Source organism: Clostridium collagenovorans DSM 3089 (assembly GCF_900130005.1).
Lineage (GTDB): Bacteria > Bacillota > Clostridia > Clostridiales > Clostridiaceae > Clostridium_D > Clostridium_D collagenovorans.
Map to the genome: position 1 here is coordinate 173,014 of NZ_FQXP01000007.1, position 57,671 is coordinate 230,684.

47 protein-coding genes, 4 tRNA genes, 2 pseudogenes and 1 other annotated feature (1 of these 54 running past the window's edge) are annotated in these 57,671 nt (G+C 29.4%); of the genes and pseudogenes, 8 read left to right on the forward strand and 45 right to left on the reverse strand.

Features of this window, described 5'->3' with window-relative positions; translation table 11 throughout:
* The 4 genes from BUA48_RS10240 to BUA48_RS10255 all read right to left on the reverse strand — a co-directional run.
* On the reverse strand, positions 1-435 hold the 5' portion of the coding sequence (locus BUA48_RS10240; protein ID WP_072831965.1) for an SEC-C metal-binding domain-containing protein. Its footprint begins 63 nt before the window's first position; 435 of the gene's 498 nt are visible here — the first part of the coding sequence; its start codon is at positions 433-435; its stop codon lies off the left edge, out of view.
* A 189-nt stretch (positions 436-624) separates the two neighbouring features.
* Complete coding sequence (locus BUA48_RS10245) at positions 625-1,194, reverse strand: GerMN domain-containing protein (RefSeq protein WP_072831966.1); 570 nt, start codon at positions 1,192-1,194, stop codon at positions 625-627.
* Positions 1,195-1,205: 11 nt separating this feature from the next.
* Positions 1,206-1,991: an MBL fold metallo-hydrolase gene (locus BUA48_RS10250; protein ID WP_072831967.1), complete on the reverse strand. Its 786-nt coding sequence runs from the start codon at positions 1,989-1,991 to the stop codon at positions 1,206-1,208.
* Positions 1,992-2,011: 20 nt separating this feature from the next.
* Complete coding sequence (locus BUA48_RS10255; protein WP_072831968.1) at positions 2,012-3,268, reverse strand: UDP-N-acetylglucosamine 1-carboxyvinyltransferase; 1,257 nt, start codon at positions 3,266-3,268, stop codon at positions 2,012-2,014.
* A 900-nt stretch (positions 3,269-4,168) separates the two neighbouring features.
* Between BUA48_RS10255 and BUA48_RS10260 the strand changes: the two genes are divergently transcribed.
* Positions 4,169-4,756, forward strand: a complete 588-nt coding sequence (locus BUA48_RS10260) for a hypothetical protein (RefSeq protein ID WP_072831969.1) — start codon at positions 4,169-4,171, stop codon at positions 4,754-4,756.
* Positions 4,757-4,822: 66 nt separating this feature from the next.
* Positions 4,823-5,087, forward strand: a binding site (T-box leader).
* A 58-nt stretch (positions 5,088-5,145) separates the two neighbouring features.
* Positions 5,146-6,537 carry an asparagine--tRNA ligase gene (gene asnS / locus BUA48_RS10265; protein WP_072831970.1) on the forward strand — a complete coding sequence of 464 codons (1,392 nt, stop codon included), beginning with the start codon at positions 5,146-5,148 and terminating at the stop codon, positions 6,535-6,537.
* A 195-nt stretch (positions 6,538-6,732) separates the two neighbouring features.
* On the opposite strand, the gene BUA48_RS10270 is transcribed toward asnS, so the two are convergent.
* Positions 6,733-7,005, reverse strand: coding sequence for a hypothetical protein (locus BUA48_RS10270; RefSeq protein ID WP_072831971.1), 273 nt, complete (start codon positions 7,003-7,005; stop codon positions 6,733-6,735).
* Positions 7,006-7,391: 386 nt separating this feature from the next.
* Between BUA48_RS10270 and BUA48_RS10275 the strand changes: the two genes are divergently transcribed.
* The 4 genes from BUA48_RS10275 (at position 7,392) to BUA48_RS10290 (ending at position 11,084) form a co-directional block, all read left to right on the forward strand.
* Positions 7,392-7,880 carry a dUTP diphosphatase gene (locus tag BUA48_RS10275; RefSeq protein ID WP_072831972.1) on the forward strand — a complete coding sequence of 163 codons (489 nt, stop codon included), beginning with the start codon at positions 7,392-7,394 and terminating at the stop codon, positions 7,878-7,880.
* A gap of 119 nt (positions 7,881-7,999) precedes the next feature.
* Positions 8,000-8,431 (forward strand): DMT family transporter, encoded by a 432-nt coding sequence (locus tag BUA48_RS10280; RefSeq protein WP_072831973.1) that lies wholly within the window; start codon positions 8,000-8,002, stop codon positions 8,429-8,431.
* Positions 8,432-8,593: 162 nt separating this feature from the next.
* A complete protein-coding gene (locus BUA48_RS10285) occupies positions 8,594-9,484 on the forward strand; it encodes a selenium metabolism-associated LysR family transcriptional regulator (protein WP_072831974.1) in 891 nt (296 codons plus the stop codon).
* Positions 9,485-9,812: 328 nt separating this feature from the next.
* Entirely contained in the window at positions 9,813-11,084 is a 1,272-nt protein-coding gene (locus tag BUA48_RS10290) for a S8 family serine peptidase (protein WP_072831975.1), read from the forward strand.
* 66 nt (positions 11,085-11,150) lie between these two features.
* On the opposite strand, the gene BUA48_RS10295 is transcribed toward BUA48_RS10290, so the two are convergent.
* The 23 genes from BUA48_RS10295 to BUA48_RS10405 all read right to left on the reverse strand — a co-directional run bounded on the left by BUA48_RS10295 (position 11,151) and on the right by BUA48_RS10405 (position 44,763).
* A complete protein-coding gene (locus tag BUA48_RS10295) occupies positions 11,151-12,101 on the reverse strand; it encodes an ABC transporter ATP-binding protein (protein WP_072831976.1) in 951 nt (316 codons plus the stop codon).
* 7 nt (positions 12,102-12,108) lie between these two features.
* Positions 12,109-13,770 (reverse strand): ABC transporter permease, encoded by a 1,662-nt coding sequence (locus BUA48_RS10300; protein WP_072831977.1) that lies wholly within the window; start codon positions 13,768-13,770, stop codon positions 12,109-12,111.
* A complete protein-coding gene (locus BUA48_RS10305) occupies positions 13,757-14,812 on the reverse strand; it encodes an ABC transporter substrate-binding protein (protein WP_072831978.1) in 1,056 nt (351 codons plus the stop codon). Before BUA48_RS10305 ends, BUA48_RS10300 begins: the two co-directional genes overlap by 14 nt.
* Positions 14,813-15,450: 638 nt before the next feature.
* Complete coding sequence (locus BUA48_RS10310) at positions 15,451-16,692, reverse strand: competence/damage-inducible protein A (RefSeq protein WP_072831979.1); 1,242 nt, start codon at positions 16,690-16,692, stop codon at positions 15,451-15,453.
* A gap of 485 nt (positions 16,693-17,177) precedes the next feature.
* Positions 17,178-17,576 carry a hypothetical protein gene (locus BUA48_RS10315; protein ID WP_072831980.1) on the reverse strand — a complete coding sequence of 133 codons (399 nt, stop codon included), beginning with the start codon at positions 17,574-17,576 and terminating at the stop codon, positions 17,178-17,180.
* Positions 17,577-18,314: 738 nt separating this feature from the next.
* A complete protein-coding gene (locus BUA48_RS10320) occupies positions 18,315-21,242 on the reverse strand; it encodes an insulinase family protein (protein WP_072831981.1) in 2,928 nt (975 codons plus the stop codon).
* 488 nt (positions 21,243-21,730) lie between these two features.
* A complete protein-coding gene (locus BUA48_RS10325; protein ID WP_072831982.1) occupies positions 21,731-22,762 on the reverse strand; it encodes a CehA/McbA family metallohydrolase in 1,032 nt (343 codons plus the stop codon).
* Positions 22,763-22,832: 70 nt separating this feature from the next.
* A complete protein-coding gene (locus BUA48_RS10330) occupies positions 22,833-28,139 on the reverse strand; it encodes a diguanylate cyclase (protein WP_072831983.1) in 5,307 nt (1,768 codons plus the stop codon).
* 82 nt (positions 28,140-28,221) lie between these two features.
* Positions 28,222-29,085 (reverse strand): methionyl aminopeptidase, encoded by an 864-nt coding sequence (locus tag BUA48_RS10335; RefSeq protein ID WP_072831984.1) that lies wholly within the window; start codon positions 29,083-29,085, stop codon positions 28,222-28,224.
* Between the two features lie 425 nt (positions 29,086-29,510).
* Positions 29,511-32,321, reverse strand: a complete 2,811-nt coding sequence (locus tag BUA48_RS15290) for an ATP-binding protein (protein ID WP_084666245.1) — start codon at positions 32,319-32,321, stop codon at positions 29,511-29,513.
* Positions 32,322-32,585: 264 nt separating this feature from the next.
* Entirely contained in the window at positions 32,586-32,867 is a 282-nt protein-coding gene (locus BUA48_RS10345; RefSeq protein ID WP_072831985.1) for a hypothetical protein, read from the reverse strand.
* Positions 32,868-33,797: 930 nt separating this feature from the next.
* Complete coding sequence (locus tag BUA48_RS10350; RefSeq protein WP_072831986.1) at positions 33,798-34,763, reverse strand: acetyl-CoA carboxylase carboxyltransferase subunit alpha; 966 nt, start codon at positions 34,761-34,763, stop codon at positions 33,798-33,800.
* A gap of 11 nt (positions 34,764-34,774) precedes the next feature.
* Positions 34,775-35,674 (reverse strand): acetyl-CoA carboxylase, carboxyltransferase subunit beta, encoded by a 900-nt coding sequence (gene accD / locus BUA48_RS10355; protein WP_072832018.1) that lies wholly within the window; start codon positions 35,672-35,674, stop codon positions 34,775-34,777.
* Positions 35,675-35,707: 33 nt separating this feature from the next.
* On the reverse strand, positions 35,708-37,051 hold the full coding sequence (locus BUA48_RS10360; protein ID WP_072831987.1) for an acetyl-CoA carboxylase biotin carboxylase subunit: 1,344 nt from the start codon (positions 37,049-37,051) through the stop codon (positions 35,708-35,710).
* A 35-nt stretch (positions 37,052-37,086) separates the two neighbouring features.
* Positions 37,087-37,542 (reverse strand): 3-hydroxyacyl-ACP dehydratase FabZ, encoded by a 456-nt coding sequence (gene fabZ / locus BUA48_RS10365; protein ID WP_072831988.1) that lies wholly within the window; start codon positions 37,540-37,542, stop codon positions 37,087-37,089.
* 38 nt (positions 37,543-37,580) lie between these two features.
* Positions 37,581-38,063: an acetyl-CoA carboxylase biotin carboxyl carrier protein gene (gene accB / locus BUA48_RS10370; RefSeq protein WP_242944337.1), complete on the reverse strand. Its 483-nt coding sequence runs from the start codon at positions 38,061-38,063 to the stop codon at positions 37,581-37,583.
* A gap of 190 nt (positions 38,064-38,253) precedes the next feature.
* Entirely contained in the window at positions 38,254-39,492 is a 1,239-nt protein-coding gene (gene fabF / locus BUA48_RS10375) for a beta-ketoacyl-ACP synthase II (protein ID WP_072831990.1), read from the reverse strand.
* A gap of 12 nt (positions 39,493-39,504) precedes the next feature.
* On the reverse strand, positions 39,505-40,245 hold the full coding sequence (gene fabG, locus BUA48_RS10380) for a 3-oxoacyl-[acyl-carrier-protein] reductase (RefSeq protein ID WP_072831991.1): 741 nt from the start codon (positions 40,243-40,245) through the stop codon (positions 39,505-39,507).
* Between the two features lie 89 nt (positions 40,246-40,334).
* Positions 40,335-41,267 carry an ACP S-malonyltransferase gene (gene fabD, locus BUA48_RS10385; protein WP_072831992.1) on the reverse strand — a complete coding sequence of 311 codons (933 nt, stop codon included), beginning with the start codon at positions 41,265-41,267 and terminating at the stop codon, positions 40,335-40,337.
* A 20-nt stretch (positions 41,268-41,287) separates the two neighbouring features.
* Positions 41,288-42,220 (reverse strand): enoyl-[acyl-carrier-protein] reductase FabK, encoded by a 933-nt coding sequence (gene fabK, locus BUA48_RS10390; RefSeq protein ID WP_072831993.1) that lies wholly within the window; start codon positions 42,218-42,220, stop codon positions 41,288-41,290.
* A 272-nt stretch (positions 42,221-42,492) separates the two neighbouring features.
* A complete protein-coding gene (gene acpP / locus BUA48_RS10395; RefSeq protein ID WP_072831994.1) occupies positions 42,493-42,723 on the reverse strand; it encodes an acyl carrier protein in 231 nt (76 codons plus the stop codon).
* Between the two features lie 258 nt (positions 42,724-42,981).
* Positions 42,982-43,953, reverse strand: coding sequence for a beta-ketoacyl-ACP synthase III (locus BUA48_RS10400; RefSeq protein ID WP_072831995.1), 972 nt, complete (start codon positions 43,951-43,953; stop codon positions 42,982-42,984).
* A 321-nt stretch (positions 43,954-44,274) separates the two neighbouring features.
* The gene (locus BUA48_RS10405) at positions 44,275-44,763 is read right to left on the reverse strand and encodes a MarR family winged helix-turn-helix transcriptional regulator (protein WP_072831996.1); all 489 of its coding nucleotides are present in this window, start codon (positions 44,761-44,763) and stop codon (positions 44,275-44,277) included.
* 679 nt (positions 44,764-45,442) lie between these two features.
* On the opposite strand from BUA48_RS10405, the gene BUA48_RS10410 reads away from it, so the two are divergent.
* Both BUA48_RS10410 and BUA48_RS10415 read left to right on the forward strand, forming a co-directional pair.
* The gene (locus tag BUA48_RS10410; protein ID WP_072831997.1) at positions 45,443-46,441 is read left to right on the forward strand and encodes a DnaD domain protein; all 999 of its coding nucleotides are present in this window, start codon (positions 45,443-45,445) and stop codon (positions 46,439-46,441) included.
* The gene (locus BUA48_RS10415; RefSeq protein ID WP_072831998.1) at positions 46,434-47,414 is read left to right on the forward strand and encodes an ATP-binding protein; all 981 of its coding nucleotides are present in this window, start codon (positions 46,434-46,436) and stop codon (positions 47,412-47,414) included. Before BUA48_RS10410 ends, BUA48_RS10415 begins: the two co-directional genes overlap by 8 nt.
* Before the next feature lie 195 nt (positions 47,415-47,609).
* Here BUA48_RS10415 and saoL read toward each other — a convergent pair whose 3' ends face one another.
* The 17 genes and pseudogenes from saoL to BUA48_RS10500 all read right to left on the reverse strand — a co-directional run bounded on the left by saoL (position 47,610) and on the right by BUA48_RS10500 (position 57,642).
* Entirely contained in the window at positions 47,610-48,251 is a 642-nt protein-coding gene (saoL, locus tag BUA48_RS10420; protein ID WP_242944338.1) for a MerB-like organometallic lyase SaoL, read from the reverse strand.
* A gap of 14 nt (positions 48,252-48,265) precedes the next feature.
* The gene (gene saoA, locus BUA48_RS10425; RefSeq protein WP_072832000.1) at positions 48,266-49,042 is read right to left on the reverse strand and encodes an ABC transporter ATP-binding protein SaoA; all 777 of its coding nucleotides are present in this window, start codon (positions 49,040-49,042) and stop codon (positions 48,266-48,268) included.
* Positions 49,042-49,785: pseudogene (saoP, locus tag BUA48_RS15830) on the reverse strand (ABC transporter permease subunit SaoP); the annotation flags it as partial. The pseudogene saoP and the gene saoA, both read right to left, overlap by 1 nt.
* Before the next feature lie 20 nt (positions 49,786-49,805).
* Positions 49,806-50,336, reverse strand: a complete 531-nt coding sequence (locus tag BUA48_RS10440; RefSeq protein WP_072832003.1) for a MetQ/NlpA family ABC transporter substrate-binding protein — start codon at positions 50,334-50,336, stop codon at positions 49,806-49,808.
* 48 nt (positions 50,337-50,384) lie between these two features.
* Positions 50,385-50,645 (reverse strand): hypothetical protein, encoded by a 261-nt coding sequence (locus tag BUA48_RS10445; RefSeq protein WP_178138974.1) that lies wholly within the window; start codon positions 50,643-50,645, stop codon positions 50,385-50,387.
* A complete protein-coding gene (gene saoX, locus BUA48_RS10450; RefSeq protein WP_072832005.1) occupies positions 50,638-51,786 on the reverse strand; it encodes an ABC transporter substrate-binding subunit SaoX in 1,149 nt (382 codons plus the stop codon). Before saoX ends, BUA48_RS10445 begins: the two co-directional genes overlap by 8 nt.
* 32 nt (positions 51,787-51,818) lie before the next feature.
* Positions 51,819-52,286, reverse strand: coding sequence for a Cys-Cys-COOH (seleno)protein SaoC (saoC, locus tag BUA48_RS10455; RefSeq protein ID WP_072832006.1), 468 nt, complete (start codon positions 52,284-52,286; stop codon positions 51,819-51,821).
* Between the two features lie 32 nt (positions 52,287-52,318).
* Positions 52,319-53,410 carry an efflux transporter SaoE gene (saoE, locus tag BUA48_RS10460; RefSeq protein WP_072832007.1) on the reverse strand — a complete coding sequence of 364 codons (1,092 nt, stop codon included), beginning with the start codon at positions 53,408-53,410 and terminating at the stop codon, positions 52,319-52,321.
* Complete coding sequence (gene saoT, locus BUA48_RS10465) at positions 53,410-53,667, reverse strand: thioredoxin-like (seleno)protein SaoT (protein ID WP_278336840.1); 258 nt, start codon at positions 53,665-53,667, stop codon at positions 53,410-53,412. Before saoT ends, saoE begins: the two co-directional genes overlap by 1 nt.
* 332 nt (positions 53,668-53,999) lie before the next feature.
* A complete protein-coding gene (saoD, locus tag BUA48_RS10470; protein WP_072832009.1) occupies positions 54,000-54,332 on the reverse strand; it encodes a DsrE-related protein SaoD in 333 nt (110 codons plus the stop codon).
* 71 nt (positions 54,333-54,403) lie between these two features.
* Positions 54,404-54,613: pseudogene (locus tag BUA48_RS15930) on the reverse strand (thioredoxin-like (seleno)protein SaoT); the annotation flags it as partial.
* A 504-nt stretch (positions 54,614-55,117) separates the two neighbouring features.
* Positions 55,118-56,194 carry a DUF4179 domain-containing protein gene (locus BUA48_RS10475; protein ID WP_072832010.1) on the reverse strand — a complete coding sequence of 359 codons (1,077 nt, stop codon included), beginning with the start codon at positions 56,192-56,194 and terminating at the stop codon, positions 55,118-55,120.
* Positions 56,184-56,723 carry a sigma-70 family RNA polymerase sigma factor gene (locus tag BUA48_RS10480; RefSeq protein WP_242944340.1) on the reverse strand — a complete coding sequence of 180 codons (540 nt, stop codon included), beginning with the start codon at positions 56,721-56,723 and terminating at the stop codon, positions 56,184-56,186. Before BUA48_RS10480 ends, BUA48_RS10475 begins: the two co-directional genes overlap by 11 nt.
* 592 nt (positions 56,724-57,315) lie before the next feature.
* Positions 57,316-57,391: transfer RNA gene (locus tag BUA48_RS10485), tRNA-Thr, on the reverse strand.
* Positions 57,392-57,403: 12 nt separating this feature from the next.
* Positions 57,404-57,480: transfer RNA gene (locus tag BUA48_RS10490), tRNA-Asp, on the reverse strand.
* Positions 57,481-57,486: 6 nt separating this feature from the next.
* Positions 57,487-57,562: transfer RNA gene (locus BUA48_RS10495), tRNA-Val, on the reverse strand.
* A gap of 5 nt (positions 57,563-57,567) precedes the next feature.
* Positions 57,568-57,642: transfer RNA gene (locus BUA48_RS10500), tRNA-Glu, on the reverse strand.
* Positions 57,643-57,671 lie beyond the last annotated feature (29 nt).

Here is a 57,671-nt window from a genome sequence, read left to right on the forward strand (position 1 = left end):
AATTTTGTCTTCTCTAACAACTGTTTTAGAAGATCTGTATTCTTTAGCTATTTCTTTTCTCTTATCTACTGAGAATATTCCATCCCATTGGCTTAAAGAGTATAAGTAGTCAGCTTTAGCATCTAACATATTGAAGTATAATTTTTCGTAGTCTACTACTACATCGATTTCTGTTGTTGAAACTACTTCTTCTAAATCGATTGAGTTTGTTAAACTTTCATTGATACCATCTAAAATACCAACAAAGTAAACTTCATCTACTCCATATTCTTTTGCTAATTCAGCAACTGATCCTTTTATGTTAGTGTTATGACTTCCTAAAAATTTTTTATAGAACTCTGATTCTACAGCACCGTATTCATCCCAAAATGCTGCCTCTCCTTTAGTTTTAACTGTTTCAACTACAAAATCTGTCCACTGTTTATATAAGCTCATTTCTAAGTCCCCTTTTTCCAATTTATATTTATTTGGTTAATTATTTTGTAAATCCTTTGGTTTAAAACAAAACCCAATAACGCATTATTTAAGGTTATTATAATAAATACATTGTAAATTTTCAACATATTTAGTTATAATTTTATAAAAACCTTCATTTTATTATGTTTCCCTACATGATAAAATCTATTATTTTTTTATTAATCTTGAATCTATTGCTTTACTATCAAATGGAGTTGAAATATCATAATTTCCTCCAAGTGTATCTACATTCTTACTTTCTATAAGTATTTGAACTTTTTCTATACCTGGTAGCTGTGATAAGGATTTTGATATTCCCTTTAAGCAAGCATTTTCCTTAGACTTAGTCATTTCTACCTTTGCTTCTTTACTAAAATTAATATTAGCAATTCCGTCTTTTATAGAAAAACTTACCAGTCTAGTATCCTTTGGTAATATAGGTTGAAGTTCACTTTTTACAGAAGGTCCTTTTATTAACTCTTGAATAATTAATTGTCCTAAAAATTCTTCTTTATTTGCAAGTCTTTCTTCTTTTCCTAACTCTTCTTTACTTCCATCCTTTGATGCATCAAAGTATAGATTCATATCAACTAAATCTTCCTTTTCCATAGGAAGTTTTAAGTTTTCAATTTTTTCTTTAGTGTTTATGCTTCCTTTATCATCCTTATTACATGCAGTTAACATCAGTAATGTCATTACCATGGTCACCATTAATAATATAGTAGTTAATTTCTTCATGATATCTCTCCTTAAAGCTCTATATACTTACTAGGTTTATCTCTCTCAGCCATAGTAAGATATATTTCCTTACCTATATTTATACCTTCTTCAACAAGTATGTTTTCTACGGTTTTATATGCTAAATCTGGATAATTATTAGTTTTACTTAAGTGACCTAATACTATATGTTTCGGTTTATCATTCATTATTTCTACTATAGCCTTACCACAAGCATCGTTAGATAAGTGTCCCACCTCACTTAAAATTCTCTTTTTAAGAGGGTATGGATATGGACCAAACTTAACCATTTCAATGTCATGATTGCTTTCTAATAATACTATGTCTGCATCATATACTGCCTTTTTGACATCTTCTGAAAAATATCCTAAATCTGTTGCAATGGTAGCCTTTTTTTCTTTGCTATACACAGAATATCCTACAGGATCAGCTGCATCATGAGATATTCCATGACTAACTATCTGAAGATCACCTACTTCAACATAGCTACCATCCATAATCTTAATATTATGTTCCTTAACTTTACCTATTTTAGTATCCATAGCCTTCCAAGTAAGCTCATTTGCATAAATAGGTATGTCGTATTTCCTTGATAGTATTCCTACCCCCTTAATATGATCAGAATGTTCATGGGTTATAAAAATACCATCTATTTTCTCACATGTTTCTTCTATAGATTTCAAACCTGCTTCTATAGTTTTACCTGATAAACCCGCATCTATTAATATGCGAGATTTATCAGAGGCAACAAAAATTGAGTTGCCACTACTTCCACTATATAAAGGACAAAATTTCATATATAATCACCCATTTACCACTATACAGTTTCTCTACGTATAGTTGCACCTAGCTTAGTGAATTTATCCTCAATATAAGGATATCCTCTGTCTATGTGTTCTAATCCTGCTATAATAGTTTCTCCCTCAGCCATAAGTCCAGCTATTACCATTGCAGCTCCAGCTCTTAAATCTGTTGCTATAACCTCTGCACCTGTTAACTTCTCAACACCTTCAACTATAGCTACTCTTCCGTTAACATCAATTTTAGCGCCCATCTTTTTAAGTTCATCTACATGCTTAAATCTTGATTCCCAAATACTTTCTGTAACCATACTTCTACCCTTAGCCATTGTTAATAAAGTACTCATTGGTTGCTGAATATCAGTTGGGAAACCAGGGTATGGTAATGTTTTTATGTTTACAGCTTTTAAGTTTCTCTCAGACTTAACTGTAACAGAATCATCACCTTCTATTATTTCTACTCCCATTTCAGTAAGCTTTGCACTTATTGCTTCTAAATGTTTAGGAATAACATTTTGTATAGTTACTTCCCCACCACAAGCTGCTGTTGCTATCATATAAGTTCCTGCTTCTATTTGATCTGGGATTACACTATATGTACAGCCCTTAAGTTCTTTAACACCTTTAATTCTTATTGTATCTGTTCCTGCACCCTTAATGTCAGCACCCATAGAGTTTAAATAGTTTGCTAAATCAACTACATGCGGTTCTTTAGCTGGATTCTCTAATGTTGTTTGACCCTCTGCTAGTACAGCTGCCATCATAACGTTCATTGTTGCTCCAACGCTTACAACGTCGAAGTATATATTAGTACCTATAAGTTTATCAGTTTTTACACTTACAGCGCCATAACCAACCTCTACATCGGCACCTAGTGCTTCAAATCCTTTTATGTGTTGATCTATTGGTCTAACACCTATAGGACATCCCCCTGGTAAATCTACACTTGCTTCTTTAAATCTACCTAAAAGAGCTCCTAAAAGGTAATATGATGCTCTCATTTTTCTAACTTCTTCAATATTTGCTTTCACATTATGCACTTCTGTGCTATCTATAATAACTGTAGATTCATTTCTAGTAACCTTACAGCCTAAACTTTCTAATATTTTAACAAGACACTTTACATCATCTATATCTGGAACATTTTCAATAGTACTAACACCCTTACTTGCTAATACTGCTGCTGGTAATATAGCTACTGCAGCGTTCTTCGCACCACTGATTTCAATGTTACCAAATATTTTGTTTCCTCCACTTATAACCAGCTTTTCCATAACCTTATCCATCCTTATCTAATAAATATTATTTAAATTTCACTCTTGCTTCCAACTACATTAATTTTTATTATTTTAAATCTTTTTGCATTAATAATGAATACTTACTTGTAACCCCTCTTACTGGATTTTAATATGTTTTTTAACATATATTTTTACAAGCACCACCATAAGTTAAATTAAGTCAAATTTTTGATTTAATCCACTTATTATTTACTGTCATACCCTACATTATATCATAAGTTTTATAAATTTTTATAAAGTTTTTTAACTGTTATAAAACTTTTATAATTATGACATAGCATGAGGTATTTTAAAATAGTTTTTAAGATATTTTTACTTAAGTTTTAAAATTAATTTTCTTATGATAGATTTATATTATAAATTTAGTGTATAATAATTACAATTATGTATTTAAGTTGTTTAAACCTTTAAATACTGAAATTATAATAGGAATATTAATTAATTCCTATTTATGTTATAATAACTATTGTTTTATCTGATTTTTATTTATTTGCACTAAATTAGATAAATCTCATATATTTATTGTAATAAGCAACTTTTTTCTTTCATGAGTTATTACAATGAATATATTATGATTAAGTATTTAATACTTAATCTTATTATGTACTTTATTAATATAAAAAATTTAAATTATTTAAATAAATTTTCAAAGTACTCGTAAATAGGTTTTTTAGTAGCAATATATAGCTTGTAATATTAAAACTACTATTGCACTTTAGCTTGTCTTAATAAATTTTTTAAGTGGCTTAAAGTTTTTTTAAATACAAATGTAGTTTATTTAATACAATATATAACTAATATAAGATTTCAATTTATTACGGAATTTAAATAAATTTATCTCAATGCAACATTGAAGTTTATTTTTGGAGGAAAACTATGAAGTACCAATTAGTTGCTTTATTTGATCATGAATCATCACTGAAAGTTGAAAATATTCAAAAAAATATATGTAGAAAATATAAAGTCCCAAGTAAAAATACTACTATTATGCACATACCCCTTACAACAATTGTTAATCCTGATATAGATAAAGTTGAATCTATAGTTTTAAAGGTTTTAAAGCCTTACAAACGTTTCAAGGTAAGAATTAATAATGGTTTATATGTAAACACTGAAAATAAACAAGTTAGTGTTGCTATTGACGAAAAGGGCTATGTATCTAGAATTTCAAGGAACATAGATGAACTATTAGCCTTAAATGGTCTTAATGTTGAGTCTATACATTCTTCTTACTCTGATTTATTTATACCTATTGGTGGAATCAGTGGTGCTGTTAAAAAGGCATGTAACCAATCTATGATTCCTATAAATAAATCTTTAACTCTAGAGGATGTATTAAATTATGCTAAAGTAGACAGACTAGAGTTATGGAAAGTACCAAGTGGAAAAAAAGAATTTTACAGCAAGAAGAAGCCTTCAAGTAAGGATCTTAAGGTAAAAACTTTTGTCCTTAGAGAATATTAAAAAAAATTTACTTGCATTTTTTTTAATTTTGTGTTTAAAATATTAACTATAAAGTAAATACAGATTTTAAAGACTGTGAAGAGAAGAGTAAATTTAGGAAGTAGTCTTAGCGAATCAGGGAGGGTGTAAGCCTGATACGAAGCCTATATTGAAGAACATCTCGGAGTTGCCAACCGAAATATCGTAAGATAAAGTAGACTTGGACGGGTTCAAACCGTTAATACTTGAATATTGTAATTAGAATTTTTTCTAACGCAATAGTTTGGAGTGGTCAATGTTTACTATTGGCAATCTGGGTGGTACCACGGAAATTCAACCTTTCGTCCCTATTTATTTAGGGATGGAAGGTTTTTTTATTTTTATATTTAAATTTTAAGGAGGTTATTAAAATGAAAACAACATTAGTAAAAACTCTTTTTAGAGAAACTCAACAATATCTAGGTACGGATGTAAAGATTTCTGGATGGATTAGAACTATCAGAGATTCTAAAACTTTTGGGTTTATTGAAATAAATGACGGTAGTTTCTTTAAAAATGTTCAAATCGTATTTGATGATTCTTTAGAAAACTTTAAAGCTATTTCTAAATTACCTATTAGTTCTTCACTTTCTATAATAGGTACTATAGTTGAAACTCCAGGTGCTAAGCAACCTTTCGAGATTAAGGCTAAAGAAATCATAATTGAGGGTATGTCTAACTCTGATTACCCACTTCAAAAGAAAAGACACTCTTTTGAATATTTAAGAACAATCGCTCACTTAAGACCAAGAAGTAACGCATTCTCTGCTGTATTTAGAGTTCGTTCAGTTGTAGCTCATGCTATACACCAATTCTTCTTTGAGAGAGGATTCGTTTATGTTCACACTCCAATAATAACTGGAAGTGACTGTGAGGGTGCTGGAGAAATGTTTAAAGTTACAACTTTAGATTTAGACAACGTACCTAAGAATGAAGATGGTTCTATTGATTACTCTGAGGACTTCTTTGGAAAAGAAACTAACTTAACTGTTAGTGGACAATTAGAAGGAGAAATCTTTGCTTTATCTCATAGAAACATTTATACTTTCGGTCCTACTTTTAGAGCTGAGAACTCTTACACTGGAAGACACGCAAGTGAGTTCTGGATGATAGAGCCTGAAATGGCTTTTGCTGACCTTGAAGATAACATGCAACTTGCTGAAGACATGTTAAAATATATAATTAAATTTACTTTAGAAAATGCTCCAGAAGAAATGGAATTCTTTAACCAATTCATTGATAAAGGATTATTAGAAAGATTAAACAACATCTTAACTTCTGACTTTGGTAAAGTAACTTATACTGAAGCTGTTGATATGCTTATAAAATCAGGTGTTGAATTCGAATACCCAGTTGAGTGGGGTATAGACCTTCAAACTGAACATGAAAGATATTTAACAGAGCAAATATTCAAGAAGCCTGTATTTGTAACTAACTATCCAAAAGAGATCAAAGCATTCTACATGAGAGTGAACGAAGATCAAAAAACTGTTGCAGCTATGGACTTATTAGTTCCAGGTATAGGAGAACTCATTGGTGGAAGTCAAAGAGAAGAAAGATATGAGAACTTACTTGGTAGAATTAAAGAATTAGACTTAAACCCAGAAGATTACTGGTGGTATTTAGAGCTTAGAAAATATGGTGAAACTAAACACTCTGGATTCGGTTTAGGCTTCGAAAGAGCTATTATGTATTTAACAGGTATGGGTAACATCAGAGACGTGCTACCATTCCCAAGAACACCTAAAACTGCTGAATTCTAATTATAAATTAAAAAGCTAGATTAATTAGATAAAGTTGCTACGGCATTAATACTTTTATATCAAATATACTGTATTTATAAATTACATGTACAGCATGATAGGATATTTATCTTTAATGCCTCAGCTTCTTTCTAATAATCTAGCTTTAATACTTATTAATAAAAATACGGATAATTTTATTACACTTAAATATGCTTAACTTTGATGTCCTGTAATAAGATTAAGAAGCTCTTTTCTCTTTTTAACAATATATACTATTAATGTAAGAACTGATATAGTTGTAACTGTATTCAATACTAATTGAATGGTAGGATTTAAAAATTGATATATATTATATGCTCCCGTGTATATTCCCCCTATTAACGCAAGAAACATTACAAAAGGATACCACACCTTCTTTTCATTTATATATTTTTTTCCTAATACTACAATTATTATCGCACAAACTATTATTCTCCCTATATCCATATGCTCACCTCCTTATTAACTCTTATGCAATTCAATATATAAACTTTACATATATAATTTTACATTAAATCCATTAAATACGAAAGATGTTTAATTCAATATACATACTTAATTCAAGTAGCAACACTATAAATCACCACTTAATTAATCTCATATTAAAATGCCTTAACCTCTCTCACTACTTTTATTAAATGAAGCTTAATGCTATAATCATAACAGTATCATCCTATGGCTATTTATAGAGTTTAAAGTGATGACTTAATATATTTTATAATAAATACAATTAATTATATTTAAAGTATACATATTATATTTCTTATAATAAAAAAATGTACAAATGCTACAATAATTACTCATAAGATAAAAATATAAGGGGAGGTTTTTTTATGGATTTACAAAATTTATTTTATCTTCAATCAGAATTAGATGTTCATATATCTTCTGAACATAACCTTGAAAATGAAGATCTTTTTGATAAAAAAGTATTAGCTTTGCTTGTTGAACTTGGTGAATTTGCCAATGAAACTCGTTGTTTTAAATTCTGGAGTAAAAAGGGACCATCTGAAAAAGCAGTTATGCTTGAAGAGTATGTTGACGGATTACACTTTATATTAAGTTTAGGCCTTATAAAGGAGTACACTTACATCAACTTAGTTCTTAATAGAAATATTATTACTGATGGTACTGATGGATTCTTAAACCTTTACAATACTGCATTAAGCTTTAAGCTACATCCTACTGAAAGAAACTACGAAAATATGTTCCAGTGTTTCTTAGACTTAGGTTCTTTCTTTGGTTTTACTGGAGAAGATATTGAAAATGCTTATCTTGAAAAGAATAAAGTTAATCATAAGCGTCAAGAACAAGGTTACTAAAGGTTTTAAAGCTTATTAACGGTACATAATACAATATTTAAGTAATATATTTGAATACCTTGGTTAAACTATCTTTGTAATTTTATTTTTAATATATAATAACAAAGGAGGAGTTTGACATGTTGGGTATTATATATGCAATAGTGGCTGGTATAGCCATGAGCCTTCAAGGTGTATTTAACACCAACGTATCTGATAAAATTGGTATGTGGCATACTAATGTTATAGTTCAAGCCATTGCTCTTATTTGTTCAGCCATTGCCCTATTCTTCACAAAGGATGGTGGCTTTGCTGGACTTAGAGATGTTAATAAATTATATTTATTTGGTGGAGTTTTAGGTGCAGTTATTACCTTTACTGTTATGAAGGGTATAGGTAGTCTCGGTGCAACCTTTGCCATTGCTATAATTTTAATATCCCAAATTTCTGCCGCAGCTGCCATTGATGCCTTTGGTTTATTTGGTGCTGAAAAGTTGTCTTTTGGTCTTGCCCAAATTGGTGGACTTATTTTAATGATTGGCGGAATCGTTCTATTTAAATGGAAATTTTAACAGTTATTTAACATTAAATTCTATTTTAGCCCTTTGGGGCTTCTTTTTTTCACATTTTTTTAATAATTCACATTTATCTATCAGTTTTTTTACTAAATACTATTGAATTTTTCTATAATACATTACATAATATATATTGAATAAAAATTAGGGGGCTATATTATGGATTTTAAACAAATCGAAGCTTTTATTAGTGTGGCAAAGTTAAAAAGTTTTTCTAAGGCTGCAAACCAGATATTTTTATCTCAACCCACAATAAGTTCTCACATTTCTAGTTTAGAAAAAGAACTTAATATTCAACTTTTTGATAGAACATCAAAAGAAGTTAATTTGACACCTGCTGGTGAGTCTTTTTTCAATTATGCTGTGGACATAATAAATACTCGTAACCATGCAGTTCATTCTATTGCAAACTTTAACAAGAAAATTTGTGGAAAGCTTAATCTTTCTTGCAGTACTACGCCTTGTAACACTATTGTTCCTGAACTTTTAAAGAAGTTTTTGGACAAGTATCCTGATGTAACCTTTAACGTTAAGGAGAGGGGCTCTGGTGATATTATAAAGAATATATTAGATCTGAAATCTGAAATTGGTATTGTAGGTACTTGTATTGATAACCCCAAAATCACTTACTTTAATATCGTTGAAGATGATTTAATTGTTATTTCTCATCCTTCTTTAGGATTACCTGCAGATATTTCCATACAAGAACTGTTTAAATACAAGTTCATATTCCGTGAAAAAAACTCTGCAACTAGAATAACCTTTGAAAATGAGCTTGCAAAAAATGATCTTTCTCTTAATGCTCTTAAGATTCTATGTGAGGTTAATAACATAGATACCTTAATTCAATTTGTAAGGTCAGGCATGGGTGTATCCGTTATTTCAAGAAAATTATACGAAAATTATGCCTATGATACTAATCTTAAATGTAGCATTATTTCTGATTTAGAAATTAAGAGAAGTATCTATTTAGCCCTTAACTCAAAAAGAACGCTGTCACCTACAGCTAAAGCTTTCTTTGAAATGTGTAAAACTGAATTCTCTTTATAATATAAATATTTTTATTCAACATTGATTTCTTATTTACATTTAACAGTTTAATCGAAATTATACATATTTTATTATTAGATATACAGCTAGTAACTAAAGTTCTAGCTGTATATCATCAATATTTTACATACTAAACATATATTATTTCAAAACACTATGTAACTAATCATAGAAATGGAGTTGTATCCTATCAATTCTCCAATATAACCTACCTCCAATATTAAAAGTAAACTTATTCAATCTACCCCATATAATATATGGTAGTTTTATTCACACTATATATATTTTACTAATATACTGTACTGTATAACAATATTTGGAGGAAGTTATGTTCTCATTTAAGAGCAAGTTAGAGATTCAATTAAAAGAAGCTATTAATTCTAACCTTTATAATCAATTTAGAGTAATAATACACTGTAAATCCTTATTTACCGAAGTAGTGAAAAGAGTAACCTCCATGAAGTGTACCCTAATACGTAGCTTCCCTGAACTTAATTGTCTTAGTGTAATTGCATCACCAAGATGTATTGAAAGACTTATTGAATATCCTGAAATTAAATATATTTGTTTTGATAAATACGCCTTTTTATGTGGCACTAATACAGAAGCTAAATCTACTCTACCTAATATAAAAGACTTAAAGAAAAGTCTTAATAACTTAGGTAGCATTTATATGGGAGTTCCTAAAGTAACTGGCTTAGATGTATGTGTTGGACTTATAGATAGTGGTGTGTTTCCACATGATGATTTAGTTCACCCTCAAAATAGATTAGTTGGCTTTAAAGATTTAGTAAATGATTATACTTTCACTTATGATGATTATGGTCATGGTACCTTTATGGCTGGAATCATAGGTGGTAATGGATTTAGTTCTAAAGGAACTGTTAAGGGTGTTGCCCCTAGATGCAATATCTACAGTGTTAAGGCATTTAATTCAACAGGTAAAGCTTATATTTCAGACACTCTTTATGCCCTTAAATTTCTTATAGATAACTGTTGTGAATTTAACATAAAAGTTATTTGTATGCCTTTTGAAACCTTTGATTATGATCCTTTTATCTTAGGGCTATTTTCAACCTTATTTGAAAAAGCTATAGCTAATCATATAACTGTAGTTGTACCTAGTGGAAGTAATCCTAACAACATCCCTTCTATAACTGGTATAGCCTCTTTAGGTAATTGTATAACCGTAAGTGGTGTTGATAGATCTAAGGACTTAAGTAAGTATAATTACAGCTCCTATGGCTATAGTAAGAAAGTTAAAAAACCTGACTTATGTCACAGTGCAATTAATATAAATTCTCTTAGAAGTGTTACTTCTTTTGTTCCTGAAATCAATGGTGTAAAATGTTATCCTCCTCACCTAAAATCTCCTTATACAATGCTTACGGGTTCTTCCTGTGCCTCAGCATATATAAGTGGTGTATGTGCCTTATTATATGAAAAATATCCTAATGTATATAAAAAGGATATCTTATCACTTGTAAAGCTATGTTGTGATGATTTTGATGGTCCTAAGGAGCTAAAAGGTGCAGGTGTAGTTAATATGAATAAGATTTATTGTGTTACAGCCGACGATGATGAAAATACTAATAAATAATTGCTCTAATACAGAAAACCATGTACTCCTAGAAAATACCTAGATATGTACATGGCTTTTATTTTTTTAAATTATTCCTTCTTTTATTATCTTAAGATGAACTTCTTCATTTATAGAGTATATATCTCCATTTAAGTTGGATTCCTTTACATTCAATGTTCCTTTTTCAGTGTTAACTATGTAAGTTATGTATGAACCCATAAAGACTCTAGAAACAATATTTCCCAGTAAATCTCCATCTTCTTTGCTCATTATTATATGTTCAGGTCTTATAAATATATTTTTACCTTCATCATCTTTTATTACATTAGAGTTTCCTATAAAATCTAAAACAAAGTTATTAACTGGACTATTATATATTTCCTCTGGAGTACCTAATTGCTCTAATTTCCCCTTATTCATTACGGCTATTTTATCTGCAATACTAAGTGCCTCTTCTTGGTCATGAGTTACAAAAATCATAGTTGTGTTAAACTGCTTTTGTATTGATTTTATCTCTTCCCTCATTTTAACTCTTAACTTCGCATCTAAGTTACTTAAAGGTTCATCTAAAAGTAAAACCTTTGGCTTTACAATTAAAGCTCTTATAAGTGCAACTCTTTGTTGTTGTCCACCACTTAGTTCTGCTATTTTCTTATTTTTGTGAGATAATAAATCAACTATTTCTAAGTATTTTTCGCCCTCTTTTATAGCCTCTTTTTTCTTATATCCCTTAAACTTTAATCCATAAATAACATTTTCTAATACTGTCATATGTGGAAATAGTGCATAAGACTGAAACACAGTTGAAACAGGTCTTTTTTCAGGTGGTAATGCCATTATGTCTTCACCATCTATAGTTACATTTCCACAATCCTCTTTTAGAAACCCACCTACAAGTTTCAAAGCTGTAGTCTTACCACATCCAGAAGGCCCTAAAAGACATAGTATCTCACCTTGATTTATGGATAAAGTCAAATTATCTAAGACTACTTTATCATTAAATTTCTTGCTTAATTTATCTATCTGAAGATACATATTCTTTCTACCTCTTTTCTCTTAAAATCAATTTAGAAACCACAAGATTAACAATTAAAGTTATTAATATTATTATAGTTGCAATTGCTGCTCCTACACCATAATTTCCTGTCTGTATTGCATCAAACATCTCTAAAGTAGCAACCTTCTGTCCTGGATATACTAAGAAAATTATAGCTCCAACAGTAGTCATAGTTGCTGTAAAGTTATTTATAAATCCCACTACAAAAGCAGTCTTTAAGTTAGGAATTATAATGTCCTTTATAACGTATATATTCTTTGCCCCTAAGTCCCTTGCTGCATGTTCTATATCTCCATTTATTTGAGATATAACAGCACTACTCGCCTTTGTTGTCATTGGCATCTGTTTAAATATACAGTTTAAAACAACTATAGCTACAGTTCCCGTTAACTCTAAAGGAGGATCATTAAAGGCTAGAATATATCCTATACCAAAGAATATTCCTGGTATTATATAAGGCAATGTTGATATAAAATCTACTGTTTTCATTCCCTTTATGTTTCTACGCTCAGTGAAATAAGCTATTATCATACCTAGTATACTTCCAAGTACTCCTGTAATTAAGGAATATACTACACTTCTTACAAAACAATCTGCACTATAATTATTTAGCTTTACATAGTGTTCAGCTGTAAACATAAATTTTCCATAACTATACTTCGATATTGAGGATATGAAAATACTTAAATATTGAAGTAACATAACTACTATATAAAAAATTGTTACACTACTTAATGCCACATTTAAAAATCCCTTTAGCTTAAATTCTGCATCAGAAGATGTTATCTTATTATTTCCTGAAAGCTTTAAGTTAAAGTTCTTCATGTACACTCTGTATACTAAAAACGCTACTAAGGATGGTATTAAAATTAATACGCTCATAGCTGATGCCATTGGTAAATCTGAACTTGCTATAATTTTCATATAGACCTCAGTAGCTAGTACATCAAAGGAACCACCAATAACCATAGGTGTTCCAAAGTCCGATAAAGATCTAATAAATGTAAGTAAGGCACATACAACTATACCTGGAACCATTACAGGTACTAGTACCTTTCTAATAGCATAACTTGGAGAAGAACCTAAATCCTGTGATGCCATTAATAGATTTTTATCTACACCTTCTATTATTCCAGTTAGAAGTAAACTATTTAAGGACACATTAGATATAGTTTGCATTATTACTATACCAACCCAGCCATATGGATTTAAAGTTAACTTTAATAAGTGATGTGTTATAAAGCCTCTTCTTCCAAATAGATTTATGTATGCTAAAGAAGATACAAATGGTGGTGATATCATAGTTATCATTAAAATTAAAATCAAAATCTTTTTTATCTTACTATTACTAAAGCTAGTATATATTGAAATAAAGACTGATAGTATAGTTGAAAATATCGTTGTAAGCACTCCAACAAAAATACTATTGTTTATAATTCTTTTATTATTACTTAACAGATTCTTATATGTATCTAAACTCAAGGTTCCGCTTGGTAAGAAACTTTCCTTGATTACTGAAAATATAGGCCATAATATAAATATAAGTATTAAAACTACTACTGTTATAAATAAGGCCTTCTCAAAAAAGTTATCAAAAAAGGTATCTAATTTAGATACCTTTTTTTTACATGTATTATTTTGATTCACCTTTTTCTCCAACCATCTTAGACCATTTAGCTAATACAGCTTCTCTATCCTTACCAAATAGAGATAAATCTTGTTTTAAAAGCTTATCTTTTGATACTGTAAGTTCAACACCCTCAAGACTTGGCTTTATAAATTTAACTGTATCTTTTCCATCTAATTTTGCAAGCTCTCTTAAGTTTTCATCTTCATATAACCAAGATACAAACTTCTTAGCTGCAGGTGTGTTACTAGCATTTTTAAATACTGCAACTCCATCTGGCATCCATGGAATACCATCTTCTGGATATATAATGCTTACATTTTTCTCTTCTTTTAATTTTTCAACACTATTATCTAAGTAAGTAATACCTATAGCAACTTCACCAGCTGCAGTTTTTTGGTTAGGATCTTTTCCTCTCTTAGAGTAGTAAGGAATATTCTTATTTAATTCCTCAAAGTACTTCCAACCAGCTTCTTCACCCTTGTTTTGAAGTAAAGAGTTAACAACTGCATAATTAGTTCCTGAAACTGCTGGATTAGACATTAAGATTTCATCTTTGTACTTAGGATCTGTTAAGTCATTCCATGACTTAGGAGCTTCTAAGTTCTTTTCTTTTAAAATATCATTGTTAGCAATGAACCCAACAATAGTTAATCCCTTACTGAACCAGTAGTTTTCTTTATCTTTAAATGGTTCTACAATTTTATCTGAACCTTCAAAGTTACATTGCTCTAATAAACCCTCTTCCTTAGCTTGCATGAAAGCATCTATACCGCCTCCAAACCAAACATCTCCCATTGGTTTATTACCTTCAGCCTTAGTTCTTGAAAGAACCTCTCCTGAAGACATTGATAAGAATTCAACCTTTACTCCTGTCTCGTTTGTGAATTTATCAAATAAAGGTTTATACTCTTCTGATGTCGTAACAATTTTTAAAGTTCCTTCGATTTTTTCTTCTGCCTTTGGAGCTTTTTCATCTACCTTTGGCTTACCACATGCTGTTAAAGAAAAAGCTAGAACTGTTGACATAACAATACTTAAAATTTTACTTGTCTTTTTCATTTAAATTTTCTCCCCTGTAAATTAATTTTTTAACCTCTGAAATTATAACATATTTTTCTTAATATTTTGAATTTGTTTTATCTATAGATAATTATTAGTCTATAGATAAAATAAATACTTATGAAAACTTATTCAATTTATCTTATAAAATAACTTTTAATTTCATTATAATTGTTTATATTTATGGTTTTTATACCATTTTATTGAATTTAATTTGTCTATATACTTATATTATTTGTTGATTTTTGTATTTTCAAATTTATGTAATGTTTTTTTAAGTTTTGAATATATATTCTTATTAAGAATAATTATTCAAACATAATATTTATTGCAAAAATTCATTTTTATATCTTTTATAGAGAATTGTTTTTAATTATTTTATATTTTTTAATTGTTCTTATTTCTCTATGTTTTAATTAAAGTAAGGGCTGTGGCACTAAGAATAATCCCTACAACATATTGTATGTAAATTCTTTAATGCTACAGCCCCATGTTATTTTTTGTTTATATATTTTCTAGTAAAGGATTTTCATTATACTTAACTTTATCTACAATTTAAAGGTAAATATAGATGTTAATAAAAATCTATATGATTAAGTAAAGTATATTCTCTTACTATTAATTTTCACAATTCTTATTTAAGATAAATGTAGTAACTCTCTTCTTAAAGCATCTAGTAAGCATAATGTAGCTCTAATTCTTATATATTCTCTTGTTCCATTAATATTAAGTTTTTTATTTATAACCTTACCATTAATAGCAACAGCAATATACACAAGCCCAACTGGTTTTTCTTCACTTCCACCACCTGGTCCTGCAATTCCAGTAGTTGATATTCCTACATTAGTATTAGATGTTTTAGCAATTCCTAATGCCATTTCTTCAGCAACCTGAGGACTAACAGCGCCATAATTATCTAGAGTTTCTTTTTTAACACCTAATCTATTCATTTTTGCTTCATTACTATAAGTTACTGCTCCATCCATAAATACCTCTGATATTCCTGGATAGTTTATAAGTCTTGCAGCTACCATTCCTCCAGTACATGATTCAGCTGTAGCAATAGTAAGATGTTTTTCTAATAGAAGTTTAGCAACAACTTCTTCTATACTTGTTTCTTCACCCTCACCATAGATATCTTCACCAAATCTCTTTCTTAATTCACTTTCCATTGGTTCAATAAGCTTCTTAGCTTCTTCTAAATCTTTTCCCTTACTTGTTATTCTAAAAATCATTTCTCCACTTTTAGCGTAAGGTGCTATGGTAGGATTCTTTTGACTTTCTATTATATCTTTTATCTTCTCTTCTGCTCCACTTTCTCCTATACCCATTATTCTAAGAACCTTTGAATGCAGTACTCCATCACTAAACTTAGATAAATAAGGTACTACAGTTTCCTCAAACATAGGTTTCATTTCTGTCGGAGGTCCTGGCAATAAAACAACTATCTTGTTGTTTTCATTTATAATACATCCTGGTGCTGTACCATTATGGTTAGGAATCATTATCCCACCCTCTGGAAAATAAGCTTGCTTCTTATTATTAGGAGGCATTGGCTTATTCATCTTTTCAAAGCACTTTTCAAGATTTTCTAAAATATCTTCATGCAATACTAATTTCTTATTAAAATATGCACAAGCCATTTCTTTAGTTAAATCATCTTTAGTTGGTCCAAGTCCACCTGTATTGATTACTATATCAGCTCTACTAAAAGCTAAATCATAAGCTTCCTTAACTCTTTCTTCGTTATCTCCTACCACAGTTTGATGATAAACAGATACTCCTATTTCCGCTAACCTTTTAGATAAATACTGAGCATTAGTGTTAACTATATCTCCTAGTAACAATTCTGTTCCAACACATAAAATTTCAGCAATCATCTTCTCTCACCTCTTCTATACTTATAATTTCAAATCCTAATTTGTAGTATATCCTTTTAGCTTATTAATTAATATAAACTTTAAATATTTTAATTTACAATATTACCTTTATTATACACCTTTAAATTTATCTTTTCTATTATGCCATATACTATTTAAATTTTAATCTTATTTCTAATTAGTCTTAGTATATACTGTGAATTATATAAGCTTTAATTAATGTTCTATCTTATATTAAGAATTAGATTTATTTTACAATTAACCTTATCTCTATTTTATAATTAACATTATATCTAAATAAAATGAAGATTATTTAGTACATATATCTCAGTTCTTTATTTTCAAAAATAGAAAAAGCTCAGAAATGTTGCCTTGAGATTAACTCAATTCACTATTCCTAAGCTTATAAACTTCTTGAAATATAAGACTTTACGTCACACGTTAAAGCAATTAGTAATTCTTTATGTCCATTCTATATTATGTATTTACTTCTTACAAATATTATTTTGCTTAAAAACCTCTTCTTCTATCTCTTCTTTATAGGTAAATTCATTTTTATTTGCAAAGTCTACAAATTGAGGTAAGTTAAGTATTGCGTTTTTATTTTTTAACTTAAAACGTCTAAACTTATTGTATGAATTAATAGCTTTTTCTCTATCAAGAGCACATATCACTTCTACACTTCCTACTGGACCATAATTATATTGTAAATTATATGTCTTTATTGTAGTTGGCTCTACATCAATACCACTTATTTTTTCTACTATTGTATCTCTACATATTAATTTTACAGAATACTTAAAATTCATATCTAGTGGTTCAAAACCTAATAGTTTTCCCTCTTTAACCTTATAGTCATTTACTAGATAAACATCATATATCATTATTTTCCCTCCTAATAAATCAAAGCCCGTCCTAAACTTTTTCTTCATGAGTTATATATATTTATTCCTACTTTTTTTAACCCCGTTTTAAAATAATCAAATTTAACTAATTACAACTATAATTAACTAAGCATCTAAACTTTAACGTATTCAAATATATTTGAGAAATCTTTATTTAATTGTATTATATAATTAGATTTATGTATATATTTAACTAAAAAGGTATTGGGTAAACTAAGAAATTTATTTAAATAATTGATTAAATAGAAGGCATGACAATTATATCTTAATTTAAATATACCTTGTAACTAATGTATAATAATTATTAAATTTTAATAGATTTTATATCTTTAATAACATTTAAGTTCTAAAATTCTCCTCAATAGCTTTATATTTATGAAATCTCTTCTGTTTATATTGCTTTTGAATTGATGAGTTTTATAGGATAAATATGAATTATTATCCTTATATTTCTACTATAACTTTAATTAATTGTATTACTAATTCTTTATTTTTTCAAGAAATAAATTTTCTATAACTTACTTTATATATAAAAACAGAGAATTATTATTCATTTAATGTAATAATAATTCTCTATGCTAATAATTATTTATTTTTTAAATTATTGTTGAAATATTTATCTATTTTTATATATTACTAAAACCTATTTCCTTAGTAATTCTTTTAACCCTAACGTAAAATATTCTCTTTACATTGGTCTATTTTTAAAGAAAATGCTTATTTAAATACAGTAATTATATTATTAAACATTTCTTTGTTATCTGTAATCTTATTTTCATTACCCATTACTGCATAATACTTTTGATCCATTACATTTTTAACTACAGATGCTAATTCCCTTATATCCTCTTCCTTGATGTTTAACACTTCATCTCTTTCTCTTTGAATTTGATTTTTAGTTAAACCTCTTATATAGTTAGATAATGCCTCATCACCTTTTCTAGATGCTGTTAAAGGACTATCTAAATCACTAATTGTTCCTATGATATACTTAATCATTTCTCTACTGGAGCATTTGAAATTTTGTAAATACTCATAAGCACTATCATAAGCTCCTAAAGTTTCTTTTATATTTGGATCTCTATAAGAAACAAATACCATGTTTCCGCCTCTAGTTATACTAACCATGCAACCATAAGCTCCACCTTGAACTCTTACCTTATTCCATAGGTAATCTAAGCTTATTATAGTTTTCATGACTTTTAATTTTCCACTATATTTATATCCTAAACTTATAAAGTTAAATCCTTCTGCAACATATTGAACATTACCTGGTGTAAGGAGCCCTTCATTCTTTCTTTCAGCTGCAAACTTATAAATTATAGTAGGTAAAGTTTGAGTTGTTAAAACCTCAAAAACCTCATCCATATTCTTAATTACTGCGTCATACTCTTCTTGCTCACTAGTAATATTTATTATCATATTAACTTTATTGAATATTACTTTACTTAATCTTTCTAAGTTAAATTTGATATCATCAAATTTTTCATCTAAGTTTTTATCTAAATCTGCTATAAAATTATAGAAAGATAATCCTTCTAACTTATCTACATAACTTCCACTAGGTGAGAAGTAAGAGGCTAATCTATTAGCAGTAACACTATGACCTCTATCAAAAATAGTCATTTCTATTCTGGATTTAGTTTCTTGTATTATTTCTTTTATTCTAGCCTTATCATCAAATTTAGATGTTCCTATAATCTCAGCTATTAATTGCATCATTTCAGGTATCTTATGTGATAATGCCTTTGCCTTAACTAACATTTTCTTATGAACTACAAAGGATTTATTAACATCCGCATAAGCTTGAGGTGCTAAGTAAATTCCTCCTGTATTAATGTTAATCTCATTAGATAAATCACTGTAATTATGAGATTCAGTATCTACTTTTCCTATAAGTCTACTTAGTAAAGTAATATACGGTATTAAATCTTCTTCTACAGTTGCAGTATCAAAAACAAAATCTACATAAGCTATTTTATTTGTAAATATATCTTGATGTAAAACCTTTGTTTTATTAATAGATTTCACTTCTTGAGGAATAGATTCTGCCTTTTTCTCTATATCTTCTAAAGACAATAAAGGTATAGTCTCTAAATTTTCCTCTGTATCAGGTGTCATCTGTCTTTCTTTTAATTTCTTAGTTTGAGCTACTATTTCATCTAGTTGATAATCAGTTAAGCTCTTTTTGATTTCCTTTAATTTTTTCTTTAACTCTTTCTCCTTCTTATCAGCTAAACCTTTTTCTGGTTTCAAAACTAACATAGTGCTATGAGGATTATTTAACATATACTTCTCAATTAATTTCTCAAAATAATTAGTTGTTAATGCTGATTTTATCTTAGTTAAAGTCTCTTCAAATTGTAAGTGTACAAATGGATCTCCCTCATGTAACCAACTATCTAACATATTCATGTTATAAATTAATCCCTTTGGATAGCCACCTGTTTCTGCCTCTCTTAATCTGAATTCATTTATATTTATGCAAGCTTCTATAAGCTTTTTATCTATTCCTTCTTTAACTAACTTTCTTAAGGTATTCATAACTATATCTTTAAATCTAGTTTGATCTGATTCATTAGCACCCTTAACAACTACACTAAAGCTAGGTTGAATTATAGAGTTATCGTACATTCCAAATATATCTTTACCTACACCTGCTGATATAAGAGCCTTTCTTATAGGTGCAGCTGCATTATCCATAAGTAAATATTCTAAAATTGAAAACGCTAGGTATAACTCTGGATCAGTAGATCTTCCTACAGCAAAGTTTAAGCTTAAGAAAGTCTTATCCTTATCATCCTCATCCTTAGAAATAGAGTAAGTATGAGTTATTTCTTGCATCTTATCATATGGTTTTTGAACATTTATTTCTGAGTTTACAGTTATTCTATCAAAGTCTCTTAAGTATTTTTCATCTATAAATTCTAATTCCTTTTCTATATCTCCATTACCGTATAAGAATATATAGCTATTTGATGGATGATAGTATTTTTTATGAAAAGCAACAAAATCCTTTTGTGTTAGATCTGGAATAAAATCTGGATCTCCACCTGATTCAAAATTATATATAGTATCTTTGAATAAAGATTCTTGTATCTTTCTCATTAAAACTCCCTCAGGAGATGAAAAAGCACCCTGCATTTCATTATAAACAACACCTTTATATGATAAATCTTTATTCTTATCTTCTAAATCATAGTGCCATCCCTCTTGCATTAATATTTCTGGAGTATTATAAAGATTAGGATATAAAACAGCATCTAAATAAACATCCATTAAGTTGAAGAAGTCTTTTTCATTTCTACTTGCTATAGGATACATTGTTTTATCTGGAAATGTCATAGCATTCAAGAAAGTATTTAATGATCCTTTTATAAGTTCTACAAAGGGTTCCTTAGTAGGAAATTTTCTAGACCCACAAAGTACTGAGTGCTCAAGAATATGAGGTACTCCTGTATTATCCTCTGGTGGTGTTCTAAAAGATATAGAAAACACCTTATTATCGTCGTCATTTTTTATATTTACAAGCCTTGCTCCACTTTTCTCATGTTCGAAAAGCCTTGCAACTCCATTTAGCTCTTTAATTTCTCTTTCTTCAATAAGTTTAAACCCATGTAAATTACTTAGTGATTTTGATGACATTTTTTATCCTCCCTTTATTATTAACATTATTTTAAGATATCGTTATCTTAGACTAAATCTTTTATAAAATAATGTTTTTTGTTTTGTAATCTTGTTACTAGCATAAATTAAAGCTTTATTTATCTTAAGTTAACTTTAATCTCATATACTATCCCCTAAAATTAAACACAAATTAGAATTACATAAATCAGATTTTATCATGTGATTATACCAAAATAAACTAATGTATATTATACTATATTAACTATAAACTAACTCTAAATGCAATTTATATATTTGTGTAAAAACTAATGAAAATCATATTAATATCTTCTTAATATCATTTTTACTAACTATTTCTTATACTTATATAGTATGCCCTTATATACTGTACATATATTCTCATATTACCTTACCTAAATCACTTAAATTTTTTCTGTCTCTTTAGCTTTTCTTTTACAAATCTTAATTATTCAATTTTTATATTTTCTTTGGATAAGTTTAAGACTTTAATTGACCCTATATACAAATATAGGTGAAGAAATTGCAATCTTATTACTATTTTGAGTCACTCTAACAACATACCAATTTTTTGAACACTCTTGATTTATGAAAAACTTTTCTCGAAACCCTTTTCCATTTACAGTGATAGTTTTTATAATTATTGAATTATTACTTATTATTTCTATTTTGATTATATCACATTTTTTATCTTCTATGCTTATATAAAACTCTAATTTTTCATCCTCTTTAATGTTAATTATGCTCCCCATGAGATTATTATTAATGGTAAAATACAATCTTAAATTCTTGCTTTCTGTGGAATAGGTATTCCTATTTTTCAAAGCTTTTATGAAATCATTTTTATTAATTTTATACATTAAAACTACTGTTAAATTTTCTGTATCTCCCCAGTTAGCTTTATGATTATCTTGTCCATTTAAAGCACCTATCTCCCATCCTTTATCTAGTAGTTCATAGTATATTTTTTCTCGTCTTATATATTTATAAGGTTCTATACCATTTCCAACTTCAACAAAGTTTATATATTTATTAAGTTCATCACTATAAGGTAATTTTGTTACCTTATTACTTGGATGATTTATACATAATATACTTTCGGGATGTTCTTCACACCACTTTAAAATACAATTCTTACTTTTATATTTTCCATGAACAACTTCCTCGCAATTATATACATTCATATGTCCAAAATAATCTGTACTAATCTCATAACCACTTAAGGCTAGGAAGTCTTTCTTATTCTTTTCATCAGCCTCATTTTGCGTTGCAACCCATCTAGTATCATTCTTATCATAATTAAACTTTTTACACTCACTTTCTTTAATCTTACCTCTTAATGGTTTACAGTGATCTGTTATTACTAAATAGTCTAGTCCCTTTTTCCTAGCATACTTATATGCCTCATATGGAGTTCCTTTGCCACTTGAATAAGCTGTATGACTATGCGGTATCCCAAAATAAAATTTTAACTTTTTAGATTTTGATTCATTCTTATTTTTCTTTTTATGCTTTGACATTTCTACCTCAAAAAAAATTCCTATTACTAAATATAGTATTTAGTAATAGGAATTAAAGTACTAAAATATTTTATCCAATTCCATGTAACAACCTACTTAAAAGTTGAACAAGATTAAAATCTTCAAAGTTAAACTCTTTATCCTTTATATCAACAGTTAAATATAGTATAGCTGTGATTGAGTTACTTAATGTTTTTATAGGAACTAGCATTATAGATTTCCATAATGGAACTCCACTTAACTTATCAGTATTACTTACGTTATTCCAATCTATAGTGTAAGTACCTTCTCCTTTTTCTAAGGCATTAATAATTAAGTTTTGGTCAAATTGTATTCCTAAGCTATAACCTTTTTTATTGTTTCTACTCATGACCTGATCTATTTTTTTATCTCTAACTCTAAAGTAGGTTATAGTTTCTCCCTCAACTCTTTCTAATACCTTATCTAAAAATGCAACTAGCCTCTCATTTTTATCCTCTATATCATATGGTAAGTTAAGTAGTTCAACTAATGTCTGCATATTATTTTCATTTACTTGCTTATTATCAGTTATTATCCCTGAAAACTTATTAGCTCTTTTAGCTCTTTTATCATACTCTTCTTTCCATACTAAGGTTTTGTTTCTCCCTTGCTCCTTAGCTAAATATAAAGCCTTATCTGCTTTACTAAAAAGTTCATTCATCCATAATCCATGCTCTGGATATGATGCTATTCCCATACTGCAAGTAACTCTTTGCTTAATGCTTAAAATATTAGAACTTGCTATCTTACGTCTTAATTTTTCAGCTACTATATATGCTTCCTCAGCATTAGTATTAGGAAGTATTATTACAAATTCTTCTCCACCATATCTGCCTAGAGTATCCGTATATCTTATATTATCAAGTACTAGTCTGCTTAAATTATGCAACGCTTTGTCGCCAGCTTGATGTCCATAAGTATCATTTATATTTCTAAACCTATCGAGGTCAACCATAACAATTGATAATGAAGAGTTAATTTCCTTGGACTCCTGTAAGTATTGTTTTAAATTAGACTCTAAATACTTTCTAGTATAAGCTCCCGTTAACTTATCTATAGAAGACTCATGCTTTAACCTTATTCCATCTATGATTATACCTATTATTTTAGATAGCTTTTTACATTGATTAATTGTATACTTATCAAAACTATCTATTAGCCTATCAGTTTCCATATATATATGACCAACTACAACTGACTTATAGCATCCTTTTCTACTTCTTTTATCCTTAGATAACCTCATATCCTTATCTTCCATTAATATAGGAATGCATAAGTACTTGTTTATATAAGTGTCCTCTAAGTTTCTAAGTTCCACTTCCTTTGTATTTTCACACCTTTCAAGTATAGGTATTATATTGCTTATATCTTTATTGCTTCTACTACAAGCTAATACTTCATAATTATCATCATAATTTCTGAATAAAATAATAGACCTACTTGCAAGTGATATATATGATATATGCGAGTTTATAAGATGCATATTATAAGTTTCATTACTTCCTAAATTTAAAATAACATCCTCTAAACCCTTACTTTCATCTGGTATATCAGCATTATATATATTTCTAGTATAATTTAAGAAATCTAAGTTTCGCATTATTTTATGTTTATTATTTAACCTTAAAACCCTATTTATATCACTTAAATTATTTAAGTCAGCCTCTTTATCATTATATAAAATATCAAACACCCTTTGCATAGGCATTCTTTTAGCATAACTAACTTTATATTCATCAGGAACATATTTTAATACCTTCTTCATTATCTCAAAAGCATTTATATAACAAAAATGCGTCTCATTAATTCTTTTTTCTTCACTATAGTACTTAGCAAGTTGAATAGCGGCCTTCCATTTAATAGATATAACCTCTATATCGCTGCTTGTCTCTAAACAACTATTCAAATAATCAATGGCCTTACTTATATCCTTTTCAAATACACCTTTAAGATATAGTAGCCAAACATTATTCATTTTATTTATTTTACTTTCATCTAAGGTTATTAATAAACTAAATAGTTCCCTTGCCTTATGAAATTCATCTTTACTTATCAATTCATTGATAGCCATAGATAAAAGTGATGCTTTCTGATTTATAGAAGTTATAAAATTACATGTATCCTTGATTTTTTCAATAGCATCATTTACATCTTTACCAAGAGCTATACTTATTACTTCCTTGTAAATTAAACTCTGCCACTTTATACATGACTTATCTACTTTTAAATATTCTAAAGCCTCATCTATAAATTTAAGAGCATTTTCCATGTCACCCATGCAAAAATAATAATATGCTCTTTGCATAAAAACTTCCCCTAAATTCCTCTTATCAAGAGCCTTGCCATCTGCATCACATAAATACCTTTTAAAATATTTTTGAGCTTCCCTGTAATTGCAACACTTCAAATTAACATTGCAAACTAGTAAATACCCATAATAAAAGTCCATATCCACTAGTTTTGCTTCAACAAGGTTCATAACTCCATTTAAAATTTCCAAGGCTGCATGAATGTCATTATCTATATAATAATAACTTGCCCTATTGTATTCACAACACACATGAAATGATAAACTGCCAGATGCTTTACTTTCATCACTAGCTATTTTATAGTAATACATAGCCGTTTCTATATCACCATAAAAATCCCCATGTACCACCCCTAGGTTATTTAAAGCTCTTATCATAACAGATGTGTTTTGAGTTAGCTCACAAAATTTTAAGCACTCCTCAAAATCTCTTATACTTTTATCTAACATAGACCTTTCTAAGAAGCTTAATCCTCTTATGTTATAAAAGTCACACTTTTGCTTCTCATACTTATCACCACATAAAACAAGAGCCTTATCACATATATCCTGTAACTCTTTATATCTTTGTCTTAAGAAATACAGATTAGCTTTTATAGTTATAATCTCTATTAATGGTTCAACATACCCCTCTTGTTCTGCTAATGTCTCAGCCTCCTGTATATAGTCTTCAGCTTTTTCCATCTCATTTGACCACATATATATATTAGCAAGCATAGAAAGAGCCTCAACCATATATTTACTATCATAATACTCACTTAAATAAGTTTGCAATCTACTATAAATAGATATAGCGCAGTTCATTTTATTATATCCATAATATAATTCCCCTAACTTTGCTAATATCTCAAATTTAACTTCATCTATAAAGTCTCCTTGCTTGTAATTTGCTATATTTAAAACCTTTATAGCTTCATCATGCTTACGTAACTCTATAAGCTTCGTAGCTTTTACCATAAGATACTTTACAGTATTTTTTCTATCCTTAGCACCATCAAAGTGATATATTACCTCATCTATTACGGCTTCATCGCCTTGTAAATACTTACCTTCTAGTATTATAGCTATCTTAAAATGTTTGTTACACTTTATTTCTGATGAAATATTTTTATATAATGTATCTTTTAAATAGGTATTAAAAAATCTATACTGCTTTTCCCTATCATCCTCAACAAAGTATATTATCCCTTGTGCTATTAACCTTAATATTTCATTTTCAACAACATGTTTTTCTAAATCACAGATATGATATAAAATGTTTACGTCTACCTTATCCTTAAATATACAAAAATCATTAAGTATAGTCCTTTGATATTCATTTATATTGTTAATCTGACTTAAAACTATTTGATCCATGTTGCTAAATATATACTGCTTATATCCCTTACTACTTTGAATCCATTCACCATTCTCATTAATATTGATAATATCATTGTTGAAAATGTTTTTTATTATTTCACTTATAAATAATGGGTTTCCCTTAGTGCTTTCATATATATTTTCTAAAAGTTTATCACTAAGTGACCTACTATTGATTATCCTATAAATCATTTCTCTCGTTTCATTTAAATTCAATCCATTTAACTCTATAAGCTTTATTTTAAAATTACTTTCCTTATTTAAAAATAATTTGCTAAAATTAGAATTATTTGAATATTCATTATCCGAATATGATCCAACAAATAATATATTCCTATTTTTCAAACTTAATAAACTTTCTATAATCATTAAACTCAACTTATTTAATCTTTGAAGGTTATCAATAACTATAACTATACTTTGCTTTTTAGCAAAGTCATTTATAAAATAGGATATTCTTGTGATAAGTCTTAAATTTTCTTCCTCTCTAACTCGCCCTGTTGCAGACACCATATTAGTTCCTATTAACCCTGGTACCAATTTACCTAAATCATATATATATTTATCTACTAACTCCTTTGGTGACTGAATAACCATTTGCTTTAATATTTCAACTAAAGGGGTATCTGATAGTTCCTTTAAATTATTATTTAATGATATATACTCAAATACATTGCCTCTCATTAATCTAAGCTTGTACGCTATATTTCTTAGTAACGCTGTCTTGCCTATTCCAGAGCTTCCATGTATAAGTAAAACCTTTCCTAAATAATCACCATTTTTAAAATTATTATAGGTTTCAAAGATACTCTCCGTAATATCTTTCCTTCCTACTAAGTCAATATTAAAATTAAGCTTAGATAATTCCTCAACTTCTAGCTTAGAGTAATTCTTGCTAAGGTGTAAATTAACATAATCTATTATATTATTAATAGTCATATCCATTTTGTTATGGCTAAGATTTATTATTTTGAATGCTACATCATATAAAACTTTGTGATTATTATCTACCTTAAAATCTATAGAACTATTTTCTTGTATATACTTTAAATCGCTTTTAACCTTATCTATATTTCCATTGTTTAAAATACATAAAATCAGTACACCTATTCCATATATATCCTTATATCTACTACTTATTTGTTTTTTAGGTATAAACAAATAATCTATATCATCATTTGTTAAATATCTACTTATATTTGCAGTAACTATATCCTGTAATATTACTTTATATTTATTAGCTTCCTGTCTTAAAAGTATATTTTGTAAATTTAAAGCACCATAAGATTTTTCCATCAAATGAACGTAATTTATACTTTTACAAACTCCCATAATTATATCTAATCCTTCATCAAAGGATATGGTTGAAATTATACTTTTTATGTTCTCAATATTTTCGTAATAATCAGAGGTATAATAATAAATTTCTTCGCTATATCTCTTATTATCTATATTGTTAATTATCCCAAAGTGATGGATTTTTTTCATACCAGATGTATCAAGATTTTTTAAACTCATAAATTCATTTATACAATTATTTATAATATCAAGCTTTATATACTCTTCATTTATTGTGTTGAACTGATACGCTTGATTATTGTTTTTAATGTCTGCAACTAAATATGATGATATTCCCGGATTATGCTCTAGCAATTTAATTGTCCTAAACTTCGAATTAATTACCTGCATATTCTCCTCCCCCTAAATAATACCTAAAGTAAAATATATAGTATGGATATGTCTTATATCCATACTATATCCATATTTACTTTTAAGTTAAAACTTCATAACCACTTTCTGTTACAACTAATGTATGCTCCCATTGTGCTGACAAGGACCCATCTCTAGTAACTGCAGTCCAATCATCCCTTAAAACCCTTGTTTCAGGTTTTCCTATATTAAGCATAGGCTCTATTGTAAATACCATCCCTGGTAATAATATCATTCCCTCTCCTGGATCTCCAACATGAGCTACAAATGGTTCTTCATGGAATTTCGTTCCTATACCATGTCCGCCGTATTCATATACAACTGAATATCCGTTTTCATTTGCAAAGCCTTCTATAGCATGCCCTATATGACCTACTGTACTGAATGGCTTGACTTGTTCCATTCCAAGTTCTAAAGCTTTCTTAGTATCGTTAACTAATTTCACAGCTTCCTCAGATGCATTACCAACAATATACATTCTACTAGCATCTGCATAATACCCATCTAATATTGTAGTTACATCAACATTTATAATATCGCCATCTTTTAAGGTTCTATCTTCTGGTATACCATGACAAACAACCTCATTTATAGAAGTACATATACTCTTAGGAAAACCACCATAATTTAATGGTGCTGGTATACCACCATGTTCTATAGTATAATCATGCGCAATTTTATTTAATTCCTCTGTTGTTACCCCTGGTTTTATAACCTCTTCCATAAGATCTAATATTGCATGTGTTATAACACCACTTTTTCTTATACCTTCTATTTGATTAGGAGTCTTTATGATATCCTTTGGAATTTTATATCCTACTTCCTTACTTAACTTCTTCAGATACTCATCTTGCTCCATATGACACTTCTTATATTTTAATCCACTACCGCACCAACAATCATCATTTCTCATTAACTTTTTCATATCTCTTTCTAGCTTAAACTATATAAAAATATAGTTAATATATACTAGATTCACCTCCTATTTCATTAGAAACTAATTCCTAACCATAATTTACATTAAATATCTATATTCTATTATATATTTTTTTTATCATTAAAACCACATATAGTGCTTTATTAAATTGACATATTCTAAAAAATATAAAATTATAATATTTTATATAAACTTAATATATTATAATACAAATGATATTTAAAATAAATTGCTTGCATGTTGAATTTATATAAAAATATATTATCTCTTCTAATTATATTATAAAATCTAAATTTAAATTGTTTTTTTACAAATAAAAAGGAGGTAATCATAGATACTGACTACCCCAATAAAAATCTACCCTACGAAATGAGGTTTCCCTCATTTAAGATTCTATCCATTTATTATTAATATTATGTGTATATATCAGAAAATTCTACACCTATTTTTTGAACTCTATCCTCATCACTATTTATTATGTTAGGATCTAATTCATCACCATCTAACCTTATTGGTAAAGTTATTATAAACTCGCTTCCTTTACCTAGTACACTGCTAACTGTTATTTTTCCACCATGCATATTAACTAAAGATTTTACTAGTGATAGTCCAATACCACTTCCCTCTTTTGCTCTAGTAAGTGACTTATCAACTTGTCTAAATCTATCAAAAATCACTTCCAGCTTATCCTTAGGTATTCCTATTCCTGTATCTTTAATTGATATTTCTAATTTCGATTGTTTCTCAGTTACATTTACAAATATCTTACCACCTCTCTCTGTAAACTTAACAGAGTTGGCTAATAAATTTAGTATAATCCTCTCTATTTTTTCTGGATCAAAAGCCATTATAGTTTCCTCTGTGTTAGTGTCAAATATTAATTCTAATCCCTTATCCTCAATATAATCAGCTACAGACATAGTTATCTCTTCTATAACCTCAATAATATTACGATTAACTAAATTTAAAGTTAAAAAACCTGAGTCTATTCTAGTTATATCTATTAAATTATTTACTAATCTCAATAGCCTATAAGAATTTTGTTTTAATACATGTAAGCGCTTGTCCAATGTGCCCGTTTCATCTTTTATTTTTCCATTAGAATTATATAATTCTAATAATTGAACACTACTAAACATTACATTAATAGGTGTTCTTAATTCATGTGATATATTTGAGAAAAACTCTGTTTTTATTCTGTCATACTCTCTAGCCTCAAACAACAACTTGCTATTTTCATCAATTTTTCTTTGTAATTCCTTAGCCCTATTAGCTTCAGTTATATCTGTTATTAGTACAGCTGTAGTTATCTTCTCATCCTCCATAAAGGACATAAATGATAAACTAGCCTCTATTTTTTTGCCATTGAATTTAGCAAGTGTTTCTTCCACAGTTAAAACATTTCCATCCTTATGATCTAAACACTTCAACTTATCAAATAAATATCTTCTATCAAAACTTCCATAAAAAATTTCCTGTAGGCTTCTCCCTACTAATGCTTTGTATGATTTAGCTCCAAGCATATCAATAGCTGTTTTATTAGCAAAGATTATAGTATCATTTAAATACATTATTATAGCACCTGGCAATGTATTTATTAAATTCTCATATCGCTTTTCACTTTGCTCTAATTTCTTTTGACTTAACCTTCTACTAGTTATATCTCTTCCAAGTACAACTAAAGCTTTTCTTTTACCCTCCTTAGTAAATAAGGGTACCTTTACTGTTTCATATATCTTATCTATACCGTACTTATCTGGTATTATACTTTCTGACTTAAATATTTCTTTGCTCATCCACGCTATATTATCTGTCTTTTCAAAATGCCTGTAATATGCAGCTCTATCCCCATCTCTTTCTGCAAGTTCTAAATTAGTTCTCATTAAATAATCTTCATCACTCTTAAGATTAAGCATTTCCTTGGCACTATTATTACATTCTAGCCATCTTCCCTCCCCATCCTTAAATGTTATTAAGTCTGGAGTAGAATTTATAAGTACAGATAGTCTTTCTGTCTTATCATAAAAATCTTGTTCCAATTCTTCCCGTTGGTTTTTATTAGCATAAATTATTATCAAATATATTAGTACTAAAACAATTCCCAATAGTAAGAATAATTCTATTCTTTTTTCTCCCCAAGGGTTGCCTATTAAAGAATTTATAACTATAAAGTTACTATCTAAATTCTTATTTTTAAAATTAAACTTTTTAAGCATGTCTCCATCTACTATGTACTGAGCATTGCGATAAGTACTAGTTATTGGTGTTGAATACTCCCTCTTAACATAAATAGAGTTTTCCTCATCATAAATCTTACTTTCTAGATTTTTCTCTGGAATTTCATTTATATTCTTTCCATTTAGAACATCTAAAATCATACTTGCAGCATAATTTCCTTGCATGTCACCCGTTATTACATCTCCACCTACAACACCATGTCCTATTTGATATGACCATAATGTATACATAGGAATATTTATATGTTTACTTATGTACTCTACTGCCTTAACCTCATCTACAAAAACTCCATCCTTATATAAATTCCCACTAGGAATCACCATGCTATTATTGCCATATTGGTTTATTTCCTTTATTACTTTATAAATATCAGACTCATTGATATTAATACTATTTACACCCTCTGGTAAAGTAATATTATTCCGATATTCGTTTTCTGCATCATTTATGAAAATAACATTTTCTAAATTAGGATCAAATCTATATCCTAGGTTTATAGTACTTTCTACTTGTACCCCCTCATATATACCCGTAACATTATCTAGTTGTAAAACTCTAGGTCTATTGGATCTATTTAAAGCCGTAAATATAATAGGGGTATCCTTAAAGATTCTATCTCTGTTTTTTATAACCACATCAAAGGCTGGGTCATTAACAACTATTATTGCATCGATTTTTTGATTCTTATACTTATTATAAAAGCTATCTGATTGCCACTCTAAAAATTCTTCATCCTTATTTCTTATAACATCCAAATAATCTATTATTAAGTTAACATCTTTATTACCTAAAATTTTTTCTTTAATTGAATCTATGACCTCGTCACTCCACTTAAAGCCCTGATGATATGATGCTATACATAATACATTCTTATAATCACTTAATAAGTTCTCATTTTTTTTAGTATCCATCGCAAAAACACTTGTAAAATTAAAAATTAACATTATTAATATAGATATAACACCCACTTGTTTTTTATACTTCACATTCTCCCCACCTTTTTATGTTAATAGTTTAATTATCTAATCAATATGTGAAAAATTCAATGATTCTTTTATATTTTTTGTTATTTTATCTATATTTTTTTATATTTTCATCAAAAAATACAAATAAAAGACACAGATACATTCCGTGCCTTATTATAATCTATACATTATGTAATTTTTACTTATAAATGAACCTTAATATGTCGATTTTATTTCCTTATCATAAGTTAACGATAAACCTTATACCTAAAAATTAATGTATGCTTATTGCTCCTCACAAATATATTTAGGAAGTATTATAACATCTCTCTTTAGTTCCTGAAGTCTTTTATTCATCATAGTATTGTTTTGAGCAAAATTTCTTGCTTCTTCTGCACTATTAGCTTTAAACATAACTGTAGCACCATTCTTACTATAAACTCCACCTGCTAATAGATATTTAGATGTATTCTCCTTTTGCTTCCCTATAAAGGATCTCTTATTTGGCATTACATTGCCATCCATTGTACCATAGTTAATTCTCATATATAGATTTTCGTTACACATATCTGCATCCCCCTCATACGCCTTATCAGAGCATTGAATTAAAACACTTTAATTTAAAAGGCTTTCACTTTCCCGAACTTATGTTCTGACATCAATTAACTTTAGTATATCGAACAGATGTTCAGTTGTCAATATATTTTTTTCTATTCTCTCAATATACGTAGCTATACTTTAATCTAGTCTTTATTCAATCATTTTTTACTATATAAAAAATTTTTTTCAAAAATCTCTATTTTTTTGTTAATTAATCTTGAAGATTTTGTATATTCGATATATAATAAGAATATACATGTGGATAACATGTAGATAACTCGTAATTTTATGTTAATAACTTAATCTTTTATGTGTATAACATCTTAATTACTTGTTGATAATACCTTTAAAAGGGATTATAAATTACTAAAGTTTAAATAAAATTATTTAAAACTCTTTTTATACATACAGACATTTAGAGATCCCTCTCGTTCTGTATGTCTTTTTTTTATGCTCAATACACTATATGTTGTATACCATATATTTTGTATTTTTTTACCATGCAAGAAAAGTTATACACATTTTTATCCACAGGACATTTAAGCGAATTTTTTTTGGTGAAAATGTTGCAATACAAGACATTGTAGAAGTTATTTTCTGAATTTTCGACAGATTAAATCATAAAGTTATCCACGGTTTTTATGCTTTATATTCATTATTCGATTTTTAACAACTCTTCTTTTGTCGTAACTTGATAATCACTTTTTTGGTGTTTTACATATACTCACAGGTTGTCCACAGGTAAATCAGTTTACTTATTATTATATGAAATAATACATTTTTTATTCATAGATTTTTTTAATAGTAAAAGTATGCTCCTACTTAATACAAGTAAATTTTTGAATATATTCATGCTTCTATTGAAAAATTTACTTTATGCATAAAAAAACTCCTTTGCTATTGCAAAGAAGTCTCTTCAAAAAACTCGCCCATATTTCTAAACTTAAAATATCTCTTTTTCAAAAGGTTATCAACAGTATCCTTTTCTAACTTATTAAGTATATCTTCTAAATTCATTCTTATTTTATCAGCCATAAGCTTCATATCCTTATGTGCTCCACCTAATGGCTCCTTAATAACCCTATCTATAACTCTGAACTTAAATAGATCCTGAGCTGTTATTTTCATAGTATCTGCAGCTTCTTGAGCCCTTTTAGCGTCCTTAAATAATATGCTCGCAAATCCTTCTGGTGAAAGTATTGAATATATTGAATGCTCTAGCATACATATTTCATCAGCAACAGCAAGTGCTAATGCACCACCACTTCCCCCTTCACCAATTACTATAGATACTATAGGTGTCCTTAAATTAGACATATCCATTAGATTTCTAGCTATAGCTTCTCCCTGTCCTCTTTCCTCTGCTCCTATACCACAAAAAGCACCTGGAGTGTCAACAAAGCATATTACAGGTCTATGGAACTTCTCTGCTTGTTTCATTAGCCTTAAAGCCTTTCTATAGCCTTCTGGATGCGGCATACCAAAGTTTCTCTCTACATTTTCTTTGATATCCCTACCCTTTTGCTCTGCTACAATAGTTACCGCTGTACCATTTATAGTTGCTATTCCTCCAACTATGGCACAATCATCACTGTAGTGCCTATCTCCATGTAATTCGATAAAATCATCGAATATCTCATTTATATAATCAAGAGCTGTTGGTCTTTGAATCATTCTTGCTATCTTTACTTTTTCCCAAGGGCTTAGATTAGTGTATGCCTTCTTTTCCATATCTAAACATTTATTTTCAAGTACTCTTATTTCATCACTTAAATCTATATTGTTTTCTTGAGAAATTCTCTTAAGCTCTTGTACTTTCTCTCTTAATGTTGAAATATTTTTTTCAATATCAAAGGTATCCATATATATCACCTCTATTTATATCCATGTAACTCTAGTAATTTACCTAGAGTATTTTTCATCTCTTTTCTTGGTACTATTTTATCTATAAATCCTTTTTCAAGTAAAAACTCTGCAGTTTGGAACTCCTTAGGTAGCTCCTGCTTTATTGTTTGCTCTATTACTCTCTTACCTGCAAATCCTATAAGTGCACCTGGTTCTGATAATATAATATCTCCTAGCATAGCAAAGCTAGCAGTTACCCCTCCTGTTGTAGGGTCTGTTAGTACAGTTATATATAATAATCCCGCCTCATTATGCTTAGCTAATGCAGCACTAACCTTAGCCATCTGCATTAAGGAATATATCCCTTCCTGCATTCTAGCTCCACCTGATGCAGTAAAGATTATTATTGGAAGTGAATATTGGGTTGCATATTCTATAGCTCTAGTTATCTTTTCACCAACTACACTTCCCATACTTCCCATTATAAATGTTGAATCCATAACGGCAATAATTGTCTTTATTCCGTTTATTTTACCTCCACCAGTCAAAACAGCTTCTTCTATACCAGTCTTATCCATAAGCTTTTCTATCTTATCTTCATATCCTGGATACTCTAATGGATTCTTGCTTTTTATACCTTTAAATAATTCTACAAAGCTATCCTTATCCATTGTTAGATTTATTCTTTCCCTGCAATTCACTCTAAAGTTTGTATTACACTCAATACAACTCATATAATTAGCTATCATATCTTTTTTATATATTATTTTTCCACATTTACTACATTTACACCACATTCCATCAGGTACACTTGGTACTGCCTCTTTAGCCTCTTCCCCATCTTCAAACTTTTCTAATTCTTCTTCGCTGTTTGTTGATGTTCCCTGAATCGTTAGGTACTTCTTTCTTTTAAACAAACTATTTATGATCAAATAGCTCACCTCCAAGTGATCTGCTCATATCTACATTCCAAATTCTTGAGCTATAAATGAAGTGTTAATGTCACCTTCATTAAACTTCTTATTATTTAATATTTCATATTGGAACTCTATATTATTCTTAACACCCTCGATTATAAATTCATCTAGTGCTCTTTTCATCTTATTAATAGCTTCCTCTCTATCTCTTCCATGTACTATAAGTTTGGCTACCATGGAATCATAATATGGAGGAATCTTATATCCATTATATATTGCTGTATCTAATCTTACACCAAATCCACCTGGCAAGTTAATTACATTAACAACTCCTGGTGATGGCATAAATCCAGCTCTAGGATCCTCTGCATTTATACGACATTCAATAGCATGACCATTAATAGTTATATCCTCTTGCTTTATATCTAGTGGTTTATTAGATGCAACATTTAATTGCTCCTTAACTATATCTATGCCTGTAATCATTTCTGTAACTGGATGCTCAACTTGTATTCTTGTATTCATTTCCATGAAATAAAACTCACCATACTTATCTCTTAAAAACTCTATAGTTCCTGCACCCTTATAATTTACAGCCTTAGCTGCTTTTACAGCTATATCTCCAAGTTTCTTTCTTGTTTCCTCATCTATTACACATGATGGAGCTTCTTCTATTACCTTTTGATTTCTTCTTTGAATAGAACAATCTCTTTCTCCTAGATAAAGTACATTGCCGTAATTATCTCCCAATACTTGAACCTCAATATGTCTAGGCTCCTCTATAAACTTTTCAATATACATTGAATCATCACCAAAGGCAATTTTTGCCTCTGTTTTTGCCATTGTATAAGAACTTACTAAATCTTTCTCTTCTCTTACTATTCTTATACCTCTGCCTCCACCTCCAGCGGAAGCCTTTATCATAATAGGATACCCTATAGTTTTACATAACTCAATTGCCTCTTCTTCTGTTTCTACAATACCCTTAGAGCCTCTAATTATAGGAACTCCTGCAGCATCCATAATTTCCTTAGCCTTAGATTTATTCCCCATTGCATCTATAGTCTCTGCATCTGGACCTATGAAAATTATATTACACTCTTTACACATTTGAGCGAACTTACTATTCTCTGATAAGAAACCAAATCCAGGGTGAATACCTTCTGCACCAGTAAGTATTGCAGCACTTAATATATTTTTAATATTTAGATAACTATCCTTCGATTGAGGGCCACCAACGCAAACAGATTCATCTGCTAGTTGTGTATGCAGAGCCTCTTTATCCGCCTCAGAATATATTGCTACAGTTCTAATCCCAAGCTCTCTACAAGCTCTAATTACTCTTACTGCAATCTCTCCTCTATTAGCTATTAAAACTTTTTTTAACATAATTAATTCCTCCAAATACTTAAAGTGCAGTTATATTACAATCCAACTGCAAAAGTAAGTTCAGCAACAACAGCCTTTTCTCCATTTACAGTAGCTATAGCACTACCTACTCCCATTCCACTTCTCATCTTTATTATTTCTACTTCTAACTTAAGAGTATCACCTGGAACTACTTTTCTTCTAAACTTAGCTTTATTTATTCCACCAAAGTAAGCAATCTTACCTTTGTACTCATCCATACTTAATAGTGCAACAGCTCCTACTTGAGCTAAAGCCTCAACTATGATTACTCCTGGTACAACTGGTTCCTGTGGGAAGTGTCCTTGAAAGAAATACTCATTCATTGTTATATTTTTATATCCTACAGCTCTTTTACCCTTTTCAAGTTCTTCAATCTTATCTACAAATAAGAAAGGATATCTGTGTGGTATTATTTCTTGAATCTCTTTTATATTTAAACTTATTTTTTCTTCAACATTTGAATTTTCCATAATAATTACTCTCCATATTTTATAATTTGAACTTTAAATTAAACTCTAACCTTGAAAATTTGTTGCGTACATTCAACCATATCTTCATTATTAACTAAGATTTCAACTATTTCTCCATCTACGTCACTTACTATTTCATTCATAAGTTTCATAGCCTCTATTATACAAAGAGTATCTCCCTTTTTAACCTTATCTCCCACCTTAGCAAAAACTGGTTTGCCTGGAGCTGAAGACTCATAGAAAGTACCTACTATTGGAGATGTAATATAGCTAAAGTTACCTTCATCGCATTTATCTGTAACAACTGTTTCTAATTCTGCACTTTCTTCTAATACCTTAACTTCACTTTTTTCTTTTTTATAAACAACTCTTTCTTCAACTTGAGGAACTGTTTCATAAGCTACAGCTTTAACTTCCTTACCCATTTTTAATTTGAAACCCTCTTGCTCTAACTCTAAAAATGTTAGAGAAGAATTATCTAAAGCCTCTATTAATTCCTTTACCTCTTTGCAATCCATCATTGTGTCCTCCTTAAATTCCACTTATCAATAATAGACTTATTAACCTTATTAAGTTCAACTTATTTTAGTTAGATTAATACTCCAATTAAATATAAGTTGAACTTTATAACTAAGTTAATATAATGTTGTAATACCCCTTATAATTTAAGGGTATAAACTTAAGATTTATTTCAATTTAAACTTTATATAATTACTCGTACTTTTTAAATAATAATGATGCGTTATGACCACCAAATCCTAAAGAGTTACATAAAGCATATTTAAGTTCTGCTTTTCTACCTACATTAGGAACATAATCTAAATCACATTCTTCATCCGGAACTTTAAATCCAGCAGTTGGATGTATAAATCCTTCTTCTAAGGATTTTATAGTTGCTATAGATTCTACAGCACCTGATGCTCCTAATAAGTGACCTATCATAGATTTTGTTGAACTAATTGGAACATCCTTAGCTTTATCTCCTAAAAGATTTTTTATTGCTAAAGTCTCTAATTTATCATTGTATGGAGTACTAGTTCCATGTGCATTTATATAAGAGAGTTCATCTTTATCGATATTTCCTTCTTTAATAGCTAATTTCATAGCTCTCATTGCGCCCATTCCATCTAAAGCTGGAGATGTTATATGATAAGCATCACAAGTAGCTCCATATCCTATTATTTCAGCATATATCTTAGCACCTCTATTAAGAGCATGACTTAACTCTTCTAATATAATTATTCCTGCTCCCTCTCCCATAACAAATCCATCTCTTTCTTTATCAAAAGGAATAGATGCTCTTGTTTTATCTTGACTAAAGCTAAGAGCTGTCATATTTTCAAATCCACCTATAGCAAATGGTGTTATTGATGCCTCTGAACCACCACTTATCATAACATCTGCTAAATCATATTTGATTGTTCTAAAAGCTTCTCCTATTGAGTTTGTTCCTGATGCACAAGCTGTTACAACAGTAGTACATATACCCTTTGCACCATACTTAATAGCTACATTTCCTGCTACAATATTAGCAATCATCATAGGTATTGTAAGTGGAGATATTCTTCCTGGTCCTCTATCCATATACTTTGAATGTTCTCTCTCGAAGGTCTCAATTCCACCTATACCTGACCCTATAATTACCCCAATTCTCTCTGCATCTTCAACTTCAAGGTTAAGCTTTGAATCCTCAACAGCTTCCTTAGATGCTGCAATAGCAAATTGAGTAAATCTATCCATTCTTCTAGCTTCTTTTTTATCCATATATAAAGTAGGATCAAAGTCCTTAACTTCACAAGCTAACTTAGTTTTAAATTTCTCTGTGTCAAATCTAGTAATCTCATCAACACAGCATCTACCTTCTTTTACTCCATTCCAAAACTCTTCTGTGTTAAGAGCCATTGGTGTTATGCTTCCAAGTCCTGTTATTACAACTCTTCTATTTTCCATAGTAGTATCCTCCTACATCACCATTCCGCCATCTACATTTATTACTTGGCCTGTTATATATCCAGCTTTGTCAGACGATAAAAATGCAACTAATTCAGCAACATCCTCTGCTTCTCCTAATCTTCTTAAAGGTATATTATCTTGTATAGAAGCCTTTACCTTGTCAGATAAAACCTCAGTCATATCAGTTTTTATAAATCCTGGAGCAATTGCATTTACTGTTACTCCTCTTGAACCAATTTCTTTAGCTACTGATTTTGTAAGCCCAATAATTCCAGCCTTTGATGCTGCATAGTTTGCTTGCCCTGCATTACCAACTAAACCTATAACAGAAGATAAGTTTATTATTCTACCTTCTCTTTGTTTCATCATTATTGGAGTTACATGCTTTATGCAATTAAATGTTCCTTTTAAGTTGATATCGATAACCTTATCGAAATCCTCTTCTTTCATTCTCATTAATAATCCATCTTTTGTTATACCTGCATTATTAACTAATATATCTATTCTACCTAGTTCATTATTAACCTTTTTAATCATGTCAGAACATTGATTAAAGTCAGATACATCTCCTTGAACTAATAATACCTTAACATTTTTATCTTCTATTTCTTTAGCTAACTTATCTATATCTTCATTATGAGTTCTATAATTCAATGCTATAGATGCTCCTAGATCAGCTAATTTTAAAGCTATTGCTTTACCAATACCTCTACCTGCTCCAGTTACCATTGCTATTTTTCCCTTAAGCATATCTTAAGCCTCCTTCAACTTTAAATATCCAACACGCCATTATTTATTATTAAACTTTTACTTGCCTTATTTACATATGAAAATTCTAATTAACCCTCTAAACCTTTAGTTAACTTTTCTAAAGACGTTAAATCTTCAACATTATAAACATTAACTCCTCTATCAATTTTCTTAACAAAGGCACTTAAAGTATTCTTAGGACCTATTTCAACGAAAGTATTACAACCCTCTTCAATCATAAATTTTACAGAATCCTCCCATAGTACAGAACTCATTACTTGCATTCTTAAATTCTCAACTATGCTTTCATTTTCAAAATACTTAGCTGTATAATTGCTTATAACTGGTATTTTAAAAGTTTTAAACTCTATATTTTTTAAGTCATTATGAAGCTTCTCACTAGCACTTTTCATCATTGTGCTATGGAAAGGACCACTTACTTTAAGAGGAATTACCTTCTTAGCTCCAGCCTCAGAAAGTAGTCCTGCTGCATATTCAACAGCTTCCTTCTCTCCTGAAATAACTATTTGTTTAGGACAATTAAGGTTAGCAATCTCAACTATTCCCTTTTCTCTTCCTACCTTTAGAACTTCTTCTACAGCATCTCTCTCCATGCCTATAACTGCTGACATAGCACCCTTGCCTTGCTCAACTGCCTGAGTCATATAAGTTCCTCTTTTTCTAACTAAATCAACTGCTACTTTAAAATCTAAAACGCCAGAAGTTACTAAGGCTGAATATTCTCCTAAACTAAGTCCAGCCGTCATACTTGGTTCTATTCCTATAGATTTTAAATATCTTGAAATAGCAGTACACATTGTAACCATAGCTACCTGTGTGTTTTCTGTTTTGTTTAACTCTTCTTCAGTAGAACTAAAACATAAGTCTTCAACTGAAAACCCTAGTACCTCTGAAGCCTCCTTAAATGTCTCTTTAACTATATCGCTATTATCATATAATTCTTTTCCCATTCCAACATACTGAGAACCTTGACCTGAAAATATAAAAGCAATTTTACTCATATAATTAACCCCTTACAAACCTATTTCCAGTTTAATCCTAGATTTTTAGCCTCAGAAAACATCTCTTCAATTATTTCTTTAGCACTTTGCTTTTTCTTTATAAGCCCTGCTATTTGACCGGCCATTACAGATCCATGCTCAACATCTCCATCTTTAACAGCCTTTCTTAAAGCCCCAGTTCCTAATTCATTAAATTTATCCATAGAGAATTCTCCATCTTCTAACTTCTGGAACTCTCTTGTTAGTTTATTTCTAAGAACTCTTACTGGATGCCCTGTTTTTCTACCTGTTACTGTAGAATCTATATCCTTAGAAGATACTACTTTTTCCTTATAATTATCATGTACATTACATTCATCAGCTACTAAGAATCTAGTACCTACCTGTACCCCCTCTGCACCAAGCATAAATGCAGCAGCAACACCTCTACCATCACCTATACCACCTGCTGCTATTACTGGAAGTTTAACAGCATCTACAACTTGAGGAACTAAAACCATAGTTGTTAACTCTCCAATATGTCCACCAGCTTCACAACCTTCTACTATTAATGCATCAACATCAGCTCTTTCCATTCTTCTTGCTAATCCTACTGAAGCTACAACTGGTATAACCTTTATACCGTGTTCCTTCCACATTTCTATGTACTTTCCTGGATTACCAGCACCAGTAGTTACAACCTTAACGCCCTCTTCACAAACAATCTTTGCTACTTCCTCTGCATATGGACTTAAAAGCATTATATTAACACCAAAAGGCTTATCAGTTAATTCCTTAGCTTTTCTAATTTCTTCTCTAACATATTCTCCAGGTGCATTACCAGCTGCAATTATACCTAATCCTCCAGCATTTGAAACTCCCGCTGCTAAAGAACTGTCAGCAATCCATGCCATACCACCCTGAAATATTGGATACTCTATTTTTAATAACTCACAAATTGTAGATTTAGCCATTATATCCTCTCCTTAATAAAACTACACATTAAAATTAATAGTATAAAGTAATCAATACTTATCCCTTCTATGGATTGTATACATCAATGTTTTAGAAGGGATAAATAATTGACTATATTAAATTTAAAATAAATTTAACTTTATAAAACCTTTTGTTAATAATCATTTCCACATTAAATTAAAAGCTATTTAACTAGTAGGTTCTTCATCCTATAGACTATTAATTATATGTATAGTCTCTCTCTTACCTTACCTACCTAAAGACATAGTTATTAGCCAATTCTTGCTTGAATGTAGTTAACTATATCCCCAACTGTTTTAATATCTTCTATATCATCATTAGATATTTCAATTGCGAAAGCTTCTTCTAGAGACATTACAACTTCAAATATATCTAAAGAATCAACACCTAAATCATCAATTAAATTAGCCTCCATTGTTACTTGATCTGCGTCTAAACTTAATTCCTTAACTAAAATGTTTTTTACTTTTTCGAATACCATAATATTTCTCTCCTTTTAATAACTGTAGTTCCACTACATAAATTTAATTAATATAGATAAACCTTAACTTCAAGTAAATACTTATCAAACATGTTATTGATTTATTTTACATTTATTCATATTTAATCAATATTTATTTGAACATCAAAGTATTAAATACAAATGAACATAATTTTTAAAATTATATATAATTTGTTAATAAATTTTGATAATCAAAGTATATGGGTTTAGTACACCATTCTCTTAAACTTCATCTGTCTACCAATTAACTAGAGCTGAACCCCAAGTTAATCCGCCACCAAAGCCAACTAAAATTATCTTCTGACCTTTCTTTAAAAGACCAAGGTCATTCATATTATCAAGTGCTATACCTATGGTTGCACTAGATGTATTTCCATACTCATCAAGATTCATATAAAACTTCTCTCTATGTCCCTTAAAACTTTTAGCAACATAATCAATTATTCTATAGTTAGCTTGATGACAAACTATATAGTCTATGTCTTCTATTGTTAAGTTTTCTTTTTCTAATATATCATTAATGCTCTTTTCTATTATGTTTACTGCGAACTTGAAAACCTCTTTCCCATTCATTTCAACATAATGAGCTGCATCTGCCTTACATTCTGTGAAAGGATTACTTAAAGCTAATCCATTTGATGTTAAAACCTCATATTTAGTTGGATCCGAACCTATATCCATAAAAGGTATTCCATCTAAGTCACTTGCTTCAAGAATCATTGCTCCAGCTCCATCACCAAATAAAACACATGTGTTTCTGTCCTCCCAATTAAGAACCTTTGAAAGCACCTCTGATCCTATAACTAAAGCCTTCTTATATATACCTGCAATTATATAAGTTCTAGCTATAGACATTGCATACATTAGACCAGAACAAGCTGCTGCTATATCAAAGCTTACTGCATTCTTTGCTCCTATTTCCCTCTGTACCTTACATGCCATACTTGGAATAAAGGAATCCGAAGTAGTTGTCGCAACTATAATCAAATCTATTTCCTCAGCCTTTACAGCAGAATTTTTTAAAGCCTTTAAAGCTGCCTTTCCTGCTAAGTCTGATGTATTTTCACTGGTAGCTATTCTTCTCTTTTTAATACCAGTCCTAGAACTAATCCATTCATCACTAGTATCAACTATTTTGCTTAAATCATCATTAGTTACTACCTTATTAGGTACATATGACCCAACCCCTGAAACTCTAACGAAACTCATATTTACTCCTTTCATGAGCTAATCATGTAAGTGGTTTTTATAAATAAAAACCACTTAATACACAATCATTCTTACCCATTGAACAAAATGCTAACTATACTTTAGATTCAAACATAACTCACTGAATCCAACATAAATGCTTTTATCTTAAGTGTATATCTACATTACTTACACAGATTAATTAATCTTAAATCAGCAATCATATAACTTTAGATAATTAACTAATATAAATTACTATCTTTACCTTAACTTAAAAGAAAGATTGGTAATTTACTTAGTTAACAACTAGCTTAATTAACATAATAATTAGGTTTAGTTTAGTTACTTTTTAGCATTGTAACTTTTCTTAGGCTTTACATCATCATTAGAGAAATATTTTATCTTAAAGAAGTTAGATAACTTCTCTAAAGAATCAACTAAAACCTGCTCTTCATCGTCACTTAATCCCGCTATAGTTGCTTTAATCATATCAGAATGAAACTTCTCATGTATTCTATACACTAACTTACCTTTTCTAGTTAATTGAATCAAAACTACTCTTCTATCAATTTCACTTCTTTCTCTCTCAACATATCCCTTCTTAACAAGATTGTTGATTGCTATAGTTAATGTACCAACTGTAATATCTAGCTGTTGAGCTACCTCACTCATTGTTCTACTAGAATACATCCCGATAGCTTCAATTGTATGTACTTCTGTAATAGAGATATCACTAAAGTTTCCATCCTTAATAGCGTTTTGCTCTATAACTAGGATATCATTAAATAAATCAACCAGTAATTCATTTATGATTTTTACAGACTTACCCAATAGAAACACCACCTACTTTTATGGTCAAATATTTCGATAGTCAAAGTATAATAAAATAAAGAATTAATGTCAATAGCTATTTAAGTTCTATATTTCTACATTTTACAAATTATTGAACAAGCCTCTATTTACCATAAACCCTTGAAACAACTAGTATCAACCTATGTGACAAAGTATAATTACAACTTTTTTGACTTGTTAATTAAGTGTTAATAAGCTTTTAAGATTTAATCCTTTAATATATAATCCCTATGAAAACTACTTACCTAAATCTAAAATTTTAATCTTATAAGTCACATATGTATTAAAATGTTTAATGCTAATCATATTCAATCTTCCCCCTCATTATTCAATAAATATAGGTACAAAATCAAATTTTAAAGTTTAATCATCTATTATATAAATTAAAACAACTTAACTAATACAATATTAAAAAATCTTAAATAAAATTAACCCCATACAATATTTACTACTGACAATATATATTTCAAAGCGTATATTCTCTTAAATAAAATATTTTTGTGTTAATTTACTAAATAAGTTGTCCATACTATTATTATGATAAAATATTACTTGGAATTACTTGTTTAAGTTTGAATTCTTATATACTATTAATATAACTCATAGTTTGTTATAATTAAGAGTCTAAGAATAATTTTAGGGAAGGTGGAGTGTTTACATGAGTACATTTATGTTCAGTAGCAAAAATATAAAACATACTCTAATAAGTAATGTATTTATAGATAGATACATGCCTACAGCTAGAGGGGAGTATGTAAAGGTCTACATATTAGGTTTAAAATACTTTTCTACTGGAGAAGCTGGTGCATCTTCCTCTGTAATCGCTGCTACATTGAACTTATTAGAAACTGATGTGTTACACGCTTGGAACTATTGGAGTAATGAGGGAGTTATAAAAATGGAGCCAATAGACTCTAAGGGAAACTACACAATAGAATTTCTAGATTTATCTGAAAGCGAAGAGGTTTCTGATTCTGATGTTCATATTTTAAAAGAATTAGATAATTTATCTACTAAGGATATGCTTCAAGATATTGAAAAACTAATTGGAAGACCTCTTTCAAATAAAGAAATATCAATGTACATTGGTTGGCAAAAGGAATTTGGTTTCTCATTAGAACTTACTTTAATATTAATACAATACTGTGCTTCAAAAGGAAAAACAGATTATAGATACATTGAAAAAGTTGCTTTAGCTTGGCATGATAACAACATTAAAACAATCGATGAGGCTCAAGATTTTATAAGTTATAACGAAGATAAGTGGGTTAAGCTTAGAAAGATACTTAACTACCTGGGTATTCAAAACAAAGAGATAATGAAGCCTCAAGAGCAACTTTTAACTAAATGGATTAGCACTTATAACTTTCCTCTAGATGTAATTTTCCATGGTTGTGACATTTGCTTTAATCGTATAGGAAAGACAGACTTTAAATACATTGATGGTATTTTAAATAGTTGGTTTAAAGACGGTTTGAAAACCTTAGAAGAAATTGAAAAAAATCAAAACTCTAAGAAAAAAACTACCTTTAAACCTAATACTGTAGGAAGCAAACCAAAGTCATCATCAAATAGCAACTTTGGAAACTATGAGCAACGCTCATATGACTTTGATGATTTAGAGAAAAAATTGTTAGGATGGGATGATAATGATTAAAGGTTATCAAGAAAGATTACTAAAAATCTATGATACTATTAGAGAAGAGGAAGCAAAAGCCTTAGAAGCTAGAAAAGAAGAGATTCAAGAGAAACTACCTGAAGTTTTAGATATAGAACGTGAAATCGGTAAGCTTTGTATTCAGGTTTCTATAAGTGCTTTTAAAGATATAGACAACAGAGAACAACATCTCAATAACTTAAGAGAAAAAATAACTGATTTAAGAATGCAAAAATCTGAATTACTTGTTTCTCATGGATACCCAATGGATTATTTGAATCTAAAGTATCACTGTGAAAAATGTAAAGATACAGGCTTTATATTAAATCAAAGATGTGAATGTTTTTATAAGAAGTTAGTTGATCTTTACTATGAAAATTCTGAGTTAAAAGAAGTATTACAAGTTAGAAACTTTAATAACTTCGCTTTAAATTACTTTGATAGTCATAAATCAAATAACCTTGAAAGCCCTAGAAAGAATATGGAGAAAAACTTAGGTACAGCAATGAATTTTATTAAGAACTTTAATAATTCTGATGAGAATTTATTATTCTACGGAACTGCTGGAACTGGCAAAACCTATCTTTCTCAATGTATTGCTAAGGAACTCTTGGATAAAGGTGTTTTAGTTGTTTATAGAACAGCTGATGACTTGATTAAGGATTTGAAAGAAATAAGATTTGATAATAATACTACTTTAGAAAATTTAATTATAAATTGCGATTTACTTATTATTGATGACTTAGGTACAGAGCAAATGAATGATTTTTCTAGAACTGAATTTTTTAACCTTTTAAATAGAAAGCTCCTTAAGAAAAAGAAGATGTTAATATCAACTAACCTTTCCTTAGAGGATTTGCTTAAAAACTATTACGATAGAATCACTTCTAGATTGCTAGGAGAGTTTACTTTAAGTAAGTTCTATGGAGATGATTTAAGAATAAAGCTTAACTTAAAAAAAGGTAGGGCTTAAAAATAACCTTAATATATATTTTAAAAATACCTCTTAGTATTTTTAGGGTTGCTTTTACTTATTAAATAACTTTAGTTTTAAGCTCAAAGGTTATTCATTGAGTACTTATATCTATAAGCATAGCTATTGATAACTAATCAAAGATTATATAAGAAAAGGATGTTATATCATAATTAATATAACATCCTTTTCTTATTACCTAAATTCAAATAACTCTTTAGAAACATATACAGCATCACTTACATGTAATTTAAATATATCAATATCAGAAATCTTCATCTTATCTACCCAAGCATCAAAATCTTTCTCCGTACAGAAGAAGTTCATAATGTTTCAGCAGTTCTTACCCCAGTCTGTGTATTTATTTAAATCCACATGTAATACATGTAAGTCTGATGGACTATAATTTTTAATTTCCCCATCCACTATTTCTACACTTATTTCTGTATTAGTATTACTACATTTAGATTTAACCTCTATGTTTTGATTGAAAGTGAATGCTGTACCCATTGCATCAATTGCACACATTGCATTAAACTTTCTTCCATCCTCTAAAGTAACTAAATGATTAGTTGGTAATGCTGATACTGGATAAACAAATATAGCTTCATTGTTTTCATTTAATACGAATCCATTGTTTTGCTTTAGGTTTTCTAAGGACTCATTTATAGACTCTATATTTAAATCCACCTCTAATAAACTTAAATCCTTCTCTATATGGAATGGCTTTTTATTATCTATAACAAAGTTCATTATAGCTTTTCTTAGAATATTATCTTCCTTAGTGTAATATTCACATTTATTTTTTACATTTAAGTCTTTTGCTATTGTATTCATGTAGTTCTCCTATGTTATTTACTTGAAACTGCTACTTCTTCATATCCTAAAGCCACAGTTAAAACTTCTGTTAGTTTATCTTTATAAGAATTATATTGCTCACAATCCCTTACCCTTGGTCTAGGTAAATCAATCTTTAAATCTTCTATGATTCTACCCTTATCTGTAGACATAACTATAACCCTATCACTCATATAAACTGCTTCATCTACATCATGAGTTACCATAATAGCCGTTGTTTTATCAGCCATGAAAATAGACTCTAGCTCCTCTTGAAGTATCTTTCTCATCTGAAAGTCAACTGCACCTAAAGGTTCATCTAAAAGTAATACTTCCGGTTTACATGCTAATGCCCTAATAACAGCTATTCTTTGTTTCATTCCCCCAGATAATTGACTTGGATAAAGCTTTTCCTTACCCTCTAGCTTAGACATTTTCAATAATTGATTTAGCCTAGCTCTTCTGTCCTCCTTAGGAACCTTCTGCTGTTTCATAGGATATAATATATTCTTTTCTACAGTCATCCATGGAAATAATGCATAGTTTTGAAATACAAATCCTCTATCTGCCCCTGGACCCCTAACTATTTTATCTCCAACAGATATTTCTCCAAGATTAGCACCTTTAAAACCAGCTATTATTGTTAATAAAGTTGTCTTTCCACATCCTGATGGACCTAGTAAAGATACAAATTCACCCTCATTAACTTCAAAACTTATATCCTTTAGAACTTCATTTATTTCCTTATTATTTTTAAAAGATTTACTTATATTATCTATCTTTATTTTCATTATTCTACAACCCTCCATTTTGAAAGAGTGTTATTTAATAAATTAAGAGCTCTATCAATAGCAAAACCTACTAAAGCTGCAAGTACCATTAATGCAATAAGTCTATCTGTTTGCATCATTGTTTGTGCATCAACCATTAAGAAGCCAAGACCTTGGCTTGTCGCTATGAACTCTGCTCAGATAACAGACATCCATCCACTACTTATTGCTATTCTAGCGCCTGTTAATATATCTGGAAGTGTTGCAGGTATTATTATATCCTTAAATATACTAACCTTGCCTGCACCCATACTCTTAGCTGCATAATAGTAATCCTTAGATATATTCTTTACCCCTTGTATAGTGTTTAATATTATAGGAAATACTCCAGTGAAGGCTATAAGAAATATAGTTGGTCCATCACCTATACCAAACCATACAATAGTTAATGGTACCCATGCCATTACTGGAACTTGTCTTACTGAGTCAACCAATCCTCCAATAAGTCCGTTAGCAACCTTAGATAGCCCCATCATAAATCCTAGAGGTACCCCTATAATTAAAGCCCATAAGAAACCTTTTAGCACACGTACTAAAGTTATAGATATATTTAATAACACCTTAGAATCTACTACACAATTAAAAAATTGCATTATTGTATCAGTAAATTTAGGCATTATAAGATCATTATTTTTAGTTACAGCATAAGACTGCCATGCTATAGCTATTATTACTAATAATATAATCTTATATATTATCTCTTTTTTTCCACTACCAGAAAATTTTACTCCTCTAGGGGTGTAATTTGTAACCTTAACATCTGCCACTCATATCTCCTCCTATCATCTAAATAATTTTTATTTCTTTCCCTGGAAATAATTTCAATAAAAGCATCAGGCTCCATTATTTCCTCTCTAACTTTATTAAAAGCCTTTATAAATTTTTTATATTCAATATTATCTTTTATACTTTTCTTAATAACCAAAGAGAAGGTATTGTAGTTTTTATCTTCTTTCATAAATACTCTTTTGCCTTCTATCTCCAAAGACTTTATATAGTCTAAAACTATACCATCTACTTCTCCCTTTTCTAGTGCATATGGTAATACCCTCGTAGATATTTCCTTAATCTCACATTCTTCTCCAAATGTATCTTTAACCATATCTACTTCAAACTTTCTATTTTGTGAAACTCCTATTGTCTGTGGGTTATCCTTTTTAGTAATTATTATGGATGAATTAATTATGGCATCAGGAACTATTTCAAACCTCTCATCATTTTGAACAAATTCCTGCGCTTTAGAACTACATATCACTGCTAAGTCTATAGCATCTGAACTCAGTGCTAATTGAGTTGAATTGTTTCAGCAATCATCAAAGTTGTACATCTCTACATTAGACTTTTCTATGTTTAAATCAACTTCATCTAACTCATGTAAAATTACAGTATCACTGTCATAAGCCTTTATTACCTCGTTAAAGATAATAGAGGGTAACCCTTGTGTTACCCCTATTTTAATAGTAGAGCTTGGCTTATTTTCATACCTAGTCTTGTTTAAAAACAAAGCTATTATTATTGCTAGTATAATCACCAAGCTCATTCCTTTTATTACTTTTCTATTCACCAGCAATTTCTTTTGCTTTTTTAAGCCATTCATCATAAGACATACCTGTTGGGAATACAGGGTCAATTTTTTCTTTTATAAATGTATTAAAATCATCCTTACCACACTTATCTAATAAATCTGTTTGTACTAATTGATTTTTATCTACTTCTTCATAGTCTCCATGACTAATGTTTTCTGTTAATCTCTTATCAATAGCTGCATCATTTATATCCCAAGTTATTGTTCTACCCTCTTCAACTGTCTTTTTATAAACAGTCATTAATGCAACCTCTTCTGGAACTGAATAGTTTTCAGCAAATATTTTAGCTGCTTTATATGGGTTAGAATATAAATACTCAATAGATTTAGTGTGAGCTAACATTAATCTTTCAGCTACTTCTGGGTGGTCTTTTACAAAGTTAGTATTTAAAGCAAATACACAACATATTGTCTTTTCACCATCTACACTGTCAAATACATTCATGATCTTTCCTGTCTTCTCATACTCAGCCATAGAACCCCATGGATCACATGCTGTATATCCCTTTATCTCACCAGTTTTTAATGCTATGTATGCACTCTTATCACTATCAAAGTTTATTCCTTCATAGTTTTTACCTTCAACTGGTATGTTCATATCCTTAGCCATTTGTCTCCATGCCCAGCTTTTTTCTGGCTCTGTTCCAACACCTAACTTCTGACCTACAAGATCCTTAGGCTCATTTACATCATTAGAAACGATTAAGTAATATGATCCACCCTCATGATTGTTAGCCCCTATAGTTATAGGTGTGCCCTTGTTTATTCCTCTTGTTACATTTTGAAAACTTATGTACCCTGCATCCATTTGACCAGCTGACATAGCTTGAGGAACTTTTCCATTACCAGTAACCTCAACCTTTAATCCAAGCGCTTCATATATTCCTGCATCCTTACCTATACAAGCTGCAGTCATATGGTCACAGTTATAATAACCTAACTTTACAGTATAGTCATCCTTGATCTCTGGAAGCTTCATATCCTTTATTGATTGAACTATTCCTGTAGTATCAAGTTTTCCACTTTGAGCTGACCCCTTGTCTGAGCCACAAGCTACTAATCCTGTAGATAAAGTTAAAATTCCTAATGCTAAAGTAAGTTTTTTTAGATTCTTATTCATGTATTTTCCTCCTGAAATATATATAATAAATATTAACAACAATCCTCCATGCCATCTCCAAATAAGTCTGTTAACACCATGTTTTCGACTCTAAAGATTGCATATCCTAAATTTCCCCTCTTAGATCCACTAACAATGAATTCCATCTCTTTTTCATCATCAATATTTTTCAACTTAATACTTTGATTTTCTATTGGAGCTGGAACTTCATTAGTATACTTAACGCCTTCACTGGAATCAGTTGCAACTATTAGTCTTGTATTCTTATCTTCCTTGTATATAATAATTAAGTCCTCTAACCCATCATTTGTAACATCAGCATGTTCACAAATAATAGCTTCTCTATTAGGAAACTTTTCCTTAAAGTCTATATATAATTTATTATCTTCATAGTTGTGAGCAGCTTGCTCATTACCTGCTTTCTCAGTCTTACCACAGCCTGATAGCATAGTGATTACTATAACAATAAAAATAATACTTATTTTACTTAACCTTTTCATATCTTTACCTCAAACTTTTTATAAAAATATCCTTATACTGTACACTTTCTTTTTTCAATCATTGTCTTAACGCTTTTATAAAATGATTTCATAGCAAACATTACAATTATGGCAGAACATAAATATTTAAGCCACATAGGAGCTACAAACATAAATTTGTTAGCAGTGTTTATTGTATTATTTACACTGTTAAAGTTTAAAACTGGAGTAAATCCTGGCATAAGTAATACATTAGTTAAGTATCCTACAATCACAGATATTCCAACTACAACACCACAATACATAAATGCAGTCCTTTTACCTATAAGCTTATAAAGACTTATAAGTTCTGGTAAATTGGTAGCAGCACCTGCCATTAAAAAGGTTATTGCAATACCTGGAGCGGCTCCACTAGCTATTAAAGCAGCAATAAATGGTATATGACCAACTGCACAAACATACATTAATGCAGCCAATATAGTAACACTCCCTAATGATAAAATACTTGGCTCACCTAAATACTTTTGAATAAACTCTTGAGGTACAATATTAAAAATAATAGATGCCATAAGCATTCCTAAGATAACATACTTACTTACAACTACAGCAAGGTCATTAAGAGACCACTGCATGCCCATCTTTATTTTCTCCATAAAACTCTTCTTTTGTCTTACTAAAACTCTTTTCTGAATATCACCTTCTATACCTGGTGCCTGTAATTCTTTACCCGCAAACATATTACCTATAACCCCTATAATAAGTGGTCCTAAGAAACCTGTTATTACATATATAATTGTTATATCTCTTCCTAATAGTCCATAGCATAAAATTACAGCTATTGGATTAATCATAGGTGTTGAAGTCATAAAGGCTAATGTTGGTCCTAAATATGCTCCAGAATAATACATGCTTATACCAAGTGGAATAACCCCACAACTACATATAGGTAATAACATTCCTGATATAGTACTCTTAATAATTGAACTTATCTTTTTATTACCTAAAACTCTTTGAAATTTATCTGGTGAAAGAACCTCATGTAAGAAGCCAGCTAATAAAAAACTTATCACTAACCAAACCGATGCACCATTCAATATATTTAATGATGACCAAAACAAATCCTGTATAAACTTTATAATATCCATTACTCTCTCCCCATTAATTGAGAAAAAGCCAACTCTATAACCTTCTTATTAAGATTCTCTACAACTTGACTTTCATCAATTATCAATACACTCTTGCTCATTAATCCATATTTTCTTATATAGTCAAAGTCCTTACCCGCTTTATAGACCTTAACCTCTACTAAATCCTCATATTTTTTTGCCAACTCTTGAACCAAGGTTGAATATGGATCACATCAAGCACATACATTAATAAACTCTACTAAATGTTTAGCCATATAAATTCCCTCCTCTTTTAACTTTTCTTACTTAATCTTAAAATATGGTAATTACTTGTCCATATTAAATAAACTTCTATGTACTACTAAAATTTAAAACTCAAAATATTTATGGTTATGTACTTGGATTAATATTAAATACACCTTATAAAAATACAATTGATTTTCAATACCACTTCAATTAAAACTATAAGGATATTTAACACTTCATTTATTTTCAATACTGTTTTTTATAAATTTATAAATATATTTAAAATTTGTTAAATTATATCTACAAGCACAACATAAATATAGATTCATAATATTATTATGAATCTATAAAAAATTTCACATTATAAAGTTATTACTTGATCTACACCAACTGATTGTAAAGCTGTATATAATAATGGGAAGCATCCTACAGCTGCCCCTTCAATTAACTTGTCCCCTATTTGTCTTTCCTCAACACATTGATCACAAGCTAAAAGTATAACATCTGTTTTGTCATGTAACTTCTGTAATCTATCCCCTATGTCTGATCCTTTTTCTAATAAGTAAGTATTATCAAATACGAAAAACATGCCTACAACTTCTGCCCCATGAATCCCTTGCTCCATTTGTGGTATTATCATCTTATCAAGTATTGTTCTAGTATTTGCTGAACTTATTACATATGCAACCTTCATTTTTGTATCCCCCTAGTTTTATTAACCATAATATTAAAATCTTTAGAATTGAGTAATATATGTTAAATTATTTAACTACGTATTTTATTGATTTCACACTCTATAACTTCTGTTATTATTTCCTTAGACAGTTTATCAATTATTATTTCTTCATTTATTACTATTGTACTTTTTAAAAATAACCCATATTTTTTTAAATAGTCGAAATCTCTTCCCACCTTATATATCTTTAAATCTATGTACTCACGGTATAATTCACTTAATCCTTCTACAAAGGATCCATATTTATCACATCATGCACAGACATCTATAAATTCTACTAATACTTTTTTCATATAAAATTTCCTAATTCCCAACAAATTCATACAAATAAATATAATTTTCAAACAAATGAAGTCGTATATTATACTATTTTGTATTCCCATATATATTTTATATTGAGAACAGGTAAAAATCCAAAAGTATTTATCTATAGATAATAAACCATCTATCAGCATTCTTAATTAGCGTAACTATAATTTAATAATCTAATAAAAATAAAGGAATATCCTAATAAAAATATAAATAGAAAACATATTATGGTTAATTAAACTAAATAATATATTAACTTCACATTTATATTTTTTGAAGAATATCCCTTTTTTAAATATCATTATTTTATTATCATCTAATATACGTATAAATGTTATATTATGGCCATAAGCTAACACTTAAAGCTATAAATTTAAACTTATTCACCTTAATTTTATTTAAATAAGAATATAATCCTTATAAGTATTTAGCAGCTATTTTACTTTTATAGTCTTTGAATAAGTAGCCATTTCCTTCATCTTATTTTCATCCTTTTGTTTAATAGTTTTTATAAAATTTTCTCCCGTGTATATATGCAATTCACTTGTATCTTTCTCATTTACAGAGAATACTGCTGCCCCTTTGGCACCATCCTTAGCTTCTCTGCCACCATAATATTGCATAGCTTCACCTTTATCATTAAATACAGTAACTCCAGTTCCAAATTCTATTGCATCTAAATCTTCTGGCCTTATATCCTCTACTATAATTTCAAATGGTGTTACCACTACACTTATTAATCCAAACCCTAAATCATTTTCTTCATTAACCTCTATTTTTTTAACATTCTCTTTATCCACAGTTATAGGAATATTAAAATCCAATGGTCCAGACACTAAATATCCATTAGGATTATCAGCGGCATCAACAATTCCTCCTTTATCTAAACTTTCAATAAGTACTTGCCTTAAGCTTAATTTCAAGCTAAATTCATCATTTATATATGGTACTCTATCCAAATTAACCTTAAGCACTCCAGCAAAGGAGTTAGGACCAGTTTTAGAACCTTCTATCCTTTCAAAACTATCAATAATTCTTTCTTCATTGATTCCATCAATCGAACCTTTTATATGACAGTAAATACTTTCATGTGATTCACTTTCATCTACATCTAGAGGAAATCTAGGTAGCTTACCTAACTCGTCCTTATAATTCATCTCTAAGGTGATATAAGCTGAATATCCATCACAGTATACTTCTGCTACTGTAATATCTAATCCTTCACTACTTTGTGTTTCTACATCTACTTTATTAGCTAATGAAGAATAATCCCCAGAAAATGTTATCTTTTTTTCCACTTGAGAAAATATTTGACTTATAATAGGAAGCTTAGATGCTATGGCTGGATTAGTTATCCCTAAACCACCAATTGCTATTACAGTTGCTGCACTAGCTGCAATAACTTTATTTCTTAATCTTCTATTTTTTATCTTTCTTATTTCATTCATACTACTTATAACTACCTCATCTAATCTTTCAGGAATAGGAATGTTATCAAATTTATTTTGCATAAACATAATCCTCCTTTAAATACTTCTTTAATTCTTCCTTTGCACGACTTAAATAAGCTTTAACTGATCCTTCTGGAATATCCATTGTATAGGCAATCTCACTTATCTTTAAGTTATCAAAGTACTTTAAAATAATTACGGATCTATACTTATGTGGTAAAACATCAATTGCATCATACAAATCTAGTCGTTGCTCTAATTCAATATTTTCTTCTGTCATAGCAACTTCTACTTCTTCTATAGGAGTATATTTTATAGATTTCTTTAGTATATCATTTGCTGAATTAATTAGAATTCTAGTTATCCAAGACTTGAAATATTTTGGTTCTCTTAAATTATTGATAGTACTAAATCCCTTTAAAATACATTCTTGTACAACATCTAAAGCTAAATCCTCATTCTTTACATATAAGAATGCTGTACGATATAAATACTGTTTATTTAATTCTATCAATCTTCCATAGGCATCTATATTACCATGCATGGCTTTTTTCACTATCTTCTCAATAGCTTTGCTATCTTCAATCAAAAATTTCACCTCATTTTATCTGCCATAGGTCCTAGGATATGGCTGGTTATTTTGTTTTACACTTATTAGACAGTAAATTTATTTAAAAGGTTACAATAATTATAAATTTTTCTTTTAATTTATATATTTACATATTTCTTATACCTTCTATAAATTAAATTAGATCTCTATATTCTAATAAAGATTCTTCATTGTTTTTATATATAAGGTTCTTTATAGAACAAATTTACGGATTAATATAAATGAAGAATATTAATTAGAACTTATATATTTAGGTTTTATATCTGGATTTTTTTAAGGTTTAAAATTATTGCTAAATGCTATAAATGCTATAAATGCTATAAATGCTATAAATGCTATAAATGCTATAAATGCTATAAATGCTATAAATGCTTTTTATTTTAAAATGTATACTCGGTTGAATCAATGATTTTGATTCTCTATACTTCTGATTTTATTGAAGAAATTTGACTATGCCTTAAGATGTGATAATGCTCTTCAATATGTATTAAATTCAATAAAACTTATTTTATAAAGGTAAAATAAGTTTTCAAAAAATAAAAAAAGTCCTAAACATTGTTTAGAACTTTCATGGAGCTGGCAATAGGACTTGAACCTACAACCTGCTGATTACAAGTCAGCTGCTCTGCCAATTGAGCCATGCCAGCATAATTTTAAAATGGCGACCCAGAAGGGACTCGAACCCTCGACCTCCGGCGTGACAGGCCGGCACTCTAACCAACTGAGCCACTGGGCCATTATTTGGTGGAAACAACAGGGATCGAACCTGTGACCCTCTGCTTGTAAGGCAGATGCTCTCCCAGCTGAGCTATGCTTCCATAAATGGTGACTCCTAGGGGAATCGAACCCCTGTTACCACCGTGAAAGGGTGGTGTCTTGACCGCTTGACCAAGGAGCCATATTAATTTTTATTTTATCTTTAGTTAA

Excerpts from the sequence above, each read along its gene's own strand:
- BUA48_RS10315 (WP_072831980.1), bottom strand. The coding sequence starts at position 17,576 with ATGATATATGATGTTTATCTAGTAAATGACTATAAGGTTAAAGAGGGA.
- BUA48_RS10285 (WP_072831974.1), top strand. The coding sequence starts at position 8,594 with ATGGATTTTAAACAAATCGAAGCTTTTATTAGTGTGGCAAAGTTAAAA.
- BUA48_RS10305 (WP_072831978.1), bottom strand. The coding sequence starts at position 14,812 with ATGAAAAAGACAAGTAAAATTTTAAGTATTGTTATGTCAACAGTTCTA.
- accB (WP_242944337.1), bottom strand. The coding sequence starts at position 38,063 with ATGATGGATTGCAAAGAGGTAAAGGAATTAATAGAGGCTTTAGATAAT.
- saoC (WP_072832006.1), bottom strand. The coding sequence starts at position 52,286 with ATGAAAAGGTTAAGTAAAATAAGTATTATTTTTATTGTTATAGTAATC.
- saoE (WP_072832007.1), bottom strand. The coding sequence starts at position 53,410 with ATGGATATTATAAAGTTTATACAGGATTTGTTTTGGTCATCATTAAAT.
- BUA48_RS10325 (WP_072831982.1), bottom strand. The coding sequence starts at position 22,762 with ATGTCAAAGCATAAAAAGAAAAATAAGAATGAATCAAAATCTAAAAAG.
- BUA48_RS10275 (WP_072831972.1), top strand. The coding sequence starts at position 7,392 with ATGGATTTACAAAATTTATTTTATCTTCAATCAGAATTAGATGTTCAT.
- BUA48_RS10250 (WP_072831967.1), bottom strand. The coding sequence starts at position 1,991 with ATGAAATTTTGTCCTTTATATAGTGGAAGTAGTGGCAACTCAATTTTT.
- BUA48_RS10245 (WP_072831966.1), bottom strand. The coding sequence starts at position 1,194 with ATGAAGAAATTAACTACTATATTATTAATGGTGACCATGGTAATGACA.
- asnS (WP_072831970.1), top strand. The coding sequence starts at position 5,146 with ATGAAAACAACATTAGTAAAAACTCTTTTTAGAGAAACTCAACAATAT.
- BUA48_RS10360 (WP_072831987.1), bottom strand. The coding sequence starts at position 37,051 with ATGTTAAAAAAAGTTTTAATAGCTAATAGAGGAGAGATTGCAGTAAGA.
- BUA48_RS10475 (WP_072832010.1), bottom strand. The coding sequence starts at position 56,194 with ATGCAAAATAAATTTGATAACATTCCTATTCCTGAAAGATTAGATGAG.
- BUA48_RS10335 (WP_072831984.1), bottom strand. The coding sequence starts at position 29,085 with ATGAAAAAGTTAATGAGAAATGATGATTGTTGGTGCGGTAGTGGATTA.
- BUA48_RS10255 (WP_072831968.1), bottom strand. The coding sequence starts at position 3,268 with ATGGAAAAGCTGGTTATAAGTGGAGGAAACAAAATATTTGGTAACATT.
- BUA48_RS10330 (WP_072831983.1), bottom strand. The coding sequence starts at position 28,139 with ATGCAGGTAATTAATTCGAAGTTTAGGACAATTAAATTGCTAGAGCAT.
- BUA48_RS10320 (WP_072831981.1), bottom strand. The coding sequence starts at position 21,242 with ATGTCATCAAAATCACTAAGTAATTTACATGGGTTTAAACTTATTGAA.
- BUA48_RS10290 (WP_072831975.1), top strand. The coding sequence starts at position 9,813 with ATGTTCTCATTTAAGAGCAAGTTAGAGATTCAATTAAAAGAAGCTATT.
- BUA48_RS10410 (WP_072831997.1), top strand. The coding sequence starts at position 45,443 with ATGAGTACATTTATGTTCAGTAGCAAAAATATAAAACATACTCTAATA.
- BUA48_RS10400 (WP_072831995.1), bottom strand. The coding sequence starts at position 43,953 with ATGAGTTTCGTTAGAGTTTCAGGGGTTGGGTCATATGTACCTAATAAG.
- fabD (WP_072831992.1), bottom strand. The coding sequence starts at position 41,267 with ATGAGTAAAATTGCTTTTATATTTTCAGGTCAAGGTTCTCAGTATGTT.
- BUA48_RS10310 (WP_072831979.1), bottom strand. The coding sequence starts at position 16,692 with ATGATTGCTGAAATTTTATGTGTTGGAACAGAATTGTTACTAGGAGAT.
- BUA48_RS10260 (WP_072831969.1), top strand. The coding sequence starts at position 4,169 with ATGAAGTACCAATTAGTTGCTTTATTTGATCATGAATCATCACTGAAA.
- saoX (WP_072832005.1), bottom strand. The coding sequence starts at position 51,786 with ATGAATAAGAATCTAAAAAAACTTACTTTAGCATTAGGAATTTTAACT.
- BUA48_RS10270 (WP_072831971.1), bottom strand. The coding sequence starts at position 7,005 with ATGGATATAGGGAGAATAATAGTTTGTGCGATAATAATTGTAGTATTA.
- BUA48_RS10350 (WP_072831986.1), bottom strand. The coding sequence starts at position 34,763 with ATGGATACCTTTGATATTGAAAAAAATATTTCAACATTAAGAGAGAAA.
- BUA48_RS10345 (WP_072831985.1), bottom strand. The coding sequence starts at position 32,867 with ATGTGTAACGAAAATCTATATATGAGAATTAACTATGGTACAATGGAT.
- BUA48_RS10415 (WP_072831998.1), top strand. The coding sequence starts at position 46,434 with ATGATTAAAGGTTATCAAGAAAGATTACTAAAAATCTATGATACTATT.
- fabF (WP_072831990.1), bottom strand. The coding sequence starts at position 39,492 with ATGGAAAATAGAAGAGTTGTAATAACAGGACTTGGAAGCATAACACCA.
- acpP (WP_072831994.1), bottom strand. The coding sequence starts at position 42,723 with ATGGTATTCGAAAAAGTAAAAAACATTTTAGTTAAGGAATTAAGTTTA.
- saoA (WP_072832000.1), bottom strand. The coding sequence starts at position 49,042 with ATGAAAATAAAGATAGATAATATAAGTAAATCTTTTAAAAATAATAAG.
- BUA48_RS10295 (WP_072831976.1), bottom strand. The coding sequence starts at position 12,101 with ATGTATCTTCAGATAGATAAATTAAGCAAGAAATTTAATGATAAAGTA.
- fabZ (WP_072831988.1), bottom strand. The coding sequence starts at position 37,542 with ATGGAAAATTCAAATGTTGAAGAAAAAATAAGTTTAAATATAAAAGAG.
- fabK (WP_072831993.1), bottom strand. The coding sequence starts at position 42,220 with ATGGCTAAATCTACAATTTGTGAGTTATTAAAAATAGAGTATCCAATA.
- saoD (WP_072832009.1), bottom strand. The coding sequence starts at position 54,332 with ATGAAGGTTGCATATGTAATAAGTTCAGCAAATACTAGAACAATACTT.
- BUA48_RS10280 (WP_072831973.1), top strand. The coding sequence starts at position 8,000 with ATGTTGGGTATTATATATGCAATAGTGGCTGGTATAGCCATGAGCCTT.
- fabG (WP_072831991.1), bottom strand. The coding sequence starts at position 40,245 with ATGCTTAAGGGAAAAATAGCAATGGTAACTGGAGCAGGTAGAGGTATT.